Source organism: Steroidobacter cummioxidans (assembly GCF_003104955.1).
Genome location: NZ_LSRW01000038.1, coordinates 1 through 44556, shown reverse-complemented (window position 1 = coordinate 44556; position 44556 = coordinate 1). Strand labels below are relative to the sequence as shown.

The window sequence follows — 44556 nt, the reverse complement described above, 5'->3', positions numbered from 1 at the left end:
CGTCAATCTCGGCGGCAACGCCGTGAAGTTCACCGAGCAAGGTGAAGTGATATTGCGCGTGACGCCGCTCGAGATCGAGGGCGATGAGCTCCGCGTGCGACTCGACGTGACGGACACCGGCATCGGCATTGAACCCGTGAATCAGTCGCGGATCTTCGATGAGTTCGTGCAGGAAGATGCGTCGACAACGCGCCGCTACGGCGGCACCGGCCTGGGACTGGCCATCGCGCGGCAACTCGTGGGCCTGATGGGCGGGCAGCTGTCACTGGTGAGCTCACCTGGAGTGGGTTCGACGTTCAGCGTCGAGCTGACATTGCAGCTCGCCGATCCAAAGGCTGAGCCGCCCACCTTACCCACGGATCTCATTGGTTTGCGCATTCTCGTCGCCGATGACAATGCCGCGGTACGTCGCCTCCTCGTGCGAACGCTCGACCAGTGGGGTGCACATTCGGTAGATGTAGGCACCCTGTCGGACGCGCTACGAGAGCTGCGCGCCACGCCCTATAACGCCGTGCTCATCGACCACTCTTTGCTCAACTGCGCACTCGCGAGTGAGCTGCAGTCCGCAGTCATGGAACGAGCGGTTCGTCCACGCGTCATCCGCCTCGCGAGCTTCGTCAATCTCGCTCAGGCCGAGTGCGCGGACCTGCAATGCTTCGATGGTGAGATCACAAAGCCCGTGCGCCTTGCACAGCTGCTGCGAACACTCACTGGTGATACCGCCGCCGATACGTCAACGACGACGGCACCCCCGACACCGCCACTGATGTTGGCGGCCGGCGCGCGTGTCCTCGTAGTCGAAGATCAATCTCTCAATAGAGACGTCGCCGAAGGCATGCTCCAGGCCCTCGGCCTGGAGGTCGACACCGCGCATGACGGCAGTCACGCACTCGAAATGCTTGCGCGTATCCAATACGACGTCGTGCTGATGGATTGCCGCATGCCTGTGATGGACGGATATGCGGCGACGGCCGAGCTACGCCGCCGCGAGGGCGACGGCCCGCACGTGCCGGTGATCGCGCTCACGGCCGACACCGCCAGCGCGGCTCGCGACGCTTGCCTGGTCGCGGGAATGGACGATTATCTCGGCAAGCCATTCAGCCGCGCGACACTGCGAGCGGCCTTGGTCCGATGGATCCCTGCTCGCGGCCCTGCCCCAGAGGCAGCAGCGGAATCTGTCGATTTTCATTTGTAAAAATAATTGCATCTATCGATGTAGTGTGGTCTGCTTCCGTTTGGGGGCGTCATTGCATTTTCAAACGAAGCGCGACTCACCGATGACGAAACTCAGCCGACGGACCGTGCTACAAGCCGCAGCGGCGACCACGTTGTTGGGCTCGGGCCTGGCCCGCTCCGCCAGCGGGGCAGCACCGACACCGAAGATCGATCACCTGCTGTGGTACACCGGCACTGCAAAGGAGTGGGTCGAGGCGTTGCCCGTCGGCAATGGACGCATCGGTGCCATGGTGTTCGGCGGTACCCGCCAGGAACGCTTGCAACTGAACGAAGATACGCTCTGGGGCGGCGGACCTTACGATCCCGCGAATCCCGAAGCACGCGCGGCCCTGCCTGAAGTACGCAAGCTGATTTTCGCCGGCGAATACGAGAAAGCGACCAAGCTCGTGGACGCCAAAGTCATGGCGAAGCCACTGCGTCAGATGTCCTATCAAAGCATTGGCGATCTACGACTCGTCTTTCCCGGTATCGACGCGGCTACCGACTATCGCCGCGATCTGGATCTCGATGGCGCGATCGCCACGACCCGCTTCACCAGCAACGGCGTAACTCACACACGAGAGCTGTTCGCGAGTGCGCCGGACAACGTGCTGGTGTTACGCCTGAGCGCAAGCAAGCCCCGTAGCATCGATGTGGATGTGACTTTCCGTTGGCCACGGCCATCGCGCCCCGCCGATCCGCCCGGCGACAAGCTGAAGGAGCGCAACCCGCAGACCCAAGGCCCCGGCCCCGTCGACTTCGACGACAGCGTGCCCGCCCCTGCCGACCTCCTCTTGCGCGCGCTGCCGGATGGCGACCTGGTCATGCAGGGACGCAATTCCGCTCAACAGGGCGTCGCTGGCGCGTTGACGTACGAAGCGCGGGTGCGACTGATCGTGACCGGCGGTAAGAAACAATCGAATGAATCGAGCATCGGCGTTCGCGGCGCCGACAGTGTGATCCTGCTGATCGCCATGGCCACGAGCTATCGTGATTATCAGCACGTCGATCGCGATCCGGCCGCGCTCAATGCAGCATCGCTCGAGCGCGCGGCAGGCCGATCCTTCGACGAACTGCTCAGCCGGCATCAAACCGATCATCGGCGTCTGTTCCGTCGCGTGCAGCTGGATCTCGGTCAAACACCTGCTGCCAATCGCCCCACGGATGAGCGCGTGCGGACCTCGATGACGAGCGACGATCCGGCACTGGCTGCGCTCTACTATCAGTACGGCCGTTATTTGCTGATCGCCAGCTCACGCCCGGGCTCGCAGCCAGCGAACCTGCAGGGCATCTGGAACGACATGTCGAACCCGCCCTGGGGCAGCAAGTACACCATCAACATCAACACCGAGATGAACTACTGGCCCGCCGAGCCCACCGATCTTGGCGAGTGCGTCGAGCCGTTGATTGCGATGGTCAAGGATCTGTCCGTCACCGGCACGAAAATGGCGAAGGCCATGTATGGCGCGCGCGGCTGGGTGGCTCATCACAACACCGATCTGTGGCGTGCGACCGCTCCGATCGACGGCGCCGTGTATGGCATGTGGCCGATGGGCGGGGCCTGGCTGTGCCTGCATCTGTGGGATCACTATGACTACAGCCGCGACGTGCGCTATCTCGAATCGATATATCCGATCATGAAAGGTGCCAGCGAGTTCTTTCTCGATACGCTGGTCGAGCATCCCAACGGCAGATGGCTGGTGACCAATCCCTCCATGTCTCCCGAGAACGAGCATCAGCCCGATGTTTCGATTGCCGCCGGCCCCACGATGGACAATCAGATTCTGCGCGACCTGTTTGCGAACACCGCCCAGGCAGCAAATATTCTCGCCCGCGACCAGGATTTCGTCGCATCGCTGGACGCGACGCGCAAGCGCCTGCCGCCCGATCAGATCGGCTCGCAAGGCCAGTTGCAGGAATGGCTGGAAGACTGGGACGCCCGCGTGCCGGATATTCACCATCGTCACGTATCGCATCTGTACGGACTGCATCCGTCCGGCCAGATCAGCGTCGACTACACGCCGAAACTGGCGCAAGCCGCGCGCAAAACATTGGAGATTCGCGGCGACGACGCTACGGGCTGGGGCATCGGCTGGCGACTGAATCTCTGGGCGCGCCTGCGTGATGGCGAGCACGCCTACAGTGTGCTCAAATTATTGCTCGGGCCGCAGCGCACCTATCCGAATCTGTTCGATGCGCATCCGCCCTTCCAGATCGACGGCAATTTCGGCGGCACCAGCGGCATGACCGAGATGCTGTTGCAAAGCCTCAAGTCACCCGCCGGCGGCGATGAAGTTTTGCTGCTGCCCGCGCTGCCTAAAGCGTGGGCTCAAGGCTCCATCACAGGCTTGCGGGCACGCGGCGGACTGCGAGTCGATTTGATGTGGCGCGGCGGATCGCTGCAGGAATGTCGATTGAGTGCCAGCCGCGATGGCAAGTGGGTGCTTCGAAGCGGCAGCTCATCGTTGCCGGTGTCGATGAAGGCGGGTCGCAGCCAAATATTGAAGCTGCGCGAAGGTACGCTCAGCCCAACCTAGGGCCTGTTAACACTCATTGGATGGGCTGCGTTGCGCCTCCATCGCCTGCAGCAAGGCGCAAAGCGCAGCCCGTATGTCGATACGGGCAAGCTTTGTAACGCAGCGGCAGACGATTCGAGGCGCAACCCATCCAATGAGTGTTAACAGGCCCTAGTGCCCACGCCCGAGCTGATTTTTTTGCTGATCTCACCCGCCGAGTGACGAATCGCAGCGATCGTATCCTTCACGGAAATCGCCATCGGCGTTTCGATATAGGGACAGGTCAGCGCGGCGACGGCGCCGCCGTCGGCGGCCATCACCGGCGCGGAAAGATCGAGGATGTGACGGGTCACATCGCTATCCGCCTTGACGTACTTTTGCGTTCGAGCCAGCGCAGCTCTTTCGTCGAAGTTCTTCCAGAGCTTGGTCGACACCGTCGACGCGAGCCGCTTGCGCCACTCCTCCCTCACCGCCTCGGGCTGAAAAGCGTACAGCACCAGACCCGAAGTGGAATCGATCAGTGGCCTGCGATAGCCGACGCGCACCGAGAAGCCTTGATTGCCCGGCGCCTCGATGCGCGCCACGACGACCATCTGCTCCTCGCTCGCGACCGCCAGATGACAGGACTGCCCGATCACCTGGCTGAGCTTTCTCATCTCGGGCAACGCATCTTCGAGCAGGCTCTTGGTCGGCGCACGCGCCACACCCAGCGCAAACAGCTTGTTGGTCAGCTCGAACCCGTCGCCGGACTCGGCCTGAGCGACGTAGCCGCGATGGACCAGGGCGTCGACCATCCGGAACAGCTCGCTCACCGAGCGACCCAGCTCGGCAGCAATCTGTGACATGGTGAGCGGGGTACCGCGGGCAGCAAGCAACTCCAGCACGTCCAGGCCCTTCTCCAGAGCCGGCGCGCTGTACTTGCGTTCTTCATCTTCGCGGACAGCCATGGCCGCGATTATAAACAGCGCGACACGTCAGTGGGTGATCAATGAGCCCGCGGCAATCGGCTGCACCGTCAGGGCAGGCAATCGTCCGGCCGACCAGGCAAACCAGGCAATGACTACGAAGCACACCGTGGGGACCAGGATCGCGTAGTTGATAGCGCTCGCGTCGGACACCACGCCCATGACGGCGGTCAGCACCGCCCCACCGATGATGGCCATGACCAGGAACGACGAGGCCGTCTTGGTGAGCGGCCCGAGCTCGCGTAACGAATTCGCAAAAATGGTTGGAAACATGATCGACATGAACAGGCTGGTCGCCGCCAGTGCATACAGCCCGAGCTGGCCGCCGGCGAAGGCAGCAATTAATGTCAGACAAATGTTGATGACCGCGAACGTCGCCATCAGCCGCGTGGGACTGAAGCGACTCATCAATGCAGTACCGACGAAACGCCCGATCATGAAGCACACCAGCGACGCCGTGAGATAACTCGCCGCGGTCTTCTCGCCCATGCCGGGCACCTCGGCCTGGGCATAGCGAATCATGAAACTCCACACGCCAACCTGCGCGCCCACATAAAAGAACTGCGCCACGACACCAAACAAGAAATGTCGGCGGCTCGCCAACGCTGCGATCGACTGGCGCATCGAGAGTCGATCGGGATCTTGCGGCGCGGGTGCCTGCGCCTGTGCGGGAAACTTCGTGATCGCAACCAGCGCGGCCCACGAGAGCACGACGGCGGCGACGATCAGATAAGGCGTCTGCACCGACTGCGCCTCAGCCGTCTGGAATGCCAGCAGCTGCGCCTGACTCATCGCTGCCAGTTCGGTCTGGCTTGGCTCGACGCCCGAGAGAATGAACTCGCGTCCGACCAGCACGCCCGTGATGGCACCGAGTGGATTGAATGCCTGTGCCAGATTCAAGCGCTGCTCGGCACGCGACGGCTCGCCCAGCACGGTGATGAGCGGGTTCGCCGAGGTTTCCAGGAACGCCAGCCCCGCTGCGATCACAAACAGCGCCGTGAGAAACCAGCCATACCGCAGCAGCTCGGCCGCCGGATAGAACATCGATGCGCCGATGCCGAAGGTGATCAGCCCCACCAGCACCGTGACCTTGTAGCCGTAGCGCTGAATCACCCAGCCTGCCGGCAGCGCCAGAAAGAAATATCCCAGATAGAACGCCGACTGCACCAGGCTCGACTGAAAGTCGCTCAGGAAGAATGCCTTGCGCAGATGGGGTATCAGCACATCGTTCAAATTGTTCGCCACACCCCATAGAAAGAACAGCGTCACGATCAGGACCAGTGGCGCAAGCGCAGTACCGGACTCATTCTTCATCCACTTCCCCCTGAAGTGACGCTGTACTCTAGGCGTGAGGCATGCGATCAACCGTAAGCGACGACCTTCTGGCGCTGCTCGCCAAGGCCCTGGATGCTCAGGCGAATCTCATCGCCGACGTTCAAATAAACCGGCGGCTTCTGCCCCAGCCCCACGCCCGGCGGCGTGCCGGTGGTGACGATGTCGCCCGGCTGCAGGCTCATGAACTGGCTGAGATACGACACGAGAAAGGCCGGCTTGAAGATCATGGTGCGCGTCGAGCCGTCCTGATAGCGGCGGCCGTTGACCTCGAGCCACATCGCCAGATTGCTCACGTCGCCGACTTCATCGGCCGTCACCAGCCAGGGACCGATCGGCCCGAAGCTGTCGCAACCTTTGCCTTTGTCCCATTGGCCGCCGCGCTCCAACTGGAAATTGCGCTCGGAAACGTCGTTGCAAACGAAATAGCCCGCGATCGCAGCCGCGCCCGCGGCCTCATCGACATAGCGACACTCGGTGCCGATCACGAAAGCCAGCTCGACCTCCCAATCCAGCTTGGTGGAGCCGCGGGGCTGGATCACGGCGTCGTTCGGTCCCGACAGCGCACTGGTTGCCTTCATGAAAATGATGGGCTCGGTCGGAATGGCGGCGCCCGTCTCGGCGGCATGATCGGCGTAATTGAGGCCGATGCACAGAAACTTGCCAGGCCGTGCCACACACGGACCGAGTCGAGGCGCACCTTGCACCCGCGGCAACGTCTCGACCTGCAACTCTTTGAGCTCACGCAGCCGCTGCGGCGTCAGTGCCGCGCCGTCGATGTCTCGAATCACTCCACCGAGATCTCGAATCGCTCCCTCTCGATCCAGCATGCCGGGGCGCTCGGCGCCGGCCTGACCATAGCGAACTAATTTCATAGTCGGTACTCAGTTGGTCCAGCCGCCGTCGATGATGTGACATTGGCCGGTCGTGAATGCGGACTCCTCCGACGCCAGATACACGGCCAGCCAGGCGACCTCGCTGGCCTCACCCAATCTGCCCATCGGCTGCCGCTGAATGAACGCTGCCCGGGCGGCCGCGTAGTCGCCCGTCGCCCGCAACCGCGCCTCCAGCGATGGAGTGGCGACGGTCCCGGGACAAATGGCGTTACAGCGAATCCCCCGCGAGATGAAATCAGCCGCGATCGACTTGGTCAACCCGACGATGGCCCCCTTGGTCGTGCCATAAACGCAGCGGTTCGGCACGCCCTTGATGGAGCCGGCCACGGAAGCGATGTTGACGATGCTGCCGCCACCGCGCTCGATCATGCCCGGCAACGTGGCGCGAATCAGGCGATACATCGAGGCCACGTTGATATCGAACGAGGTCGCCCAGTCGTCTTCGCTGGCATCGAGAATGTTGCCGTGCGCCACGATGCCGGCACAGTTGACCAGCACATCGATGGCGCCGACCTCTTTGCTGGTAGCTGCGATGTCAGCGAGACTGCGCACATCGAGGCGTCGCGTCTGGCAGCCACTCAACTCCGCCAAGGCGGCTTCGTTGATGTCTGTCGCAACAACTGCCGCGCCCTGCTGTGCAAACGTCTCCGCAATGGCGCGCCCGATGCCCTGGCCCGCTGCTGTGATGAGAGCGGTCTTGCCGGCCAGTCGCTGTCCTGTCATGCCCCCTCCCCGATCAGGCGCTGCGTGGGAAGCAGCCCGGGCCACTGGGCTGGAACGATTTGTAGGTGAGAATGAACTCGCGGTGGCCCATGTCCTCGGATTTGGTGAGCTGACCGCCAGCGACGGCCGCGACCAGTGACACGATTTCGGCGGCCACCTCGTCCAGATCGCCCTCGCCTTCCAGAATGCGGCCGGCGTTCACATCCATGTCTTCGGTCATGCGCCGATACGTCTCGGGATTGCCGGTGACTTTGATGACTGGCGCGATCGCCGAGCCCACCACCGAGCCGCGGCCCGTGGTAAACAACGTGAGATGCACGCCACACGCCATCAGCTCGACAATCTCCGCATTGTCGGAGATGTTCGGGAATCCAAACTGCGGCGGACCATCGGGCACGACATCGAGCAAGTACAGACCGGGCGCTTCGGGAACTTCGGCAGGTTTGATGACCCCCACGATGGGCGCTGAGCCCGACTTCACATACGCGCCGGCCGATTTCTCTTCCTGCGAACTGAGCCCGCCTTCGGCATTGCCTGGTGCAAAGCTGCCGAAGCCCATGGCTCGATAGTACGTTTCGGCTTTGGCAATCGAGTCGACGATGGCCTGACCGACGACAGGCGTGCTGGCGCGCACTGCCATCGGCCCTTCGCAGCCAATCATCTCGCCAGTTTCCTCGAAGATGCAGGTCGCACCGGCCTCGACCAGGCGATCGAACGCGCGCCCGACCGCAGGATTCGCGGTGATGCCGCTGGTGCCATCGGAGCCGCCGCAGATGGTACCGACCACCAGCTCACTCAGCTGCATCGGCACTCGAACAGCTGCATCCGAGGCCGATTGTTTCATCGCTTTGACGGCGGCCACGCCACGATCGATGGCGCTGCGCGTGCCACCCGTTTTCTGAATCACAATTGTTTCGACCGGGCGCCCGCTCGCCGCCACGTGCGAGGCCAGCGCCTCACGATTGAACGACTCGCAGCCCAGCGACACCAGCAGTACCGCTCCCACATTGGGATGGGTCGCGAGCGCCTTCATCATGCGCAGCGCATACTCGTTCGGATAACAGCCGGGAAATCCGATCAGGTGCACATCGGGATCGTCACACCGATCCACGATGCGTCGGGCGACGTGGTGCGCACACTCGACCAGATAGGCGACTGCGACCACATTGCGAATGCCCTTGCGTCCGTCCTTACGCAAGTACCCTTGAAAGCTCATGACGCATCCACCCGCGCAGCGCGTGTGTGCGCGCTGATGTAATCGCTCTTCATGTTATGCAAATGAACCCAGCCTCCTGCCGGCACCTCGGCCTTCATCGAGCCAATCGGCGCACCATACTTGATGACTTTCTCGCCCGCCGACAGTGCACGCCGAGCCAGCTTGTGACCCAGCTCTGTATCCTGGAGCACGTGAACCACTTCGTTCTCGCGGATGTTGAATCGCTCTCCGGCGCGCACCGCGCGACAACACACGAGCACGTTGTCGTCCGCATGCAGAAGGATGGCGGGAGCGGCCAGGCCGGTCTTCATACGATAGATACGAGTTGCATTGCCACCCATCACCGCACTGCGATCCTCCTCGGACAGTGAGCTCAATGCCCGTTGCGTCAGTGCGTACCACTGCTCATAACTCGACGCCAATGTGAGCACGGGCCAGTCGCTCCCCCACATGACCCGGGATGGTCCGAACAGTTGCAAGACTTCGTCGGCGCAATCGAGCACCTTCGCCGGATCCACACCCGGCGACAGTTCCGTCAGCAAACCGGACAGTTTGCAAGCGACGTTCGGATACGACGCCAGCGCACGCAGGGATTCGCGCCACGAGCGGCTGACCTCGTTGCCGATAGTTGGCTTCGCCGCGTGATCGATCACGATGGCAAGCTTCGGATAACGGCGCGCGATCTGCTCGATACGACTCAGATGCACCGGTTTGATCAGCGCATCGAACACGAGGCCCTGCGCCGCGAGCGCACTCAGTGCACGGCCGCGGCCTGCATGCAGAATCCAGTCCACATCCTCGATGTCCTGAAGCATCGGTCGCACGCCGACAAACTTCGGTTGCCGGGCCCGCTGGGCGATTCGTCGCTCAACGTCGGGTGCGTCGAAGTCAACCCAACCGACGACCCCTCGCACCCATGGCGTTCGCTGCGCGATCGACAGCAGATAATCCGATTCGGCCTCGGTGGGCGCGGCCTGCACGAGCACCGCTTCGCTCACCCCGGCGCGTGTCAGTTGTGCATGCAGTTCCTGCTCATCGATCCGGCGGTACAGGCCGGGCAGCGCAGGCGTCAGCCAGCCGTAATCGCCTCTGTCGGGATCCCACAGATGAACGTGGGCGTCGATGATTGCACTCATGCTCAGGGTTTCGCGACCGGCAACGGCGCTGCCTCGTGGATGAGGTTTTGCGAGCGCAGCTCTTGCCAGAACTCCGCCGGGATGTGCGTGCGGTAGAACGTCATGGTCTGCTCGACCTGCTCGCGGCCACCGAGCCCGGGGATGACTGAGGCGACCTGTGGATGCGCCAGAGGAAATTGCAACGCCGCGGCGGGCAACGGCACGTTGAACTCGCGACATACGCGTTCGAGGCGCCGCACTCGGAACACAACATCCGTCGCGGCGACCTCATAATTGAAACGCGGCACGACATCGCTGCGTGTGCCCGTCGCGAGAATGCCCGAGTTGTACGGGCCGCCGATGACGATGGAGGTGCCGCGGCGCGCACATTCTGGAAACAGAGCATCGAGCGCTTTCTGTTCCAGCAAGGTGTAACGGCCGGCGAGCAGAATGACGTCGAGGTCGGTCTCCTCCAGCAGCTCCAGACAGACCTGTATTTCGTTGACACCGATGCCCACGGCATCGATCTGTCCTTCAGCGCGAAGGTGGGCAAGCGCGCGCAGCCCGCCTCCATGAATCAACTGCTGCAATCGTTCCGGATGGCGGTATCCATGCGTCGCTCGACCGATGTCGTGCACATAGAGCATGTCGATGCGAGCCACGCCGAGTCGTTGCAAGCTCGCTTCCCAAGACTTCATCACGCCGTCATAGGAATAGTCGAACACCGGCGTGAACGGCATGGCGGAACGAAAACCGCAGCGCTCCGAGTCGTCGGTGACCTCAGGCGCAGGCTCCAGCAGCCGACCGACTTTGGAGGACAGCACCATGCCTGTGCGCCCCTTCAGGCCCTCGCCGACCCGCTGCTCGCACAAGCCAAAGCCATAGTACGGCGCACAATCGACGTAGTTCATGCCTTCAGCGAACGCTGCAGCCAATGTCTCTTGGGCGTCGGCATCGGACATCGGGCGGTACAGATTTCCGAGCGCCGACGCGCCCAAGCCCACCTCGGACACGCTCAGCCCGGTGCGCCCGAGCACCCGCTGGGGCAAGCCACTCTGCAGCAAAGCGTGATGCGCGCTCATCGAGGTAACAGCCACCAGTAGCATGGGCCGAGCATGGACACATTCTCACATATGATTGTTCTTTTATCTATAGAACACCCGGCATGGGTGTACGAAATTGCCTGAGCAGGCTGCCCCCGGCAGCGGCTTTGGAACAGGCTCGGCGCTGCTTCGTTTCCCTACAGCGAATGCTGACCGGATGAGGAATTGCATGCCCAAAGCCCGAGCCAAAGCGCCCGCCGCCGGCCTCCCCGCTCCCTGGTGGCTGCTGGAGGGCGACGAGGAATGTGCCAGCTGCGGCCAGCTCTATGTCTATGAGCTGGAGTTTCGTTGTCCCGAGTGTGAAACAACGACCTGTATCCATTGCAGGCGCCGCCATGGCGATGGTCGCCTGGTCTGCGTGTCTTGCGCCGGGGCGACTGCCCCAGGAGATGCCCATGGCGGCTAGGGCGATCTGGAAAGGCGAGCTGCAGTTCGGCAAACACAACGTCGGCGTCAAGTTCTACTCGGCGATCGAAGATCGCAGCGTCCATTTCCATCTGCTCCATGAAAAGGATGGCGCCCCGGTCGAACAACATATCGTGCGCAAGGACACCGGCAAGGATGTGCCGAAGGAACAAATGCGCAAGGCTTTCGCGGTCGGCCCGAATACTGCTGTGATCCTGCAGCCCGAAGAGCTGGCAGAACTGATTCCGCCCGAATCCCGTGAGATCGAGCTGCTGCGCTTCGTGCCGGCCAGTGCGATTGACGACCAGTGGTACGAGCGGCCTTACTATCTCGGCCCCGATGACGGACACGCCGACGATTACTTCGCATTCGGGGAAGCGCTCGCGCGCCAGGAAGCGATCGGCATCGCGCGCTGGGTCATGCGTAAGAAACGGTACCTGGGTGCAGTCAGTGCGGTCGATGGCTATCTGGTCATGACCACGCTGCGCCGGGCAGAACAGGTCGTGAGCTTCTCCGGCGTCGAGCCTGCAAAGTCGGCCACGCCGCAGGCCAATGAGCTGAAGCTCGCCGAGCAGCTGGTGAAATCCATCGAAGCGGATTTCGATCCGCAGCAATGGCACAACGAGTATCGCGAGCGGCTGTACAAGCTGATCGAAGCCAAAGCCCGCGGCGAGAAGATCAAACCGGTGCGCGTACCGAAGAAACGCGCCGAAGGCAGTCTCGCCGACAGCCTGAAGGCCAGTCTCGCCGCCGCCAGGGAGAAGAAAGTTGCCTAGCCGCAAGCACCAACGTGCACCTGAGACACAGCGCGAGGAAGAACACTCCCCGCGCGTGCGCTCGCTGTGGTCCGGCACGATCACGTTCGGCCTCGTCAGTATTCCGGTGGATCTGCTGACCGCCGTGCGTCCCCGCCAGACCGCGATGAAACTGGTCGATAGCGAGGGCCATGCGCTGGGCCGCCAGTATCATTGTTCCAAGGAGGGCAAGCAGCTCGATTACGACGATCTGGTGCGCGGCTACCAAACCGACGACGGCGAAATGATCGTGATCACGGACCAGGAATTCGAATCCGTGGCGCCGGAAATGTCGGCCGACATCGAGCTGCGCAGCTTCGTGCCCATAGAGCAGATCCCCGCGCTGTACTTTCAGAAGCCCTACTTTCTGGCACCTGCGGGTAAATCTGCGAAGGCGTACGTGCTGCTCGCGGCAACCATGGAGCGCACCGGAAAGGTCGCGATCGGCAGCTTCGTCATGCGCGGTCATGAATATCTGGTCGCGATCGTTCCTGACAATGGCGTTCTGCGCCTGGACACGCTGCGCTACGCCGACGAGATCCGCACGCCCGCATCGATCGGCCTGCCGAAGCGCTCCAAAGTCGCAGCCAGCAAGGTCACTGCGTTCTCCAAAGAGATCGAATCGCTGACCCACAAAGAGCTGAAGATTGCCGAGCTCGAGGACCAGGACGCTCGCCAGCTGCAAGCGCTGGTCGAAGCCAAGCAGCAACAGCACGATGACGTGATTCATCCCAAGGGTGCCGAAGCTGCCGAAGACACCGAAGACGGCGCAGGCGCCAAGGTCATCGATCTGATGGAAGTGTTGCGTAAGAGCCTGTCCAAGAGCACCGTCGTGCGCACCGCCGAGACCAGCGAGCCCATCGATCTGGCGCAACGGCGTGCGCAGCGCGACGCGCGCTCCGCCCCGGCGAAAAAGAAATCTGCTCCTGCCAAGGCAAAGCGCAAGACAGCGCGCAAGCGAGCCCGGCGCAGTTGAGGGTCGGGCGGCGCTTGTCCTGTAGAATTTCGCCCCCATCCAGGGCCTGTTGACACTCCCTGCCCACTTCGGACGCCCCCATGACCGCGCAACTGAAAATCGACTTCGTCTCGGACGTCTCCTGCCCCTGGTGCGTGATCGGGCTGAAGTCGCTCGAACAGGCACTCGAGCGCCTCGGCCCCGAAGTGACCGCGGACATCCACTTGCAGCCCTTCGAGCTGAACCCGCAGATGGCGCCCGAAGGCCAGGACATCCTCGAGCACATCGCGCAGAAATATGGCTCGACGCCGGAGCAGATGGAGGCCAGTCGCGAAGGCATCCGCGCCCGCGGCGCCGAGCTTGGCTTCACCTTCGACATGGCAAAGCGCGGACGCATCTACAACACCTTCGATGCGCACCGGCTGCTGCATTGGGCGGAGCTCGAAGGTCGCCAGCTCGAGCTGAAGCGCGGCCTGTTCGAGGCGTATTTCACCGACGGTCGCAATCCCAGCGACCACGAAGTGCTCATCGATGTCGCTGCGCGCGCCGGACTCGATGCACAGCAGGCTAGAGAAATTCTGGCATCGGATCGCTACGCCGCCGATGTCCGCCAGCGCGAGCACCTGTTCGCTCAACTCGGCATCCGCGCCGTGCCGTCTGTGATCGTCAACGACAAATATTTGATCCAGGGCGGCCAGCCTGTCGAGATGTTCGAACAGGCGTTGCGCAAGATCGCTGCCGAATAACGCTTACGCGGCGAGCGCCACGCCTTCATCGGCGGCCAGCATGCCGTCGATGTCGAGCAATAGGATCATGCGTTCGCCCAGGGTAGCGAGCGCCGGCACGCAGTTGCGATCGCTGATCGTGATTCCGGACGGCGTCGCTTGCACGTCCCCCGGATTCAGATGACTCACATCGGACACCGCGTCGACGACCAGGCCGAAGTCGCGGCGGCCATTGGTGCCCATCACAGTGAGCACGACGATAACCGTGGTTGCAGTGCCAGCGACGGCGGGCATTCCAAGGCGCGTGCGCAAATCGATCACCGGCACGACGACGCCACGCAGGTTCAGAACGCCGAGCACATGGGGCGGCGTTTCCGGCACAGCGGTGACTTGTGCCAGGCCCCGGATCTCGCGAACCCGCAGGATATCCACCCCGAACACCTGTTGATCGAGGTGAAACGTGAGAATCTGGGCCGGCGCGGCGCTGACTGCCGAGCTCATGATTGAACCTCCTGTCGACGTTCCCTGGCTTATCGCCCCCTAGATCGTCAGCGCCGGTCACTACTTGAGCGAGCTGCCGCCGATTCAGGCCCTCCCCTACGGATCAGCCGCGCGGGGCCCGCGGCAAGGTGAGACGGAAAATCGCACCGCCAGCCGCACTGCGCTCCGCCCAAAGCCGCCCGCCGTGCGCGATCATGATCTTGCGCGATATCGACAGCCCGAGCCCCAGACCGGTGGGCTTGGTGCTGACGAATGACTCGAACACCCGCTCCAGCATCGACTCCTCGATGCCCGGCCCGCAATCGCGCACCGTCAGCTCGACGCCCAAATGGGGGTGGACCGAGGTGTTGATCCACAGCTTGCGCTGGTCCGGCGGGACATCCTCCATGGCATCGCACGCGTTGACGATCAGGTTGAGGATCACCTGTTGAATCTGCACCCGATCGGCGGCGACGCGCGGCAGCTCACTGCCCAGGCTCTGAATCACCATGACCTGGCGCCGATGCAGATCGCCCCGCGACAGCGCCAGCGTCTCCGTCACCAGCTCGTTCAACTGCTCGGGCCGGCGCTCCGTCTGGCTGTGACGAAGCATGGACTGCATGCGCTTGATGACCTGCGCGGCGCGGCGGTTATCCGCGATGATGTCCGCGACGATCGGCTTGACCGTCTTCATATCGACCTCGCCGCTCGCGAGCAGCGTCGCCGCGGCTTCCGCATTGGCGAGCATCGATGCCAGCGGCTGCCTGATCTCGTGCGCCACGGCACCGGAGATCTCGCCCACTGTAGCCACGCGGGACAGATGCGCCAGCTGCTGATCCAGCCGAGCCGCCTCCGCAGCAGCGGCCTTGCGCTCCTGCAGAACCGCGGCCAGCATCAACAAAGGAATACAGATCACATTTAGAAACAGCACAGTCGTGAGCGCATTGCGGACTGGCGAATGCACGACGAACGGGCCCACTTCGTGCACCACTCCCCAAGTTGCAAACGCCCCCACCAGCAGCACCGACAGGCACACCCCTGCGATCTCGTAACGTACCGTCGCCCAGATCAAGAATGGCAGCGGTGCGTACAACAGCGCAGGCGCCCGCTCTCCATAGGCATAGGCGCCAGGCCAGACGAATACATATACGCAGACGATGGCGAGACACCCGCCAATGACAGAGGCTTCGAGCGCCGTCCGTCGCTCGGGTACATGCCATCCGCCGGCGGTGCGCTCAGCGAAGTGAAGAATCAGCGGCACCAAGGTGATCGTGGCAAAGGTATTGGTGCTCGTGCGGGCAAACATGGTCAACCAGGGGTCGTTGGTCAGTCCAAGCGGGACGAAAGCCATTGCCATGGCAACGCTGGTGATCAGCGGCGCCGCGATGCCGCCGATCAACACGAGATTGGTCATGGCGCGCAATTGCCCCAACCGGCGCGGCTCTCGTTCGAGCAGCAACAGGGCCGCGGCACTGAGCATGGCCTCGGCGCTGTTGACGATGTATTGAATGCCGATCTGCGCGAGCGAATCGTCCGCGATCTGCGCGAAGAACTGGCAAGGCAGGATCGCTGCGAGATAAATCCACCAGCGACTCACCGGCGCGAGCAGCAACGCAGCAAACAGAATGGCGTTCGGTGCCCACAGCGCGGACACGGGCGCCGAGGGAAAAGCCAGCGCCTCGCCCAGGATCGCCGACAACAGATATGCGAGCGCAGTAACCGCCGGCCCGGCGAACCGGCTCCACACGCTTTGATTTATCAGCGGCGCAAAACGCCGCACACCATCATCCGCCCGATCATGCACGGTCGCCGTCCTCGCTGCGATATTTCAGCAAAATGCGTGGACCTCGATGGATTGGAAACATCGCGCGCGGCGATGGGCAGCGAAGATATCTGATTCGCTGACCGCAGGTCGATGACAGCGTTGCAAGCGAATGCGCACACTGTCGGCACAATTAGCCCTAGGGCCAAGATGCAGGGCCAGTCGGACACGATTTAATCGAGCCCTCCCATGTGAAGCAACTGGGCCGAGCAAATTGCTGCTGGAGGTGCTGATGATCATGCAATCGCCACTGGCCCGGGCGCCCTTGTCCCTGATTCCCCGCGAAGCCCACCGCGACTCTCATGTCGATGAACAGGCGGGTCACCACATGGCCGACATACCCCTATCTCCCGATGCGAGCGTGATCGAGCACGCTTTCGAGAACAGCCACGACTGCATCGCAGTGGTCGATCTGCAAGGCATGGTTGTTTATATGAATCTGCCGGGCTCGTATTTGATGGGCCTGGAAGGCCGCCCGCCGCAGCAGCGCGTGTCGTGGTCGGAGCTGTGGTCGCCGGAGAATCATGACCTCGCCGAATACAGCATCGACGAGGCCCGATCCGGACATCAATGCCGATTCATGGCGTACCGGCCAACTGCCAGCGGGCTGCCGCGCTGGTGGGACATTGCCGCCAATCCCATTTTCGATGCGCATGGCGTGCCCTCACAGATGTTCTGTGTGTGCCGCGATGTGACCGCGCTGAAACAGGCCGAGCGCTTGCTGCAGCAGGAAATCGCCTGCAAGGAATTGTTGCTGGTCGAAGCCAGCCATCGGGTCAAGAATCATCTGGCGGGCATTGCCGGAGCGCTGGCGCTGCAGGCTCGCTACAGCGGCGATGAAACAGTGCGCGCCTCGCTGCAACAAGCACAGTCGCGAATCCAATCCGTGGCCAGCATCCACCGGCGCTTGCAGGATGGCCGAGACAACGAACGGCTCGAGCTGTGTCCCGGGTTGGCTGAAATTTCCCGCGAAGCCATTGCGGCCTTGGGCGTGGAAGATCATATTGCCGTGACGATCTCGTGTCCGCAGGGGTTGAGCATGATGACGGATCGCGCCGTGCCTCTGCTGCTCGTGACGACGGAGCTGCTCACGAATTCGTTGAAGCATGCGTATCCGGAGCGAACCCAAGGCTCGGTGCGTATAACGGTCAGCAGCGCGCAGCGCCATTTGCTGCTGGAAGTCGACGACGATGGTCGGGGATTGCCGCGCGATTTCAATCCCCGTAGCAGTAAAGGGCTGGGAATGAGGATAGTTCAAGGCCTGATTGCGCAGTTGGGCGGCGAACTGCAGATCGAGGCTCGAGCGCCCGGTGCGCACTTCCGAGTGCGTCTGCCTGCCGAGGCGCCCAAGAATGCGTCGAGAGACCGGCCCAGGAACTTATCGAGCACTGTGACGCGAATGATTTGAGCGTTGTTGTCGACTGCAGTCTGAGGGGAGACGAACGTTGACCAGGGGGACATGGAGCGCGAGCGAGCCCGGCGCGGCTGCGTTGTCTGCTGACTCGGCGGCAATCCTGGTGCCGCTGAGCGCTGCCCTCTACCTTCTCGCCGCGACACTGGACCTGACACTGCGCGACGCGGACTCCATCATCGTGTTGTCACCACAACACGGCGTGCTGCTCGCACTGTTGATGGTGACTCGCCCCGAACGATGGTGGCTGATCGCGGCTGCCGTCGTGCCCGCACACCTGGCGGCCAGCTGGAGCACCGGCCTGCCGTTGTGGCAACTCGCCTGGCAAGGCGCCTTCAGTTTCATTCTTGCCACCGGTATCAGTACGGCGCTGCGCGCATTGCTCGGCGAACGCAGTCCATTCGACGACTTGCAGGACTTCTCGCTGTACGTGCTTACCGCCGTAGTCGCCGGACCGGCGCTGTTGACGATGCTCGCGCCGGGGGTCGTGCTGGCGCTGCTGGGCGGCACCGTGAATCTGGCAATCGCCGACTGGCAAGCCGAGACCATCGCCAGCTCGCTCGCCATCCTCACCTGGGGCTCATGGATGTATCTGGGGCTGCTACCCCAGCCCGGCTGGTTGCACCAGCGCTCGCCTGCCCAATATGCCGAGGCGCTGCTGATCGCCGCGGCTCTGTATGGTTGTTTTCATTTGACGTTCGTCAGCGATGCCGAGCACCACGCGGCGCTGTATCTGCTGTTCATTCCTTTGCTCTGGCTGTCGGTGCGCTTTGGTGTGCGTGCAGCCGCGATGGCAGTCACGCTCATCGCAACCGGGGCGGCGACCCTGGAGCGCATTCCCCACAGCGTGCGCATTCGTGATGCACCGGAATTGGCTACCCTCGATCTGCAGATATTCCTGATGGTCATGGCGCTCAGCGCAGTGATGATCGCCATCGTCGTCGACGAACGCCGCCGCGTGGCGCGCGCCGCATCGGAAAGCGACGCACGCTATCGCGCCATCGTGGACAGTCGAACCGATGACATCACCGCGCTCAGGCGTACGGAACTGGCCTTGCGACAGAATGACGAGCTGCTTCGCAAGAATCTCGCCGAAGCCAATCGCACTCTGGAACGCTTCGCCCGACTCGCCATGGTCGGCCAGATCACGGCCTCGATTGCGCACGAGATGAATCAGCCATTGGGCGCGATCCGCTACAACACCGAAGCAGGCTTGCTGTTTCTCAGCCGCGAGCGCTATGACAAAGACGAGCTGCAGGAAATCTTCGATGACATTCGTCGCGACAACCGTCGCGCCAGCGAGCTCGTCAGCCGACTGCGCGAGCTGCTACACGACCATGAGCTGCGACTCGATCCCGTCGATCTCAATGACGTCATCGCGGACGTCGTGAAACTGCTGCGCGTCGAATCGCGGCAACGACATGTTCAGTTGGAAACGCAATGTACTGAGTTGCCGACAGTGCTCGGCGACTACGGGCGCCTGCAACAGGTGCTGCTGAATCTGATCCTGAACGCAATGGATGCCATGTCCACCCTGCCCGAGGCGCATCGGCGGATCGCGATCCGTACCACTCACACCGGCGCCGCGCGCATCCAGGTGGAAGTCGTCGACCGCGGCAGTGGCATCGACCCGGCCACCCTGCCGAAAATCTTCGATTCTTTTTTCACCAGCAAGGCTCAGGGCATGGGCCTCGGGCTGGCGATTGCGCGCTCGATCGTCGAGGCGCACGGCGGACGCATCTGGGCAAAGAACAACAGCGACGGCGCGGGTGCCACGCTGTCATTCGAGATCGACAGTCTCGGCTCCAAAGCCATGCTGCCGGCGGACCGCACGGACAGGTACGGCGCGCGCCTGAACTGATCTCACATAATCACACCGTATTTCCAATTTTTTCCGGCCCCCTGCGGCCGGGTTATTGCGGCAATTCGAGATAACGCGTACACCGGCTCTGGAACACTGCCGCAGGCCAGACGTTGTCACGCGACCGCGTCCGCCGGACTGGCACCGGCATTGGCTCAATGAATCAGAACTACCACCCAAAAGGTGTATCTAAGATGCGTTGGCCCCTGCGCAAGCGTGGCAATTCACGGAACTGCAGATGAGCGCGGTTGTTCTGCTGATCGACGATGATCTACGGATTCGCAATAGCCTGGGCCGGCTGCTTCGGGTGTTGTCGTATGACGTCGTAGAAGCCGCCGATTGGGATGCCGCGCTGGAGCTTGCCGCGGGCCAGCGGCCAGATGTGGTGGTCACCGATCTGCACATGCCGGAACACAGCGGTGTCGACATCGCGCGGCTGCTGCGCAGTCATCCCGAGTTCAGCGACATTCCTATCATTGCGTTGACCGCCACCCCACCCCGCGATGACGAGACAATTTCGTTGTTTCACACCGTGCTGGAAAAGCCGTGCGCGGCAGAAGATTTGAAACGCGCGCTCACCGACGCATTACAAACTCGCAAACATTGACACGCCGGCTACGTCGCATTTGTTTGCTCGCGAAACTCCATCAGCGCGCGTGCCGTGAGCGACGTTGAGAACAAATATCCCTGTGCCATCTGCACGCCGGCGCGTGCCAGCATCTCGGCTTGATAATGCGACTCCACGCCTTCGGCGATCACTTGCAGCTGAGAATGAACCAGCAATGAGCGCAATCCCGGCAGCCACGTGGGCTCGGGGGCATGCTCGCGCAGCTGCGCGATCAGCTTGCGATCGATCTTGATTACTTCGAAGCGGCCGCGTGACAGCACGGCAAGATTGGCGCCGGTGAGAAAGACATCGTCGAGCGCCAGGCGTACGCCCTGCTCGGCCATCATGTTCAGTGCCGTCAGACCGAGTTGATCGGGCACGCCGCGCTCGGTGATCTCCAGCAGAATCTGCCCTGCGCGTGCGCGTAGGCCCGAGCGCACAGCCGCGTACTCCAAGCCACCACGTCCCAGGATCTCGGGAGGCACATTGATGCTGATATAGAGATCGGCGTGATCGCTGAGCCATGCACCCAGCTCGCGCGCGATGGTATCGATCACCCAATAGGTGAGTCGTCCCGATAGCGGTGTATTCTCGATCAGCTTGATGAATCGGCTCGCCGGCCACACCGTGCCCTCGCGACGCCAGCGCACCAGCGCTTCGGCGCCAGCACAGCGCTGCGTAACCAGCGAAACGATGGGTTGATACTCGACGAACAGCTCGCCCCGATCCATGGCACTGCGCACGTCTTCGATGGTTGGCGAGTCCGCATTCACTGCACGTTCCGTCATTGCGCGAGCTGCCTCTCGAATCTAAGCCTGCACGCTCGCAGCTCGCTATGAGGACTAGGGCCAATGCGGATCGGCTGCGTTACCTGCTACCTAGGGAAGCTCTGATTTATCGACTTCCCTGACTTCGACGAGGCGGCAACTGGTTGCAATGCTTCGCCGATCGAAGCTGGCGATGGTGAGGAATGCCAGCTACTCACATGGTCCTAGACGATCCGCGGTCGTGGAGCTGCTGGCAGATGTTTTCCGAGGCAGACACTTATTTTGCGATTCTGCTGGCCGTACAGATCGCCATTCTGCTGGTACTCGGCATCCAGGGTTTCATCCGGCATCGCGCGCGCGCCAAAGCACGACAGAACTATACCGACATGACGCACGTGGCGCGTTTGGCGCTCGCGTCCGAAATCACCGCATCGGTGGCGCACAAAGTCACTCAGCCGCTCAGCTCCATTCTGGCCGACATCGAAACCGCGCAGCTGCTGTTGGATCGCAAAGAGCCAGACCTGGCCGCGGTTCGCGATCTGCTCGCCGACGTCCGCAAGGAAGATCTGCGCGCCAATCGCTTCGTCGAAAGCATGCGACTGCCGCTACGCAAGCATGAGCTGCGCTTCGAGCGCGTCGATGTCAACGAACTGACGGCCGAAGTCCTATCGATGGTGCTGCCCGACGCCTTGCGTCGCAAAGTCGCGATTCAAAGCAACCTCGAGCCGGGCTTGCCGCGCATTCCCGCGGACCGGCTGCAACTCCAGCAAGCGCTGTTGAATCTGATCGACAATGCGCTCGACTCGATGGACGACACTCCGACCCGAACGCGCCGGCTGATGGTGTGCACCGAATCGCAGGACGACGACAATGTGAGAATCAGTGTGCTCGACAGTGGCGAGGGTATCGATCCGCACCACTCGGGACGGCTGTTCGATTCGTTCTTCACCACCAAAAGCGACCGCCTGGGTCTCGGTCTGTCGATGGCTCGCGCCATCGTGCACATGCACGGTGGCGCCATCTCGGCAGAGAATCGACCTTCCGGCGGTGCCGCTTTCAGCTTCACCGTGCCCGTGTCGCAAAAGACCGAGACCGCGGCTCATCGGCAGCGCGCGGTCACGAACTAACCAGTGCGCGACTAGTGCGCGTCTGCACGGCGCTTCTGCGCATACTCTTCGATGACGTCGGAGCTGGCCGACTCGGCCCAATCCATCCCCTCTTCGACTTTCTTCCCTGCCTTCCGCGCCCTATCCGACAGGCCTTCGCCGGCATCCTCGGCCGTCTCCTTCGCGTCATCGAAACGATCCCGCAGGTTTCGTTCCATGGCGTGCTGAAACTCTTCGGCGACAGCCATACCGAACTCGCCCAATGCCTTGCGCTCGCGGATGCCCCAAAACAGCAGCGCGCCACCGGCGCAACCCGCGAGCACACGACCCGTGATACCCCAGGGCCCGAGTCCCGCGGCAGATCGGAATGCGCGCCCGCGATCGACGGCGAATTCACCGAATTGACCGTTGCCCATGTGCTCGTTCAAATGATCGGTGACGACGAACACGCCTGGCTGCCGGCGCACTTCATCGAGCAAACGTTGATGCTCGTGAGGATGCAAGTGTCCACGCAGAATCACATGTCCGTGATCCACCGCCACGTGGATGGATTCCGGATGTGACGCCGCCTGCCGGATGGCGCCGAAGACCATTTTACGCACCAGCCTGTTCGGTCGATGACGATTGGCGTTGTTGGACGCGTTGTCTCGCGACGCGAAGTAACGCTCCGACGCATTACGCCATGCATTGCGCCGCGCGCCGCGAGTCCCCAGATCGAGGCGTCGAGCGGCGCGTCTGGCGCGATCCTGCAACATCACCCGGCGCTGATAGCCGCTGACCGGATCCAGGAGATAGACGGCCGCGGCAGCAACCGCGGCGCCGACGATCGATCGTGCCAGAGAGTTCATGCAATTCTCCTTCGAGCTTTCGATGAGGCGGCGCCGTCGGACGCCAGGGGGCTGACTCGATGCTACTCGGCAGCTCTTCGGACGAAAGATGGACCAAGGGCTAACGCCGCGTCGTCCGCAGACTGACGACTTGAGCCTTGGATTCTCGGGTCCGCGCCTGCTCGATCGCCGTCGGCGGCTCGACACCATCCTCGAAGGGCGAATAACTCCACGAAGCACAGATCATCGCCGCAACCCGTCCGGCCCAGCCGGTGTGTTGTCCAGCGGTCGCCGCACCTCGCATGTACACGTATTCACAAAACTCCAGCAACTTGGATCGATGAATGGCGGAGACGCGCGCGGCCACGTGCTGATGGACGATCCATTGACTCAACTCGCCCGGGCTCATCATCGCGCCGCCGGCCGCCGCACAACGAACCCGGATCGCCGCTCCATACAATGCCTCGATTTGTGACAACGCTCGTATCAGCAACATGCCCGCGGGCAATGTTGCCCAGGCATTGTTCACCGGTGCACCAAACACCCGATCCAGCACCATGCGCAGATGATCGGGCTTGCAAATCCGCTCTGCATGCTCTTTGTGTATGCCGCGCACACGCTCGCAAAAGAGCGGCAGTCCGACAACCGCTCCGGCGCGAAACGCTACCGCGCCACTCAAGGCGATCAGACCAAACGATGACAGCACCTGGAACTGCATACGATCACTGATGGTCAGTCGGAACCCGGGATCCTCATCGGCTTCCTCGGCGCGCGCATCCAGCAACGTCGCCTCGCAATCCAAAGCTGCGATCGCGCTGACAAACGATACATAGCTCTCTATGGCTTTCTGCTCGTAGCGTGCATCATGAGTCGCCAACTCCAAGGCCATCTCCAGCATGCTCTGCGCGCGGATCGCGGCCCATCCTCCGCCGGCGACCTGCGACGATAGCGCTTCGAAGTTCTCGATCAGATCGCTACGCGCGTCCTTCGGACGACGGGGTCGCTGCAATCGATACATCAATAGCGCCGCCCATGGTTTGAGTGCCTGCCACTCATGATGCACGGGACTGACTTTGCTGCTGCGATTCTTCAGCTCGCCTTTCAACAGCAAGCGCAGCTGATGCGCGGCCAGGTCGGCATCCACACACGCCAGCGCAAGGGTGTGTAACAGCCATGCAGGCGACTCCAGATGAGGACACTCTCGCTTGTGAGGCGGCGCGACTACTTGAGCGACTTTCAGGCGAAACGAGGCCGGCTCGTGAGTCTCAGCGCCGCCGCGGGACCTCGCACGGCGGTCGTACAGCCAGCCGGTGACGGCCGACACCCATACCGCTTTGTTCCAAAGCATGTTGCAGAAGGCACGTCGCACGTCGAACGCGCCTGCGGTGCTGTCGCAGGCATAGGTGATCACCGAGAAGAATTCGTTGGCGTCATGCCGAAGCTGCTTCAAGCTGGCGAAGAGCTTTTCCAACGAGGGATTGCCGAGGGCCGGTACCGTCGAAGTCAGCAGCATACGAATGCGCTGCACGGCACGCGGCGCCAGGATCAGCAGATGGTGAGCCGCCGCCCGCGTGCCACCGCGATTGAGTTCGACCGGCTGAGCACACCCGGTGAACAGGAACGCACCGGCCAGCTCACAATGCAGATAGTAGGTGCCCAGCTCCGGATGACGCGCGATCAGGCATGGCACATCCGCCCGTCCCGCAACCCGCTCGATTACGACGCGCGGATCGGCCAGGGCGTCCGGGTCCTGCCGGAACCACAGCTGCGGCAACACCTGCAGCGTCGCGGTCTCGCAGCTCGTGTTCTTGATTTCGATCTGGATCAGGATTTCCTCGGGCCCCGACTTGGCGTACTCGACCACGACATCGAAGCAGGCTGCCTCACGATGCGTCGTCGAGCCCTCCGGTTCGCGATATCTGTAATGCGCACGCAGATAAGAATGCGTCGGCAGGTTATCGGCCTGGGTGTAACGCCTCGAGTACGTGACCGGCATGCTCAAGAGCCGTTCCTGCAACGTGCGGTCGCCGCCGGCGCGGATTGCCACGCCGAAACACAGTCGCATCTGCTCGTCGCAGATTCCCACCGGGCCATCTTCACTGGATTCGTAGGCCCAGGAGCGCAATTCGCCCGGTGCGGCTGGCGGAGCTTCGCTATCGGAGCGCGCACGTGCCCGGGGACGGCCGCTATCTCGAAGATAGGGTCCCCACTTGCGCCATGGCACGCCACGTTCATTGGCTTCGCGCAGACGGCCATGCTCTGCGGTCATGGTGCTTCTCCCCCGTGGACTGGCAACTCGGGCAATGACTGTGGCTGCGATGTGCGCGCGTCGGCAATTTACCCTTGGTCCAACAACTCAGCTGCGCTTGCCCAGCTGGGCCCGAATGCGCTCCGGAAAGTCCTCCGCCGCGCCCGCCGCCTGAGCGGCGGCGTTGATCTTGGCCTGCCGGCGCAAGGCCTCGAACGGCATCGAGCCGTCGAGCAGCTGCCGCTGATAGAGGTAGCTGTCGAACAGCCCATTGAGGTAGTGGCGGATGTCGAACCGGGAACCCGGGCCGACGGCGTTGGCGTAACGCACGATGTTGAGCGTGCAGTTGTTGCTCAACAAATGATAGAACTCGGCGCGTCCCGCCAGCTCGTTGATGCGCTCCAGATAGATCAGAAACAGGCGCCGGGCATTCTCCGGGGTGGTGTTGATTCGATACAGGTAGACATCCTCGCCGCGATAATTGGTACGCACCCCGACGACGTCCCGCTCTTCGCCCACCACGTAGATCAGCTCGAACTGCTTGAACAATGAGCCCACCGGCGCGAAGCCCTCGTGCGCCTCGGGCCGCGCCTCGATCGAGATACTGATGGGCTCCGCGTCATCGAAGATGAAGCTCAGAAAGGTATGACCGACCGGGCCTGGCATCCAATACGAGATATAGAAGTCCACCCCAGTCAGGTGCGACAGCTTCACGTCGCGCTCCCGGTAGCGCGGGGTAAAGTCGTCCACCGACCGGTATACGAAGTCCCGCACGCCGACGATGCGCACGTCATCGCCAGAGATATAAGCGCGCGGCAGAACTGCGACTTCAGGCCGCCAGTTGCGATCCTGCCGCGGCTGAATGGCGCTCCAGCCGATCAGCAGTACGCCAAACAATGCCGCGAAGGCGAGCCAGACACGGCGCGAGCGGCTCAACCAGAGCGCCCAGATGCCGAATGCTGCAAATGCAATAGCCAGCGTAAGCCGCAAAGCCGCAGACGGCAGCGGCGAGAACCAGATGGCAAGCGCCGACCATATGACCAGCAGAGCCAGGATCAGGTGACCCGTCGCATGCGTGAGCCATCGCAAGACAGATCGCGTGCGATACAGCCTCACCTGTCATCTCGGCGCGGGCGCTGTGTGCTCGGCGCGCTTCAACAGGAATTCTGAGAGCAACGGCACGGGCCGGCCGGTCGCTCCTTTGCGATCGCCTCCCACCGACGCGGTGCCGGCAATGTCCAGGTGCGCCCAGCGATAGCCTTTCGCGAACCGGGACAGGAAACACGCGGCAGTCACCGCGCCGGCGGGGCGCCCGCCCAGATTGCTCATATCCGCAAAGTTGCTCTTCAACTGTTCCTGATATTCCTCCCACAAAGGCAGGCGCCAGGCACGATCACCGGTATCGGTGCCACACTGGAGCAACTCTTCCGCAAGCGCATCGTCATTGGCGAACAGGCCGCTGGTCTGCGATCCCAGCGCGATGACACAGGCACCCGTGAGCGTCGCGATGTCGATGACACAAGCGGGCTGGAAACGTTCGGCGTAAGTGAGCGCGTCGCACAGGACCAGCCTGCCCTCCGCATCCGTGTTGAGGATCTCGATGGTCTGGCCCGACATGGACCTGACCACATCGCCGGGGCGAGTGGCACGCCCTCCGGGCATGTTCTCGACCGCACCGACGATGCCAACGACATTCAGCGGCAACGCCAGGCGCGCGACCATCTTCAACGCGCCGAACACACTGGCCGCGCCACACATGTCGTACTTCATCATGTCCAGATCGTCGCCCGGCTTGAGCGAGACCCCGCCAGTATCGAACGTCACGCCCTTGCCAATCAGCACGATCGGCGGCTGCTCCGCTTCACTGCCAAAGTATTTCATGACGATGAAGCGGCACGGCTCGGCCGACGCCTTGCCGACCGCCAGCGCCGACTCCATGCCGAGCTTCGCCATGTCTTCGCGCTCGAGCACTTCCACCGGAAAGCCGAATTCCTGACCCAAGGCCTTGGCCGCCTCGGCGAGATAACCAGGGTTGCAAACATTGCCCGGCAGATTGCCCAGGTCCTTGGTGAGCGCCATGCCTTCGGCGATCGCGCGCCCGCTGCGTGCCGCGTACTCGAGCTCTGGAGTAATCGGCTCTTCGATCAGCAGCGACAACTGCGGCACGGCTGCGGCGTCCTTGCTGATTCCTTTCGATGCAAACAACGGTGCAGCGAACTTGTAATAACCATCGCAGAGCACACGGCTCGCCTGTTGCACACGCCACGCCGTTGTATGTTCCGCATCGTCGTCGACAACATCCAGCAGCGGGATATCGATGCTTCGCGTCGAGCTCGAAGCTACTGCCCGCGCCGCCGATTCGAGCGCCTTGAGATAAGCCTTGCCATCGAACTCTTTGCGAGGTCCCAGCCGCAGCAGCAATACACGCCGGGCCGTATCGCCTGAGGCGTAGTACAACAGCAGCGTTTCACCAATCTTCGGCGGCAGGTCCGCTTGTTTCGCCAGCTCCCGCAGGCGCCCGTCCAGGGCGGCATCGAAAGGTTGCGCCGCGTTTGGTAACGAGCCGTCGGCGTACACGCCGAGCACCAGCAAGTCCGCCTTGCCGAGCTGCGCGGCCTGCCGCAGGCCAATCTGTACGGGCTCGCGACGCCGCACCAGTTCCGCTGGTGTGGCGTGCGCTGGATTGCTGGACTTTGCACTAGCGGACATCTCAAGTCTCCTGGTGATCTACAGGCCCCACGGAATGCCGAGCAAGTGCCAGGCCGCGAACAACACGATCCACAGCACGAAGACGATGATCACGTAGGGCAGCATCAGCGCAATGACGGTGCCGACGCCGGCCTTGGGGTCGTACTTCTGCGCGAATGTCACGATCAGCGCGAAGTAGGCGTTGAGCGGCGTAACCGCGTTGAACGGCGCATCGCCGACGCGATAGGCCGCCAGCACCGCTTCGGGATCGACGTTGAGCCGCATCAGCAGCGGCACGAACACCGGCGCGAAGATGGCCCACTTCGGGATCGCGCCGGTCATGATCAGATCGAGCACCGCGACCACCAGGATGAACCCGATGAGCAGCGTGAGCGGACCGAGGCCGGCATGCTCGAGCACATCGCCAAGATTCACGGCGGCGAGCGTGGCCATGTTGCTGTAGTTGAAGAACGCGAGGAACTGGCTGATGACGAACAACAGAAAGATCAGACTCGCCAGGCTGCGGATCGCTTTCTCCATCGCGCCGACGACATCCACCGTGCGTTTCATCGTGCCCGCACCGATGCCATAGGCCCAGCCTGCAGCCAGGAACAGAATCATGATGAATACGATCAAGCCATTCATGAACGGCGAATCGCCGATGAGCGCGCCGGTTTCCGGATTTCGCAGCGGCGCCCCCGCCGGCAGGCTCAATGCCATGAACACCCCGAGCACGACCAGGATGGCGGTGCCGGAATAGCGCAGCCCACGCGTTTCCTCTTCAGTCATCGCGCTACGCTCGATCACAGGCTCGTTACTGCTGTATGCGCCGAGCCGCGGCTCGACGATCTTCTCGGTGATCAAAGACACCGCGACGGTCAACACCAGCACCGAGGCGACCGAGAACCAGAAGTTCGCGGTGAGATCGATGGACAGCGATGGATTGAGCAAATGAATGGCATCGTTGGTGATGCCGGTGAGAATGCCGTCCAGTGGCTTGATCAGAATGTTGGCGGTAAAGACGGCGGCGACGCCCGCGAATGACGCGGCGAGGCCAGCGAGGGGATGCCTGCCGAGACTGAGGAACGCCGCCGCCGCCAGAGGGATCAGCACCAGATATCCGGCATCTGCGGCGATGCTGGAGAGGATGCCGATGAAGACCAGGATGTACGTCATCGCCGCCGGCGGCGCGACGTTCACCAATTTGTGGATCAATGCTTTGATGAGTCCGGACTCTTCCGCCACGCCGACGCCGAGCATCGCGACGATGATCACGCCGACGGCGTTGAAGTTCATGAAGTTGGCCACCACGCCTTCGAACATGAAGCGGAAGCCGTCCGCGGTCAGCAGACTCTGCGCATTGGTGGTGAGCTGCTCGATCTCGCCGGTGTCCGGATCGATCGACTGATAGGTGGCGCTGGCACCGAGCAGGTAGAACAGGTGCGACAGCAAAATCACCAGCGCGATCAGCAGCACGAAAATCACGACCGGGTGAGGAACCCTGTTGCCCACCCGCTCGATCACATCCAGAAATTTTTCGAAGCCGGATTTGCGGGGCGCGCCACGGGTCGGCTCGGTGTGCTCGGGACCGAGCGCACCGGGACTGATCGTGTGGTTCCGCTTCGCCATAACCACCTCTGCGGCCGTGCCCGCCGCGCACGGACGATGCAATCAAGCCGCTTCGAGCGCGTCGCGCAGGGTCTGCTCGGTGTCCTTGTCGAGCGAGGTCTGATAGACCTTGCCTTTACCGGAAAATCCCTTCAGCCCCTCCAGCACTTTGTCGACAGTGGCACGGCGCACGAGCACGAACAGCGCCGAGGAGCCGGGTTTGAAGGAGGCGGCGATGTCTTTCATCATGCGATCGTCGAGCCCGATGTCGGTCAACTTGCCCGTCACCGCGCCGGCCGTCGCGCCAACCGCTGCCCCCAGCAGTGGATTCAGGAATATCAAGCCGATGAGCATGCCCCAGAAGCCGCCGCCGATGGCGCCGGCCGCGGTCAGGCTGGTCGCCTGATCGAGCTTGGTCTTGCCGGCTTCGGTCTTGGTGACAACCACCGAATCCTCCAGGTCGATCAGATGCTGCTTCTGCATTTTCAGCAGCGCGGTGCGCATCTCGAACGCCGTGGTGGGATCGTCGAACACAACCGCGATCAGCGTACTCATCGTGCATCTCCTGGTGGCGAGCTGACGAGGATCGAAGTGCGGCTCCGGAACGTCTATTGGGCCAAGGCCCAACGCATCGCATTCTTGCTTGGCGTATCAAGCGATTGCATGCACGCGTCTTCGCGCACCGGCGACATCGACTCCTCCCTGGCGGACGAGACGCGGGTCGCCCCTTGGACTGCGATGGTCGTGATCGTGCTCGCGCAGATCATGATGATCTTCAACATCTCGACGCTGCAGGTGTCGATGGATGCCATCGCGGGCAGCCTCGGCACCGCGGCGACGACCATTGGCACAGTGATTGTTACTTATGCGCTGGTCGTCGCAGCGCTGATATTGCCGGGCGCGCGGATCGCGCAGTTGATCGGATCACGTCGCGTGTTTCGCACCGCCGTGGGACTGTTCGGCATCAGCATGATCGTCATGGCGGCGAGCCTCGATGTGACATTGATGATAGTTGCGCAGATCCTTGCCGGCATGGCCGCGGCCGCGCTCGTGCCGACGCTCGTCGTGCTGGTCGCCGACAACTATCGAGGTCAGCAACAGGCGCAGGCGCTTGGCTGGTTGGGCGCCGCGCCGGCGATGGGCATCGTGCTCGCCTTCCTGCTCGCAGGATCGTTGACCAGTTGGGTGGGCTGGCGCGCCATGTTTGGATTGTTGGCGGCGCTGGCACTGGCCCTGCTGAAGTTCAGCGACAAACTCAGCGCCGAGCGCCGGCCCTCGCCTGTCGACATCGATTGGATGGGCGCAGCACTGGCGGGCGTGGGCGTGGTACTCATCAGCCTGGGCACCAGCAATCTCGCCTCCTGGGGCACTTTGCTGGCACGACCCGATGCACCGTTCGTCCTGTTGGATCTGTCGCCGGCGCCGCTGCTGGTGCTGATCGGCGTCTTTCTACTGCAAGCGTTCATTTCCTGGTCGCGACGGCGGCGCGATCAGGGCGCCGACACGCTGGTCGCACTGGAAGTCGTCTCAGGCACTTCCGAGCGTGCCGCCCTGCTCTCGATCTTCATCGTCAGTGCGATTGCATCAGCCATCACTTTTCTCATCCCGCTCTACATTCAAGTCGTGCAAGGCCACGGCAGCTTCGAGACGGCGTTGAGCGTGATTCCCTTTTCGGTGGCAAGTTTCATCGCGGCCGTGATGGTGGTGCGATTGCAGAATTATCTCAGTCCCGCACACATCGGTCGCTACTCGTTTCTGCTGGTCACAGTAGGGTTGGCGCTGCTCGGCGCGACCATCCGCAACGACTGGAGCCACTCCATGGTGATCTTCGGCATGGCGGTGGCCGGGTTTGGCGAAGGTGCGCTGGTGACACTCCTATTCAATGTATTGGTCACGGCATCACCGCGAGAGCTCGCGGCCGATGTCGGCTCGGTGCGCGGTGTCAGCAACAATCTCGCAACCGCAGTCGGCACCGCACTCGCGACCGCTCTGATCATCGGTTTGCTCGACCGCAGCGTTCATTACGAGCTGGTGCACAACGCGAGTCTGCCCGACCGAGTCACGGCCCAGGTCGACCTCGACAACATCGCATTCGTCAGCAACGACCGTCTGCAACAAGTGCTCGCAGACACCGCCGCGACCCCCGAACAAGTCGCCGAGGCCGTTCGGATCAACACCGACGCGCGCTTGCTGGCGTTGAAAGCCACCTTCTTCGCACTCGCCGGCTGCGCACTGCTGGCATTCTTTCCCGCCGGAGCGCTGCCCGGCTACATTCGCGCCCCCGCCGCCACTGCACCCGCGTGATCAGTAAAGAGCAATTCAACTGGCTGCCGCTGGCGATTCTGGCGAGCGCGCAGGTGTTGCTGGTCTTCAACATCGCGACGCTGAAGATTTCCATCGAGGGCATCATCACCGCGTTCGACGCCGGCTCGGGCATGGTGAAGACGGCGATCATCATGTACTCGCTGATGGTCGCGGCCAGCGTCCTGGCGAGCACACGCCTGGCCATCATCGTCGGCCCGCGCCGCATTTTTCGAATATCGATCGCGCTGTTCGGTGCTGCGATGGCGGTCATGGCATGGAGTCCCAACGCCACCGTGCTGCTCCTGGCTCAGATGATTGCTGGCGCCGCGGCGGCGATGTTGACACCAGCCTCAGTGCAGCTGATTGCAACTCACTACGCGGACGAGCAGCGAGCCGTTGCGCTCGGACGCCTGAGTGCAACGCGAAGTCTGAGCCTGGCGCCGGCCTTTCTGATCGCCGGCGCCATCGCCACCTGGACCGACTGGCGCCTCACTTTCATGTTGCTGTTGCTGCTGGCCGCCACCATTTACCTTGGCAGCTTGTATTTGCGTCACGATGCCGGCCTGCTGCCCCGGGTAAGAATGACTGTCACGGAAATGGCCGGACTCGCCGCAGTTGGGGTGGCGCTGGTGCTGATCGGCCTGGGCAGCGACAACCTGATCAACTGGGGCGTGCTCAGAGCGCGGCCCGGGGCCCCTTTCAGTCCGCTGAATCTATCGCCCGCGCTGCTGGGCATGTTGTTCGGCGTGGTGCTCATCAAGCTGGTGCTGATCTGGTTGGCCAGGCGACGGGTCGGCGGCTGCCTGCGCGTGATGCAACTGCTCAACACCCCGGTGCAACGTTCTACGCTGCTATCGATATTCACCATCGCAGCCGTCAGCTCCGGCGTCACCTTCCTGATTCCTTTATATATAGAGATCGTGCAGGGACGCAGCAGTCTGGTGACCGCTTACGCGCTGCTCCCCTTCACGGTTGCGAGCTTCATCGGCGCGCTTTCGGTCAGCCGCTGCCGCGGTGCAGCCATGCGCAATGTTACTCGCTATGCCTTTCTCGTCGTCGGCGGTGGCCTGGTGTTGCTGGGAGGCATCGTGCGCAATAACTGGAGCGACGCATCAGTCGTCCTCAGCCTGGCTGCGATCGGGCTGGGTGAAGGAGCGCTCGCGACACTGCTGTTCAAGACGATCGCTTCTGCTGCACCCACGGACATCTCCGAGGATGTCGAGCCGCTGTGCTCCGCGACCAGTCATTTCGCAGCTGCGGTCGGAGCGGCGATCGCGGGCGCACTGGTCATCGGCGTTCTCAGCGTCAATGTGAATCGACATCTGGCGCGCGACCCTGCGATCGGCACCGAGCTGCGCGCACATCTGGATCTGAATCGAGTCGCCTTCATCAGCAATGATCGATTACAGCAGGCGCTAGAGCAGTCGCCGCTCGCGCCCGAGCACATCGCGAACGCAGTGCAGATCAATACGGACGCGCGGTTGTCCGCGCTCAAGCTGTCGTTCTTCGCACTCGCAGGACTGACCTTCGTCGGCTTCCTGCCGGTCGCCCGGTCGCGATAATGATGTGTCAGAAGCGGCAGGTCGCTGCGACGCCGGTCGTCGAAGGCATTCGCTCCTTGGGCACGATGACGACTTGTCCTTTCATTCGCAGCACCGCGGCAGCCAGATCGCTCAACACATCGCCGATCTCCGGATCGCCCAGCGCGCCCGGCTCGATCCTGCCGGACTGCGGATCGACCCGGCCCGGAATCTGCCGATCGGCTTCGACGAGTAGATTCTGCACGCGACCCGCGACGGCGGCCGCCGCCACCTCGGCCACATCGTCAAATCCCAGCTGACGGGCCCGCGCCACTTCATATTCGCGCACCAGTACTGCCAGACGTTCCAGATACAAAGGCTCCATCTGCTCCCATGCGAGCGCACGCAGCTCGTCCAGTCCGATGGCACCGGGATCCACATCGACGCCCATGCTCAGCAAATACGGATTGCGGCTCAGGTTGCGAAACGGCGTGTGATACTCCTTCAACGCCGCCAGCATCAACGGCAGCTCGGTGGGCTTGGAATGATTCTCCATCACGCCGCGATCGACCGCGCGGAAGAACCGGTCTCGGTCCCGATCCATTTCCTCCTTCTTCTGCCCGACGCCGTGATAGATGGGCGTCTGACCGGCTGCCGAACGCACCGACTGATGTTGCGGCGTCAGGTCGGTGCCGAGCGCCTCGGTGAGGGTCGCCGGCGTATCGATGAGCTCGACCGGATCGAACGCATCGCGATTGCCTTCGAACAGCTGCGCGCTATCGCGCGTCAGACACAGAATCTGAAAGCGATCCGCCGATTGCGAGATGCGCAGCAGCGGCTTGAGATAGAACGTGTCGGCGACGATCAGATTCTCCTGCACCGGCCGTTGCAGCTCGAACACTTCGAACAAATCCGGTGCCGCCAGCATGGCCAGGCCGTCGGTGCGATGATTCCAGAATTCTTCGTCGTGGCTCAGCGGTTGAAATTTTTCCAGGAGCGGGCGCACCTCTTTGCGGTCGTACTTCTGCAGCAACGAGCCTTCCATCTGTCGCAGCAGATTGCGATAGCGAATCGGGTCCTGCAGGCTGTCCGGATGGTGCCGGTGTGTGTACTGATAGAGCGAGATGCACGGTGGGCCATGCTTGTCCAGCAGCGATAACAGTTGATGAGTCGAGAATTGCCGCATGACGCCCCCTCAATGTCTGATCTGCTCGCCGGTCAGACGCTCGGTGCTGAGCAGCGAGGTCACTTCCTCGCGAGACATCAGGCCCGAGGCGACGACCACATCGACGATGTCGCCACCGTCCGTCAGTGCCTGCCTCGCAAGCCGCGCCGCGGGTTCGTAGCCGATATAAGGAATGAGTGCGGTGATCACGCCGACGAACGAGCGCGAGTGTTGTTCGAGACGGTTCATGTTGGCTGTCACCCCGATGACGCAATGCTCGCGCAATGTGGTCACCGCGGCTGTCAGAAACTTGAGATTCTCGAACAGCACATGCGCCATGACCGGCACGAACGCGTTGAGCTGCAGCTGGCCAGCCTCGGCCGCCATGGTCAGCGTCATGTCGCCGCCAGCGACCACGAAGGCGACTTGATTGACTGCCTCGGGAATCACCGGATTCACTTTGCCCGGCATGATGCTGGAGCCCGCCTGCCGCGGTGGCAGAGTGATCTCGCCGAGTCCGGCCTGCGGTCCGGAGCTGAGCAGCCGCAGGTCGTTGCAGATCTTCGACAGCTTCATGGCACATTTCTTCAATGTGCCGGACAGCTCCATGAAACAGCCCACATCGGTCGTGGCCTCGACCAGGTCCGGTGAGGTGCGCAGCGCATAGCCGGTGATGTCGGCCAGGTGCTGCCGCGCCGCCTCCGCGTATTGCGCATGCGCCGCTATGCCGGTGCCGATCGCGGTCGCGCCCAGGCTGATCTCGCACAACTGATTCATCACATGCTCGAAGCCGAGACACTCCTCGGCGAGCGTAATTGCGAATGCCTGGAATTCCTGTCCCAGCGTCATGGGCGCGGCGTCCTGCAATTGAGTGCGCCCGACCTTCACGATGCCGGCGAACTCCCCGCCCTTGGCATGAAAAGCGGTCGCCAGGGACACCAGCTCGACCTGCAGGCGCTCCAGCGCCAGATACAGACCGATCTTCAACGCGGTCGGATAGGTGTCGTTGGTGCTCTGGGAGCAGTTCACATCGTCGTTGGGATCGATGTGTGCATAGTCGCCCTTGGGGAAGCCGCCCAACTCCAGTGCGCGATTCGCGATCACCTCGTTGAAGTTCATGTTGGTCGAGGTGCCCGCGCCGCCCTGCATGATGTCGACCACGAATTGATCGCGCAGTGCGCCCTCGCGAATCTCGACGCAGGCTCGCTCGATCAGGTCCGCCTTCCAGCGCGCCAGGGCGCCGAGGTCTGCATTGGCCTGGGCCGCCGCCTGCTTGACGCAGGCGTAACCGTAGATGAGATCGGAGTACACCGAGATTGGCCGGCCGCTGATCGCGAAGTTCTCGAGCGCGCGCAAGACGTTGACACCCCAGTAGGCATCGAGCGGCACCTCACGCTCGCCGAGGCTGTCCGCTTCCGCGCGTACGCGGCCGCTGCCCTGCGGCTGCGTACAGACACTCCTGCGAAACGCCTCGTCCGCTTGAGGATCGCTCATGGTTCGCCCTCGGGTGGTCCGCACTGTCGCGAGGAACCTAGCTCACTCAGCAATGGATACGCGTAGGACCTAGGTCCAACTGTGACTGATGGGGAGGACGCCGAGAGTCACCGACGGTGAGCTCCTCGATATCAGCGCGCTCCTCGATATCAGCGCACTACAACTTGCTGCGCGCGGCTGCGAGCGAGTACGTCAGCGACTACGCGCACTACTTTGCGGGTGCAATGGTTTACTACGCGCTGCTGTCGCTGGTGCCATTACTGGTGCTGCTCATGGCAACGGTGGGATGGCTGCTGCGTCTGTCGCCCCTAGCGGTCAATGTCGAGCAGCAAGTCTTGAGCACGGTCGAAATCACGTTCGGCGCAGACCTGCGCAGCGCGGTCGAGCAAGTGTCTGAGTACCTGCAGCGCGGCTCGACGGTGGCTACGCTCATCGGCATCGTCGGCTTGTTGATGACCTCCTCCGCCCTGTTTGCTCATCTGCGCATGACCTTCCGCGCGATCTGGAAACATGCACCGCCGCTCGCCTCGGGTTCGATCCTGCTCGCGCTGCGCATGAAATTCACCGAACGCATCATCGCGTTCGGCATCATGCTTGGCGGCGGTGCCCTGCTGTTGGCGCTGCTCGCAGTCATCGGCGCATTGCAATGGCTCGTAGCATTACCCAGCGAGCCGACATTTCTCAGCGATACGCTCGGCTGGCTGCTGCCGCTACTCGGCTCGCTGATCATCGCTCCGCTCACGTTCGCTTTGCTGTTGCGGACCTTACCGCCAGTGCACGTCCGCTGGCGCGACGTGCGGCTCGCTGCTCTGCTGGCCGGACTCACCTGGATCTTCGGCGCCGAAGTCCTGTCGATCTATGCCGCGCGCGCGGCCCAGAAATGGAGCGCCTACGGTGCGATCGGCGGCATCCTCATCGTCATGTTATGGATGCACGCCATGTGCAAGATGCTGTTCTTCGGCGCCGAGCTGAGTAAGGTCACTTACCGGGCGCGGGCCCACAAGAGCACGGGCTACTAGCTTTGGCCGTTTGCGATGTACGCAGGCGCGGGGGCGTTGGTATACGTTGGTATCCCATTGCACGCCATATTCTCGTTGTAACGGAACATAACCGTATCTTGCGAGGCCCGCAGCGCCGTCAGCGTCGCGAACCACGACTTACATACGTCAACGGAGATTCCCTTCCATGGAGTCGAGATGTTGCAGACCTGCACCCAATCTCCCAGGAATGTAGGCAACACCATGAGCTGGGCGCCGTTGTCGACGAACAATGATCTGATCTGCCCCGCGCACATCGTGGCAGCTGAAGCAGCCCCAGACATGCACATCAGCATCACACCCAAAGAGACCGCGACTCCAGAACGCTTTACTACCATGTGACTTTTCTCCTGCGAATGCTGGATGAACTTTAAGCAAAACCTTAGCCCGCACATCGATCGATATGCGCGATAACCAATCATCAGTTTGCTTGTCGAGCTGTCGCTGCGCGAGAGCTGGTCGATGACATACCTTCCTTGGCTGGGGTTCCACTCTTTATTGTGTTGTCCTAGTTTTCAGTCATGCCTGTGTGCATGTCAACAAGTTACAGATCGCACTTGCGAAATTCAGGGTTTTTCCCAAAACAACCTTAGTAATGGAAGAACGCCTCCTGCACGGCGCTGCGATCCAGATCGTGCGCCAGGCACAGTTGCAACAATATCCGGCTCTTCTGGGGACTTAGCTGATCGGCGACCACGAAACCCAGGGCATCATCATCGAGCTCCACACCGCGTTCGACATCGCCGCTGCCAACGCGAGTGGCGCGAACGACGATCACGCCCGCTTTTGCCGCGTCCGCCAACGCGCTCACCACGGGTCCAGGTGCGTTGCCGTTGCCGACGCCAGCAATCACGATGCCACGCGCGCCTAGCGACACGCTTGAACTAACCAAGTCGGGCTGCATGCCGGAGTGCGAGTACAAAATGTCCACTCGCGGCAAGCGGCGCTGAGCAAACGCCGAGAACATCGACTGTGCTGTGTGCAGCCGCGTTGGCCTGCGGAAATAGCGGATGCGACCCAGTCGCGCCGTGCCGAGCAAGCCAGGGCCAGGTGAGATGAAGGTCTGCACATCCGTCGTGCTCGACTTCGTCACGTCCCGCGCACTGTGCAGATCGTCGTTGATCGCCAGCATCACGCCGCGATCGTGCGCATCGCGGTCGGCCGCCACCGAGACCGCGTTATATAAATTGAGTGGCCCGTCTGCGCTCAACGAGGTCGCGGGACGCATCGAGCCGGTGAGCACGACCGGGCGACCGGACGTGATCGTCAAATGCAGAAAATACCCGGTCTCCTCGGCAGTGTCGGTGCCATGCGTGATGACCACGCCGTCCGCCGCATCGGCATCGAACAATTTATTGATGCGGTTGGTCAGTCCCTGCCAGAGGACTTCGTCCATGTCTTGACTGCTCATCTGCGCAAATTGCTCGCCGCTCACCGCGGCCAGCGTTCCGAGTCCGGGCACGCTGTCGATCAGCTGCTCGAGCATGACCGAGCCGGGACGATAACTGGAAGACGTATCGCTCGAGCCTCGACCCGCAATCGTCCCGCCGGTCGCCAGAATGTGCACTCTCGCCATGCTCGGCACTTTTGCAGCGATGCCGCCGACTCGCAATTAGCCTCTGGTCCAATGAGTTGCGCAGCGAAGCTGCACGTACTCTGCGGCATCGACCAGGGAGAGTGGAATGAATTTTCCATACCTGCCGGTGCTCGCGTTCCTGCTTGGCACCGCATCCATCGCATCCGCCGAAGACGTCGTGACACTCACCAGCGGCAACCGCATGACCGGCGAGATCAGGGAGTTGACGCGCGGCGAGCTCTCCTTTCGCATCGCCGGTGTCGGTCGCGTCGACATCGACTGGCGCAATGTGGTCGAGCTGGAGAGTCCGGATCGTTTCTATATCGTGCTCAGCACCGGCGAGCGCGAGGTCGGCACGCTGTACGTGCATGGCGGCCAGCTGTCGATCACCACCGATGCCGGCACGCGTCGCATCGACACGAATGAGGTGGTCCGTATAGCTCCGGCCACCGAGCGACGCCTGCTCGAAGGCTGGCGCGGCTCGATCGACGCCGGTATCGATTTCCTGTCCGCGAACAACGAGCTCGACTGGACCCTCAATGGCGCAGTCGAACGACGCACCATGCGTTACCTGACCAAGCTGCAGTTGAACTCGCTCCTGCGCCGTCGCAGCGGCGACGTCGCGCAGCGACGCAATCATTTCGAGATCGGCTCGCGCCGCTTCCTGGCGGATCGTTGGTTCGTGCTCGGCCAGTTGCATCTGGAGGAGGATCGCGAGCTGGATCTGGATTCGCGAGTACTGCTCGGCGCCGCACTCGGCCGTACGCTGAGCCAGACCAATCGCGCCATGTTCGCCGTGTACGGCGGAGTGGATGGAGATCGGGAAAAATTCCGCGGCTATGACGCGGACACGATCTTCGAAGTGCACGGCGCGGTCGAATGGGAATGGTTCGCCGTCGGCACCGAAAACGGCATCGATTTCAGGACCCTTGCCTTCTACGCGCCGGACAACTCACGCGTCCGCGTCGAAGCGCAGATCGCCTTGCGGCGGAACATCACCGACAATTATTTTTGGGCGCTGCGCGCCTACGAGAGTTATAACAGCGACCCGCCGGACGATCTGGAAAGCAGTGACACCGGCATCAGCTTCAGCATCGGGCGCGACTTCTAGTAATCGCGCCCGCTTCGATCTACCAATGCGCTACACCGCCAATCGAGTGGCTGCCGCCATTCGAGCCAATCGGCACACTGTATTTCACATCCACCGTCAGTTCGCTGCTGCGCGCCGGCCGCTCCAGCACTACGCCTGAGGCCGCGATCAGCTTCACCAGCTGCGCCAGCGAACGCACCCGCATCTTGTGCATCACCCGCGCGCGATGCACCTTGATGGTCTTGAGCACGGTGCCGAGGTCGCCGGCGATTTGTTTGTTCATGCGACCTTCGACGACGTGCGCGAGCACTTCGCGCTCGCGCGGCGTGAGCGTTGCGATCCGCTCTTGCACGATCTGTCGCAGACCGGTCGCGCGGCGCTGCTCTTCATCCATGCGCAACGCTTCTTCGACGGCGCCGAGCAGCTCTTCGTTCTCGACCGGTTTGGTGAGAAAGTTGACTGCGCCGGCGCGCATCGCGATCACGCTCTCGGCGATGCTGCCATGACCGCTCAAGAAAATGATGGGCCGGTCACACCCTGCGTCGACCAGCGCCGACTGCACATCCAGACCGCTGCGATCGGGCATCGCCAGATCGAGCAGCAGGCAGCCGGGCACGGTTGGATCGTGGTGTGCGAGAAACTCCGCAGCGGATCCAAAGCAGCGCGTGACATATCGGGACGCGCACAACAGACGGCTCAGAGCCCGTCGCACATCGGCATCGTCATCGACGATGAACACGGTAGATGGTGTCCTGCTCACGAAAACTCCCGCTATGCACCCGACGATACATTTCGATGTATTTCGCGCGCTCCGCGACGTGGCCACATTCTGGGAAGCGCGGCCCTATATGCAGCCTGCTACCACGATCTCGCGGTGAACCAGTGCAGTCAAGGACTTCCGCGTCGATCATGCGGCAGCGGCTTACGCGAGTAGATCGGGATTTGCCGAATCGAAACTCATTTCGTCGTCTCCCTTCGTATGTATCGGCAACGTCACCCGACCCTCGCACCCCACTGGCAGCGTCACTCCGACTTGTTCAGAGCGATCGCTGTAGCTTCCGTGTACGTGATACGCACTTCGTCACCCGGCTTGAGCTTCTGCACGAACTTGGTCGCTTCGGGATCCGAGATCGCCACCGTGCGCACGATGCCATCCGGGCGTTTGAAGGTCACGGTATCGAACGACTGATCCACCGATTGAATGACGACATCGGTCGATACCGACGCGGTGACCGATGCGGCGGGCGCCTCGCCGGGATTAGCCCGACTCTTGGAGATCGTGGTGCGCGGCTCATCCGACGATGCCGAGCCTTTCGGCACCACTTCCGCCGCCAGCGCCTCCTTGTAAGTAGCCGTCACAGTATCGCCCGGTTCAATCTGGTCGAAGTTTCGCACCTCGGGCCCAACCACCACCAGCGTGTCGACACCGTCGGAGGTCCGCAACACCAGCGACCTGCTGTCGTGGTCCACCGATTGCACTGTCGCCGTCGCTTTAGTGACATTCTCCTGCGACACTTTTTTTGGCTCCCCTGCCAGCCCCAATAGCGGCAGGCAGGCCAGAGAAACAACCACAATGGTCCGGATCATGATTCACTCCTCGATTGAATTTTCTGGATTCGCTCGCGCACGCCGCGCATCGCTCGCATGCACACCGCGGCGCACGCGAACAACAGACTGAAGGCTGCAAAGACAGGCGCGGGCCCGGCGGTGTGCGGCATTTGGGCCACGCGCTCCGTGTCGACCTCCTCCGTGACCTCCTCTTCCGTCGCCAACGGCACGATCACGAGCTTTTGTGCGGTATCGGCCGGCTCCAGCGCCATCACCGGGCGACTCACCTCCACGTACGCTTTCAAATCCTGATTCGGCGCGAGCTCCGACACGCGCCGCGGCTCGCCATCGATGAGCACACGAAAATCATTCGGCGGTGTGATGGACTGCGTCGGCCCGAGCGAGCCATCCGGCAAGTGGAAGCGCACTCGCATGGTGTTTCCTCGCACCTCCACCACTTGCGCATTGAACACCGCGTAATCCTGACCATCGCGCGATATCACATCCAGACAGGCCTCGGCTGCCCGTGGAAAACGGGCCAGCACCTCGTCGCTGAATTGCACGGCGGCGCAGTCCCTCGGGTTCTGCGCCAGGACCGCAGTAGCGACGAGTGCGAGGATCGCGCCGAAGGTCACGCGAGAACGGATACCCATGGTCTTCTCCTACACGGTCGGAAAGTTTTAGATGGCGGCAGGTTTCTCGCGAGGCGGCGGCGTCATGGCCGCGGTGGCCTCGTGAGTGGCATCGAGCAGACCGCGCACCACGAATCGCCGGGGCGCAGGTCCTACGAATCGAAATGGGTAACAGGTCACCAACGTGATGACCGGCTCGTCGGTACGCCGCAGGAGCGCGGCATCGCTGCGATCGACGACTGTGATCGACGTGACGCGATAGACGTAGTGAAAATTCGCGGTCCGCACTTCGATCGCGTCCCCGACGCGAATGTTCTGCAGCGGTCGAAACGTGCCGTCGCGATGCGCGGCCACGCCCAGGTTGCCGCCCTCGCCCGGCCCGGCCATGCCGGCAATGAGCCCGGCGCCGCGATTGAGATTGACCTCGCTGCTATCGGAATAAAGTGGGGTGCGCAGGCCTAGCGAGGGAATTTCCAGCGAGCCGAGCAGGCCCGAGACCGATGGAGTCGGCGCAGCGCTATCGGCGGCCGGTGCTGCCGGTGCGACGTCCGCTGTGGTCGTCGCTGCAACCGAGGTCGCGGTCGCATTGGCCAGATCGGCGCCGCCGTTGATGGCCGCATCCATTCTGGCCGCGAGGTAGAGCACGATCGACAGACACGCGAGGGCCCAGCACGCACGTTCTAACATCCTGACTACGCCACTCGCGCTTGCTCGAGCCATGTGCCAGCTCTGATTGTTTCTGGGGAGAGCAGCGTCGGCTCAGACTGAACATGCAGCAATTAGCCCAAGGTCCAACCATGCGGACCATGCGTGCAGCGCTCGACGTGGCCCTGCTGCGCGCCTAGACTCGGAGAAAATCGCATGCGGTCCGCAGCGGAGATTGCCCCATGACGACCCTGCACTTCACACCCCAACCTGGCGTGTCGGCTGTGTTGAAACTGCTGTCAGGCGCCTGCCTGCTGCTGACCGGCCAGGCGTTCGCAGACGGCCCGGTCACGGCGGTGTACAAGGTTCAGGAATTGTCCTTTCAGTACCGGCTGCCCAGACAGTTTCAGGCCTGCCATGAATTGCAGCAGCGCGTAGCGGTCATCCTGGTCGCGGTCGGCGCCAGAGACGACATCAAGGTGGATGTCCGCAACTGCGATGCCTACATGATCGGCAACGACGACATGATGGATCCGCTCCCGGGGCGCACCGGCTCCGATCCTTTCGATCGCGGCGACCCGTTCGACCGCAACGATCCGTTCAACCGCGGCGACCCGTTCAACCGCTCCTCCTCCACCTTCCGCAACCCTGCCAACGATCGCCGGCAGACGGCCAGCATCCGCGTGCAACTGCAGATGCCGGTCGAACTCACGCCGGCCGTGATGAAGGAAATCGAAAAAGACAAGTCGCGTCGGGAGCTGGTATCGCGTGTGACCCGCAATCCAGCGGCGGCGATGAATGATCCGATCGTGTTCGAGGCGCAACGACAGGAAGTGGCGTTGTCTTCGCGGACCGTGCGCCTGAAGCCGGAGGATTGCGACCTGCTCGAGCAGATGCGCACGCAGGTGTTCCGCAAGCTCAATGTAAAAGTGACCGGCGGGACTGCCAGTTGCGGCCGCGATTCGTCACGGATCCCGCCCCAGATGACCGTCGAGGCGCTGCTGCCGACCGGCAAGCTGCTGCCCATGCCCGATCCGGAGCGGGAGAAACACAACAAGAGCGGCAGCGGTCCGTCCGAAGCCCCGGCCGCGCAACCGGCGCAGCCTGCAGAGCCCCCACCGCAGGCGCCGGCACCACAATGAACGACGCCGCTATTTCTGCAGGATGATTTCGTCCTGGCGGTGGAGCACGCGTGCGCCGGCCACGATGGCCGCCGCTTGCGCGAACTGATCTGGATCGTGGGCGCTGAACAGACCGACGATCCGGATCGCGCCGATCTCGGCATCCGCGATCACAATCTTGGTGCGATTGACGTTGTTGAAACGGGCCACGGCCGACGCGATGGTGACGTTGTCGAGTGAGATCTGCGCGATCGCTGGCGAGGGCAGCGACGGCACCACATTGCCCGGCCCCGGATCGAGCGTCAGCTCGCCACCTGCATGCAACAATACTGCCTGCTCGCGATCGTCACGCGCCCAGACCAGCACACTGCCTTCCTTGACATGCACCGCGCCGCCCGTATCGCCGAGTCGACGGACGGAATATTCGGTGCCGGTCGCCTGCGCATAGACGTCACCGGAGCGCACTACGAACGGCCGGCTGGAATCCTTGGCCACTTTGAAGGTCGCTGCGCCACTGAGCAGCGTGATCTTGCGGTCGCGGTCCGATAACGCAAAATCGATCTTTGCGCCATCGGCCAATGTGACGACCGAGCCGTCGCGCAATTTCATGATTTGATGCGCGACGAGGCTCGACTGCTCGCGCGGCCAAAGACTCAACGTCACAACGCTGACCACGGCGAGGCAAGCAGCGATTGCCGCCCATCGCGGCACGGCTCGTCTGACCATTGCAGGCTCAGGTGCAACATCGTCGGATGCTTGCACCGGCGGACCGCGCGTCACCGCGGCTTCCATGACATGCAGACCCGCTTGCGCTCGCAGGTAAGCGCCGCGATGCCGACGATCGGCTGCCAACCAGGCTTCGAGCGCTGCGCGGTCTTGCTCCGTCACATCGCCGTAGGCTAAGCGCGTTGCCCAGCGGGCCGCCTGCTCATCTACGCCATTTGCTATTACTGGACTGGCGTTTGCCAAGTGGCGTTACCTTCGCTTCAGTGGTGCGCGGCTCCGGCTCCTGCACGGCATTCAGCACGCTTTTCAGGCC

Annotated in this window: 38 protein-coding genes; 14 read left to right on the top strand and 24 right to left on the bottom strand. The window is 62.5% G+C overall.

The features are described from left to right. On the top strand, positions 1-1195 hold a 1195-nt coding region (locus tag D0550_RS18785; RefSeq protein ID WP_116810732.1), incomplete at its 5' end, for a response regulator. An 82-nt stretch (positions 1196-1277) separates the two neighbouring features. Next, positions 1278-3752, top strand: coding sequence for a glycoside hydrolase family 95 protein (locus tag D0550_RS18780; protein ID WP_116810731.1), 2475 nt, complete (start codon positions 1278-1280; stop codon positions 3750-3752). Positions 3753-3892: 140 nt separating this feature from the next. Here D0550_RS18780 and D0550_RS18775 read toward each other — a convergent pair whose 3' ends face one another. From D0550_RS18775 to D0550_RS18745, 7 genes are read right to left on the bottom strand one after another with little or no spacing between them, the layout of a single operon-like run. Continuing rightward, positions 3893-4678: an IclR family transcriptional regulator gene (locus tag D0550_RS18775; protein WP_116810730.1), complete on the bottom strand. Its 786-nt coding sequence runs from the start codon at positions 4676-4678 to the stop codon at positions 3893-3895. A 27-nt stretch (positions 4679-4705) separates the two neighbouring features. Further along, a complete protein-coding gene (gene fucP / locus D0550_RS18770; protein ID WP_116810729.1) occupies positions 4706-6010 on the bottom strand; it encodes an L-fucose:H+ symporter permease in 1305 nt (434 codons plus the stop codon). A 47-nt stretch (positions 6011-6057) separates the two neighbouring features. Further along, positions 6058-6903 carry a fumarylacetoacetate hydrolase family protein gene (locus D0550_RS18765; RefSeq protein ID WP_116810728.1) on the bottom strand — a complete coding sequence of 282 codons (846 nt, stop codon included), beginning with the start codon at positions 6901-6903 and terminating at the stop codon, positions 6058-6060. 9 nt (positions 6904-6912) lie between these two features. Next, positions 6913-7647: an SDR family oxidoreductase gene (locus D0550_RS18760; protein WP_116810727.1), complete on the bottom strand. Its 735-nt coding sequence runs from the start codon at positions 7645-7647 to the stop codon at positions 6913-6915. A gap of 13 nt (positions 7648-7660) precedes the next feature. Continuing rightward, positions 7661-8863 carry a UxaA family hydrolase gene (locus D0550_RS18755; RefSeq protein WP_116810726.1) on the bottom strand — a complete coding sequence of 401 codons (1203 nt, stop codon included), beginning with the start codon at positions 8861-8863 and terminating at the stop codon, positions 7661-7663. Next, on the bottom strand, positions 8860-9999 hold the full coding sequence (locus D0550_RS18750) for an amidohydrolase family protein (RefSeq protein WP_161965920.1): 1140 nt from the start codon (positions 9997-9999) through the stop codon (positions 8860-8862). Before D0550_RS18750 ends, D0550_RS18755 begins: the two co-directional genes overlap by 4 nt. A 2-nt stretch (positions 10000-10001) precedes the next feature. Continuing rightward, positions 10002-11060 carry an aldo/keto reductase gene (locus D0550_RS18745; RefSeq protein WP_116810725.1) on the bottom strand — a complete coding sequence of 353 codons (1059 nt, stop codon included), beginning with the start codon at positions 11058-11060 and terminating at the stop codon, positions 10002-10004. 416 nt (positions 11061-11476) lie between these two features. On the opposite strand from D0550_RS18745, the gene ku (D0550_RS18740) reads away from it, so the two are divergent. The 3 genes from ku (D0550_RS18740) (at position 11477) to D0550_RS18730 (ending at position 13981) form a co-directional block, all read left to right on the top strand. Further along, a complete protein-coding gene (gene ku, locus D0550_RS18740) occupies positions 11477-12262 on the top strand; it encodes a non-homologous end joining protein Ku (RefSeq protein ID WP_161965919.1) in 786 nt (261 codons plus the stop codon). Continuing rightward, a complete protein-coding gene (gene ku / locus D0550_RS18735; RefSeq protein WP_116810723.1) occupies positions 12255-13256 on the top strand; it encodes a non-homologous end joining protein Ku in 1002 nt (333 codons plus the stop codon). Before ku (D0550_RS18740) ends, ku (D0550_RS18735) begins: the two co-directional genes overlap by 8 nt. Before the next feature lie 80 nt (positions 13257-13336). Then, positions 13337-13981, top strand: coding sequence for a DsbA family oxidoreductase (locus tag D0550_RS18730; protein WP_116810722.1), 645 nt, complete (start codon positions 13337-13339; stop codon positions 13979-13981). A gap of 3 nt (positions 13982-13984) precedes the next feature. On the opposite strand, the gene D0550_RS18725 is transcribed toward D0550_RS18730, so the two are convergent. Together D0550_RS18725 and D0550_RS18720 are read right to left on the bottom strand one after the other, a co-directional pair. Beyond that, positions 13985-14461, bottom strand: a complete 477-nt coding sequence (locus D0550_RS18725) for a chemotaxis protein CheW (protein ID WP_116810721.1) — start codon at positions 14459-14461, stop codon at positions 13985-13987. 103 nt (positions 14462-14564) lie between these two features. Next, a complete protein-coding gene (locus D0550_RS18720; RefSeq protein ID WP_153067231.1) occupies positions 14565-16220 on the bottom strand; it encodes an ATP-binding protein in 1656 nt (551 codons plus the stop codon). A 370-nt stretch (positions 16221-16590) separates the two neighbouring features. Here D0550_RS18720 and D0550_RS18715 point away from each other — a divergent pair, with 370 nt between their 5' ends. The 3 genes from D0550_RS18715 (at position 16591) to D0550_RS18705 (ending at position 20141) form a co-directional block, all read left to right on the top strand. After that, positions 16591-17670 carry a sensor histidine kinase gene (locus tag D0550_RS18715; protein ID WP_161965918.1) on the top strand — a complete coding sequence of 360 codons (1080 nt, stop codon included), beginning with the start codon at positions 16591-16593 and terminating at the stop codon, positions 17668-17670. Between the two features lie 37 nt (positions 17671-17707). Continuing rightward, positions 17708-19534 carry an ATP-binding protein gene (locus tag D0550_RS18710; RefSeq protein ID WP_116810718.1) on the top strand — a complete coding sequence of 609 codons (1827 nt, stop codon included), beginning with the start codon at positions 17708-17710 and terminating at the stop codon, positions 19532-19534. A gap of 238 nt (positions 19535-19772) precedes the next feature. Then, complete coding sequence (locus D0550_RS18705) at positions 19773-20141, top strand: response regulator (protein WP_153067230.1); 369 nt, start codon at positions 19773-19775, stop codon at positions 20139-20141. An 8-nt stretch (positions 20142-20149) separates the two neighbouring features. Here the strand turns inward: D0550_RS18705 and D0550_RS18700 are convergent, their stop codons facing one another. Continuing rightward, positions 20150-20929 carry an EAL domain-containing protein gene (locus D0550_RS18700; protein WP_116810716.1) on the bottom strand — a complete coding sequence of 260 codons (780 nt, stop codon included), beginning with the start codon at positions 20927-20929 and terminating at the stop codon, positions 20150-20152. A 236-nt stretch (positions 20930-21165) separates the two neighbouring features. Between D0550_RS18700 and D0550_RS18695 the strand changes: the two genes are divergently transcribed. Further along, on the top strand, positions 21166-22035 hold the full coding sequence (locus D0550_RS18695; RefSeq protein WP_161965917.1) for a sensor histidine kinase: 870 nt from the start codon (positions 21166-21168) through the stop codon (positions 22033-22035). An 11-nt stretch (positions 22036-22046) separates the two neighbouring features. Here the strand turns inward: D0550_RS18695 and D0550_RS18690 are convergent, their stop codons facing one another. The 6 genes from D0550_RS18690 to D0550_RS18665 all read right to left on the bottom strand — a co-directional run bounded on the left by D0550_RS18690 (position 22047) and on the right by D0550_RS18665 (position 29940). Further along, positions 22047-22862, bottom strand: a complete 816-nt coding sequence (locus tag D0550_RS18690; protein ID WP_116810714.1) for a hypothetical protein — start codon at positions 22860-22862, stop codon at positions 22047-22049. Between the two features lie 100 nt (positions 22863-22962). Further along, a complete protein-coding gene (locus D0550_RS18685) occupies positions 22963-25110 on the bottom strand; it encodes a hypothetical protein (RefSeq protein WP_116810713.1) in 2148 nt (715 codons plus the stop codon). A gap of 87 nt (positions 25111-25197) precedes the next feature. Beyond that, on the bottom strand, positions 25198-26178 hold the full coding sequence (locus D0550_RS18680; protein ID WP_206606395.1) for an Lnb N-terminal periplasmic domain-containing protein: 981 nt from the start codon (positions 26176-26178) through the stop codon (positions 25198-25200). A 30-nt stretch (positions 26179-26208) separates the two neighbouring features. After that, a complete protein-coding gene (locus D0550_RS18675) occupies positions 26209-27798 on the bottom strand; it encodes a leucyl aminopeptidase (RefSeq protein ID WP_116810711.1) in 1590 nt (529 codons plus the stop codon). A gap of 18 nt (positions 27799-27816) precedes the next feature. After that, a complete protein-coding gene (locus D0550_RS18670) occupies positions 27817-29406 on the bottom strand; it encodes an AbgT family transporter (protein WP_116810710.1) in 1590 nt (529 codons plus the stop codon). A gap of 42 nt (positions 29407-29448) precedes the next feature. After that, positions 29449-29940, bottom strand: coding sequence for a DUF1269 domain-containing protein (locus D0550_RS18665; RefSeq protein WP_116810709.1), 492 nt, complete (start codon positions 29938-29940; stop codon positions 29449-29451). Between the two features lie 108 nt (positions 29941-30048). On the opposite strand from D0550_RS18665, the gene D0550_RS18660 reads away from it, so the two are divergent. Both D0550_RS18660 and D0550_RS18655 read left to right on the top strand, forming a co-directional pair. Next, positions 30049-31689: an MFS transporter gene (locus D0550_RS18660; protein WP_161965916.1), complete on the top strand. Its 1641-nt coding sequence runs from the start codon at positions 30049-30051 to the stop codon at positions 31687-31689. Further along, entirely contained in the window at positions 31686-33251 is a 1566-nt protein-coding gene (locus D0550_RS18655; RefSeq protein WP_161965915.1) for an MFS transporter, read from the top strand. Before D0550_RS18660 ends, D0550_RS18655 begins: the two co-directional genes overlap by 4 nt. A gap of 7 nt (positions 33252-33258) precedes the next feature. On the opposite strand, the gene D0550_RS18650 is transcribed toward D0550_RS18655, so the two are convergent. Together D0550_RS18650 and D0550_RS18645 are read right to left on the bottom strand one after the other, a co-directional pair. After that, positions 33259-34395, bottom strand: a complete 1137-nt coding sequence (locus tag D0550_RS18650; RefSeq protein ID WP_116810707.1) for a baeRF3 domain-containing protein — start codon at positions 34393-34395, stop codon at positions 33259-33261. Positions 34396-34404: 9 nt separating this feature from the next. Further along, positions 34405-35868 carry an aspartate ammonia-lyase gene (locus D0550_RS18645; RefSeq protein WP_116810706.1) on the bottom strand — a complete coding sequence of 488 codons (1464 nt, stop codon included), beginning with the start codon at positions 35866-35868 and terminating at the stop codon, positions 34405-34407. A gap of 116 nt (positions 35869-35984) precedes the next feature. On the opposite strand from D0550_RS18645, the gene D0550_RS18640 reads away from it, so the two are divergent. Next, positions 35985-36887 carry a YihY/virulence factor BrkB family protein gene (locus tag D0550_RS18640; RefSeq protein WP_153067229.1) on the top strand — a complete coding sequence of 301 codons (903 nt, stop codon included), beginning with the start codon at positions 35985-35987 and terminating at the stop codon, positions 36885-36887. 607 nt (positions 36888-37494) lie between these two features. Here D0550_RS18640 and D0550_RS18630 read toward each other — a convergent pair. Then, complete coding sequence (locus tag D0550_RS18630) at positions 37495-38517, bottom strand: asparaginase (RefSeq protein ID WP_275129255.1); 1023 nt, start codon at positions 38515-38517, stop codon at positions 37495-37497. 70 nt (positions 38518-38587) lie between these two features. Here D0550_RS18630 and D0550_RS18625 point away from each other — a divergent pair, with 70 nt between their 5' ends. Further along, positions 38588-39592, top strand: a complete 1005-nt coding sequence (locus D0550_RS18625) for a DUF481 domain-containing protein (RefSeq protein ID WP_116810703.1) — start codon at positions 38588-38590, stop codon at positions 39590-39592. Positions 39593-39611: 19 nt separating this feature from the next. Here the strand turns inward: D0550_RS18625 and D0550_RS18620 are convergent, their stop codons facing one another. From D0550_RS18620 to D0550_RS18605, 4 genes are all read right to left on the bottom strand, one after another. After that, complete coding sequence (locus tag D0550_RS18620; RefSeq protein ID WP_116810702.1) at positions 39612-40331, bottom strand: response regulator transcription factor; 720 nt, start codon at positions 40329-40331, stop codon at positions 39612-39614. Positions 40332-40594: 263 nt separating this feature from the next. Further along, positions 40595-41158, bottom strand: a complete 564-nt coding sequence (locus D0550_RS18615; protein ID WP_116810701.1) for a hypothetical protein — start codon at positions 41156-41158, stop codon at positions 40595-40597. Then, positions 41155-41772 (bottom strand): hypothetical protein, encoded by a 618-nt coding sequence (locus D0550_RS18610; RefSeq protein ID WP_116810700.1) that lies wholly within the window; start codon positions 41770-41772, stop codon positions 41155-41157. Before D0550_RS18610 ends, D0550_RS18615 begins: the two co-directional genes overlap by 4 nt. Before the next feature lie 27 nt (positions 41773-41799). Next, positions 41800-42438, bottom strand: a complete 639-nt coding sequence (locus D0550_RS18605) for a class D sortase (RefSeq protein WP_206606394.1) — start codon at positions 42436-42438, stop codon at positions 41800-41802. 242 nt (positions 42439-42680) lie between these two features. Here D0550_RS18605 and D0550_RS18600 point away from each other — a divergent pair, with 242 nt between their 5' ends. Then, positions 42681-43538 (top strand): hypothetical protein, encoded by an 858-nt coding sequence (locus tag D0550_RS18600; RefSeq protein ID WP_153067228.1) that lies wholly within the window; start codon positions 42681-42683, stop codon positions 43536-43538. Between the two features lie 9 nt (positions 43539-43547). Here D0550_RS18600 and D0550_RS18595 read toward each other — a convergent pair whose 3' ends face one another. Beyond that, positions 43548-44486 carry a FecR family protein gene (locus D0550_RS18595; RefSeq protein ID WP_116810697.1) on the bottom strand — a complete coding sequence of 313 codons (939 nt, stop codon included), beginning with the start codon at positions 44484-44486 and terminating at the stop codon, positions 43548-43550. Positions 44487-44556 lie beyond the last annotated feature (70 nt).

What these genes read in the sequence shown, in the direction of transcription:
- D0550_RS18780 (WP_116810731.1), top strand. Translation starts at nt 1,278, where the DNA reads ATGACGAAACTCAGCCGACGGACCGTGCTACAAGCCGCAGCGGCGACC.
- D0550_RS18775 (WP_116810730.1), bottom strand. Translation starts at nt 4,678, where the DNA reads ATGGCTGTCCGCGAAGATGAAGAACGCAAGTACAGCGCGCCGGCTCTG.
- fucP (WP_116810729.1), bottom strand. Translation starts at nt 6,010, where the DNA reads ATGAAGAATGAGTCCGGTACTGCGCTTGCGCCACTGGTCCTGATCGTG.
- D0550_RS18765 (WP_116810728.1), bottom strand. Translation starts at nt 6,903, where the DNA reads ATGAAATTAGTTCGCTATGGTCAGGCCGGCGCCGAGCGCCCCGGCATG.
- D0550_RS18760 (WP_116810727.1), bottom strand. Translation starts at nt 7,647, where the DNA reads ATGACAGGACAGCGACTGGCCGGCAAGACCGCTCTCATCACAGCAGCG.
- D0550_RS18755 (WP_116810726.1), bottom strand. Translation starts at nt 8,863, where the DNA reads ATGAGCTTTCAAGGGTACTTGCGTAAGGACGGACGCAAGGGCATTCGC.
- D0550_RS18750 (WP_161965920.1), bottom strand. Translation starts at nt 9,999, where the DNA reads ATGAGTGCAATCATCGACGCCCACGTTCATCTGTGGGATCCCGACAGA.
- D0550_RS18745 (WP_116810725.1), bottom strand. Translation starts at nt 11,060, where the DNA reads ATGAGCGCGCATCACGCTTTGCTGCAGAGTGGCTTGCCCCAGCGGGTG.
- ku (WP_161965919.1), top strand. Translation starts at nt 11,477, where the DNA reads ATGGCGGCTAGGGCGATCTGGAAAGGCGAGCTGCAGTTCGGCAAACAC.
- D0550_RS18730 (WP_116810722.1), top strand. Translation starts at nt 13,337, where the DNA reads ATGACCGCGCAACTGAAAATCGACTTCGTCTCGGACGTCTCCTGCCCC.
- D0550_RS18725 (WP_116810721.1), bottom strand. Translation starts at nt 14,461, where the DNA reads ATGAGCTCGGCAGTCAGCGCCGCGCCGGCCCAGATTCTCACGTTTCAC.
- D0550_RS18715 (WP_161965918.1), top strand. Translation starts at nt 16,591, where the DNA reads ATGGCCGACATACCCCTATCTCCCGATGCGAGCGTGATCGAGCACGCT.
- D0550_RS18705 (WP_153067230.1), top strand. Translation starts at nt 19,773, where the DNA reads ATGAGCGCGGTTGTTCTGCTGATCGACGATGATCTACGGATTCGCAAT.
- D0550_RS18700 (WP_116810716.1), bottom strand. Translation starts at nt 20,929, where the DNA reads ATGACGGAACGTGCAGTGAATGCGGACTCGCCAACCATCGAAGACGTG.
- D0550_RS18695 (WP_161965917.1), top strand. Translation starts at nt 21,166, where the DNA reads ATGTTTTCCGAGGCAGACACTTATTTTGCGATTCTGCTGGCCGTACAG.
- D0550_RS18690 (WP_116810714.1), bottom strand. Translation starts at nt 22,862, where the DNA reads ATGAACTCTCTGGCACGATCGATCGTCGGCGCCGCGGTTGCTGCCGCG.
- D0550_RS18685 (WP_116810713.1), bottom strand. Translation starts at nt 25,110, where the DNA reads ATGACCGCAGAGCATGGCCGTCTGCGCGAAGCCAATGAACGTGGCGTG.
- D0550_RS18675 (WP_116810711.1), bottom strand. Translation starts at nt 27,798, where the DNA reads ATGTCCGCTAGTGCAAAGTCCAGCAATCCAGCGCACGCCACACCAGCG.
- D0550_RS18670 (WP_116810710.1), bottom strand. Translation starts at nt 29,406, where the DNA reads ATGGCGAAGCGGAACCACACGATCAGTCCCGGTGCGCTCGGTCCCGAG.
- D0550_RS18665 (WP_116810709.1), bottom strand. Translation starts at nt 29,940, where the DNA reads ATGAGTACGCTGATCGCGGTTGTGTTCGACGATCCCACCACGGCGTTC.
- D0550_RS18660 (WP_161965916.1), top strand. Translation starts at nt 30,049, where the DNA reads ATGCACGCGTCTTCGCGCACCGGCGACATCGACTCCTCCCTGGCGGAC.
- D0550_RS18650 (WP_116810707.1), bottom strand. Translation starts at nt 34,395, where the DNA reads ATGCGGCAATTCTCGACTCATCAACTGTTATCGCTGCTGGACAAGCAT.
- D0550_RS18645 (WP_116810706.1), bottom strand. Translation starts at nt 35,868, where the DNA reads ATGAGCGATCCTCAAGCGGACGAGGCGTTTCGCAGGAGTGTCTGTACG.
- D0550_RS18625 (WP_116810703.1), top strand. Translation starts at nt 38,588, where the DNA reads ATGAATTTTCCATACCTGCCGGTGCTCGCGTTCCTGCTTGGCACCGCA.
- D0550_RS18615 (WP_116810701.1), bottom strand. Translation starts at nt 41,158, where the DNA reads ATGATCCGGACCATTGTGGTTGTTTCTCTGGCCTGCCTGCCGCTATTG.
- D0550_RS18610 (WP_116810700.1), bottom strand. Translation starts at nt 41,772, where the DNA reads ATGGGTATCCGTTCTCGCGTGACCTTCGGCGCGATCCTCGCACTCGTC.
- D0550_RS18605 (WP_206606394.1), bottom strand. Translation starts at nt 42,438, where the DNA reads ATGTTAGAACGTGCGTGCTGGGCCCTCGCGTGTCTGTCGATCGTGCTC.